At 68.8% G+C, this 55,936-nt stretch carries 53 protein-coding genes and 1 pseudogene (2 of these 54 only partly in view); 29 read left to right on the plus strand and 25 right to left on the minus strand.

The genetic code is table 11. The features are described 5' to 3' along the window. From AC1VNX_RS13290 to AC1VNX_RS13330, 9 genes are all read left to right on the plus strand, one after another. Positions 1-370, plus strand: partial view of an ABC transporter substrate-binding protein gene (locus tag AC1VNX_RS13290; protein WP_483157105.1) — the end only. 1,364 nt of this gene lie to the left of the window's left edge; only the last 370 of its 1,734 coding nucleotides appear in the window; its start codon lies off the left edge, out of view; its stop codon occupies positions 368-370. Positions 371-559: 189 nt separating this feature from the next. Beyond that, positions 560-1,561: a dialkylrecorsinol condensing enzyme gene (locus tag AC1VNX_RS13295; RefSeq protein WP_483157106.1), complete on the plus strand. Its 1,002-nt coding sequence runs from the start codon at positions 560-562 to the stop codon at positions 1,559-1,561. Beyond that, positions 1,551-2,687 (plus strand): beta-ketoacyl-ACP synthase III, encoded by a 1,137-nt coding sequence (locus AC1VNX_RS13300; protein WP_483157107.1) that lies wholly within the window; start codon positions 1,551-1,553, stop codon positions 2,685-2,687. Before AC1VNX_RS13295 ends, AC1VNX_RS13300 begins: the two co-directional genes overlap by 11 nt. A 132-nt stretch (positions 2,688-2,819) precedes the next feature. Beyond that, positions 2,820-3,215 carry a DarG family dialkylresorcinol biosynthesis protein gene (locus AC1VNX_RS13305; RefSeq protein WP_483157108.1) on the plus strand — a complete coding sequence of 132 codons (396 nt, stop codon included), beginning with the start codon at positions 2,820-2,822 and terminating at the stop codon, positions 3,213-3,215. Continuing rightward, positions 3,215-4,195: a BtrH-related acyltransferase DarH gene (gene darH, locus AC1VNX_RS13310; protein ID WP_483157109.1), complete on the plus strand. Its 981-nt coding sequence runs from the start codon at positions 3,215-3,217 to the stop codon at positions 4,193-4,195. The genes AC1VNX_RS13305 and darH overlap by 1 nt, the downstream gene beginning before the upstream one ends. Before the next feature lie 91 nt (positions 4,196-4,286). Further along, on the plus strand, positions 4,287-6,365 hold the full coding sequence (locus tag AC1VNX_RS13315; RefSeq protein WP_483157110.1) for an ABC transporter ATP-binding protein/permease: 2,079 nt from the start codon (positions 4,287-4,289) through the stop codon (positions 6,363-6,365). Between the two features lie 44 nt (positions 6,366-6,409). Beyond that, entirely contained in the window at positions 6,410-6,640 is a 231-nt protein-coding gene (locus AC1VNX_RS13320; protein WP_483161944.1) for an acyl carrier protein, read from the plus strand. Further along, on the plus strand, positions 6,637-7,707 hold the full coding sequence (locus AC1VNX_RS13325; protein ID WP_483157111.1) for a beta-ketoacyl synthase N-terminal-like domain-containing protein: 1,071 nt from the start codon (positions 6,637-6,639) through the stop codon (positions 7,705-7,707). Before AC1VNX_RS13320 ends, AC1VNX_RS13325 begins: the two co-directional genes overlap by 4 nt. Further along, positions 7,704-8,192: a hypothetical protein gene (locus AC1VNX_RS13330; RefSeq protein ID WP_483157112.1), complete on the plus strand. Its 489-nt coding sequence runs from the start codon at positions 7,704-7,706 to the stop codon at positions 8,190-8,192. Before AC1VNX_RS13325 ends, AC1VNX_RS13330 begins: the two co-directional genes overlap by 4 nt. Positions 8,193-8,196: 4 nt before the next feature. Here AC1VNX_RS13330 and AC1VNX_RS13335 read toward each other — a convergent pair whose 3' ends face one another. The 5 genes from AC1VNX_RS13335 to AC1VNX_RS13355 are packed head-to-tail and all read right to left on the minus strand — an operon-like array spanning position 8,197 to position 13,924. Further along, positions 8,197-8,817: an HD domain-containing protein gene (locus tag AC1VNX_RS13335; protein ID WP_483157113.1), complete on the minus strand. Its 621-nt coding sequence runs from the start codon at positions 8,815-8,817 to the stop codon at positions 8,197-8,199. Continuing rightward, entirely contained in the window at positions 8,814-9,938 is a 1,125-nt protein-coding gene (gene mltB, locus AC1VNX_RS13340; protein ID WP_483157114.1) for a lytic murein transglycosylase B, read from the minus strand. Before mltB ends, AC1VNX_RS13335 begins: the two co-directional genes overlap by 4 nt. A gap of 53 nt (positions 9,939-9,991) precedes the next feature. Next, positions 9,992-12,016 (minus strand): transglutaminase TgpA family protein, encoded by a 2,025-nt coding sequence (locus AC1VNX_RS13345; protein WP_483157115.1) that lies wholly within the window; start codon positions 12,014-12,016, stop codon positions 9,992-9,994. Between the two features lie 13 nt (positions 12,017-12,029). Next, positions 12,030-13,007, minus strand: coding sequence for a DUF58 domain-containing protein (locus AC1VNX_RS13350; protein WP_483157116.1), 978 nt, complete (start codon positions 13,005-13,007; stop codon positions 12,030-12,032). Further along, on the minus strand, positions 13,004-13,924 hold the full coding sequence (locus AC1VNX_RS13355; protein WP_301511192.1) for an AAA family ATPase: 921 nt from the start codon (positions 13,922-13,924) through the stop codon (positions 13,004-13,006). The genes AC1VNX_RS13350 and AC1VNX_RS13355 overlap by 4 nt, the downstream gene beginning before the upstream one ends. Before the next feature lie 80 nt (positions 13,925-14,004). Here AC1VNX_RS13355 and AC1VNX_RS13360 point away from each other — a divergent pair, with 80 nt between their 5' ends. Further along, positions 14,005-14,958, plus strand: coding sequence for a histone deacetylase family protein (locus tag AC1VNX_RS13360; protein ID WP_483157117.1), 954 nt, complete (start codon positions 14,005-14,007; stop codon positions 14,956-14,958). A gap of 40 nt (positions 14,959-14,998) precedes the next feature. Next, the gene (locus AC1VNX_RS13365) at positions 14,999-16,282 is read left to right on the plus strand and encodes a mechanosensitive ion channel family protein (protein WP_483157118.1); all 1,284 of its coding nucleotides are present in this window, start codon (positions 14,999-15,001) and stop codon (positions 16,280-16,282) included. Between the two features lie 48 nt (positions 16,283-16,330). Here AC1VNX_RS13365 and AC1VNX_RS13370 read toward each other — a convergent pair whose 3' ends face one another. Then, a complete protein-coding gene (locus AC1VNX_RS13370) occupies positions 16,331-17,206 on the minus strand; it encodes a LysR family transcriptional regulator (protein ID WP_483157119.1) in 876 nt (291 codons plus the stop codon). A 112-nt stretch (positions 17,207-17,318) separates the two neighbouring features. On the opposite strand from AC1VNX_RS13370, the gene AC1VNX_RS13375 reads away from it, so the two are divergent. Both AC1VNX_RS13375 and AC1VNX_RS13380 read left to right on the plus strand, forming a co-directional pair. Further along, a complete protein-coding gene (locus tag AC1VNX_RS13375; protein WP_483157120.1) occupies positions 17,319-18,263 on the plus strand; it encodes an NADP-dependent oxidoreductase in 945 nt (314 codons plus the stop codon). Between the two features lie 55 nt (positions 18,264-18,318). After that, a complete protein-coding gene (locus AC1VNX_RS13380; RefSeq protein ID WP_483157121.1) occupies positions 18,319-19,188 on the plus strand; it encodes an NmrA/HSCARG family protein in 870 nt (289 codons plus the stop codon). Between the two features lie 185 nt (positions 19,189-19,373). On the opposite strand, the gene AC1VNX_RS13385 is transcribed toward AC1VNX_RS13380, so the two are convergent. From AC1VNX_RS13385 to AC1VNX_RS13450, 14 genes are all read right to left on the minus strand, one after another. Beyond that, positions 19,374-20,648: an aspartate aminotransferase family protein gene (locus tag AC1VNX_RS13385; RefSeq protein ID WP_483157122.1), complete on the minus strand. Its 1,275-nt coding sequence runs from the start codon at positions 20,646-20,648 to the stop codon at positions 19,374-19,376. Then, positions 20,641-21,735, minus strand: coding sequence for a phosphotransferase (locus tag AC1VNX_RS13390; protein WP_483157123.1), 1,095 nt, complete (start codon positions 21,733-21,735; stop codon positions 20,641-20,643). Before AC1VNX_RS13390 ends, AC1VNX_RS13385 begins: the two co-directional genes overlap by 8 nt. Further along, positions 21,735-22,763: a histone deacetylase family protein gene (locus AC1VNX_RS13395; protein ID WP_483157124.1), complete on the minus strand. Its 1,029-nt coding sequence runs from the start codon at positions 22,761-22,763 to the stop codon at positions 21,735-21,737. The genes AC1VNX_RS13390 and AC1VNX_RS13395 overlap by 1 nt, the downstream gene beginning before the upstream one ends. Before the next feature lie 9 nt (positions 22,764-22,772). Next, a complete protein-coding gene (locus AC1VNX_RS13400) occupies positions 22,773-23,477 on the minus strand; it encodes an SDR family NAD(P)-dependent oxidoreductase (protein ID WP_483157125.1) in 705 nt (234 codons plus the stop codon). A 1-nt stretch (position 23,478) separates the two neighbouring features. Further along, positions 23,479-24,171 (minus strand): GntR family transcriptional regulator, encoded by a 693-nt coding sequence (locus tag AC1VNX_RS13405; protein ID WP_483157126.1) that lies wholly within the window; start codon positions 24,169-24,171, stop codon positions 23,479-23,481. Between the two features lie 14 nt (positions 24,172-24,185). Beyond that, positions 24,186-25,124, minus strand: a complete 939-nt coding sequence (locus AC1VNX_RS13410) for a DMT family transporter (protein WP_483157127.1) — start codon at positions 25,122-25,124, stop codon at positions 24,186-24,188. Positions 25,125-25,182: 58 nt separating this feature from the next. After that, positions 25,183-26,220, minus strand: coding sequence for a histone deacetylase family protein (locus AC1VNX_RS13415; RefSeq protein ID WP_483157128.1), 1,038 nt, complete (start codon positions 26,218-26,220; stop codon positions 25,183-25,185). 5 nt (positions 26,221-26,225) lie between these two features. Beyond that, on the minus strand, positions 26,226-27,605 hold the full coding sequence (locus AC1VNX_RS13420; RefSeq protein WP_483157129.1) for an aminotransferase: 1,380 nt from the start codon (positions 27,603-27,605) through the stop codon (positions 26,226-26,228). A gap of 30 nt (positions 27,606-27,635) precedes the next feature. Then, complete coding sequence (locus tag AC1VNX_RS13425; RefSeq protein ID WP_483157130.1) at positions 27,636-28,550, minus strand: 2-hydroxyacid dehydrogenase; 915 nt, start codon at positions 28,548-28,550, stop codon at positions 27,636-27,638. Next, positions 28,547-30,184, minus strand: coding sequence for an ABC transporter ATP-binding protein (locus AC1VNX_RS13430; protein ID WP_483161945.1), 1,638 nt, complete (start codon positions 30,182-30,184; stop codon positions 28,547-28,549). Before AC1VNX_RS13430 ends, AC1VNX_RS13425 begins: the two co-directional genes overlap by 4 nt. Positions 30,185-30,186: 2 nt before the next feature. Beyond that, positions 30,187-31,029: an ABC transporter permease gene (locus tag AC1VNX_RS13435; RefSeq protein WP_483157131.1), complete on the minus strand. Its 843-nt coding sequence runs from the start codon at positions 31,027-31,029 to the stop codon at positions 30,187-30,189. 15 nt (positions 31,030-31,044) lie between these two features. Next, entirely contained in the window at positions 31,045-32,019 is a 975-nt protein-coding gene (locus AC1VNX_RS13440; protein ID WP_483157132.1) for an ABC transporter permease, read from the minus strand. A gap of 67 nt (positions 32,020-32,086) precedes the next feature. After that, entirely contained in the window at positions 32,087-33,649 is a 1,563-nt protein-coding gene (locus AC1VNX_RS13445) for an ABC transporter substrate-binding protein (RefSeq protein WP_483157133.1), read from the minus strand. A gap of 46 nt (positions 33,650-33,695) precedes the next feature. Further along, positions 33,696-34,454, minus strand: coding sequence for a class II aldolase/adducin family protein (locus tag AC1VNX_RS13450; RefSeq protein WP_483161946.1), 759 nt, complete (start codon positions 34,452-34,454; stop codon positions 33,696-33,698). Positions 34,455-34,957: 503 nt separating this feature from the next. On the opposite strand from AC1VNX_RS13450, the gene AC1VNX_RS13455 reads away from it, so the two are divergent. The 10 genes from AC1VNX_RS13455 to cydX all read left to right on the plus strand — a co-directional run bounded on the left by AC1VNX_RS13455 (position 34,958) and on the right by cydX (position 47,287). After that, positions 34,958-35,707 carry an electron transfer flavoprotein subunit beta/FixA family protein gene (locus tag AC1VNX_RS13455; RefSeq protein ID WP_483161947.1) on the plus strand — a complete coding sequence of 250 codons (750 nt, stop codon included), beginning with the start codon at positions 34,958-34,960 and terminating at the stop codon, positions 35,705-35,707. A 2-nt stretch (positions 35,708-35,709) separates the two neighbouring features. Then, entirely contained in the window at positions 35,710-36,642 is a 933-nt protein-coding gene (locus AC1VNX_RS13460; protein ID WP_301512158.1) for an electron transfer flavoprotein subunit alpha/FixB family protein, read from the plus strand. A 74-nt stretch (positions 36,643-36,716) separates the two neighbouring features. Then, positions 36,717-38,507, plus strand: coding sequence for an acyl-CoA dehydrogenase (locus AC1VNX_RS13465; RefSeq protein WP_483157134.1), 1,791 nt, complete (start codon positions 36,717-36,719; stop codon positions 38,505-38,507). Between the two features lie 98 nt (positions 38,508-38,605). Next, positions 38,606-39,568: an NAD(P)H-dependent flavin oxidoreductase gene (locus AC1VNX_RS13470; RefSeq protein WP_483157135.1), complete on the plus strand. Its 963-nt coding sequence runs from the start codon at positions 38,606-38,608 to the stop codon at positions 39,566-39,568. Between the two features lie 62 nt (positions 39,569-39,630). Continuing rightward, on the plus strand, positions 39,631-40,743 hold the full coding sequence (locus AC1VNX_RS13475; RefSeq protein WP_483161948.1) for an acyltransferase family protein: 1,113 nt from the start codon (positions 39,631-39,633) through the stop codon (positions 40,741-40,743). A gap of 156 nt (positions 40,744-40,899) precedes the next feature. Then, positions 40,900-42,591, plus strand: coding sequence for a thiol reductant ABC exporter subunit CydD (gene cydD / locus AC1VNX_RS13480; RefSeq protein WP_483157136.1), 1,692 nt, complete (start codon positions 40,900-40,902; stop codon positions 42,589-42,591). Next, on the plus strand, positions 42,588-44,303 hold the full coding sequence (gene cydC / locus AC1VNX_RS13485) for a thiol reductant ABC exporter subunit CydC (RefSeq protein WP_483157137.1): 1,716 nt from the start codon (positions 42,588-42,590) through the stop codon (positions 44,301-44,303). Before cydD ends, cydC begins: the two co-directional genes overlap by 4 nt. Before the next feature lie 41 nt (positions 44,304-44,344). Then, positions 44,345-45,964 (plus strand): cytochrome ubiquinol oxidase subunit I, encoded by a 1,620-nt coding sequence (locus tag AC1VNX_RS13490; protein WP_483157138.1) that lies wholly within the window; start codon positions 44,345-44,347, stop codon positions 45,962-45,964. Further along, positions 45,961-47,115 carry a cytochrome d ubiquinol oxidase subunit II gene (gene cydB / locus AC1VNX_RS13495; RefSeq protein ID WP_483157139.1) on the plus strand — a complete coding sequence of 385 codons (1,155 nt, stop codon included), beginning with the start codon at positions 45,961-45,963 and terminating at the stop codon, positions 47,113-47,115. The genes AC1VNX_RS13490 and cydB overlap by 4 nt, the downstream gene beginning before the upstream one ends. Positions 47,116-47,137: 22 nt before the next feature. Next, complete coding sequence (gene cydX / locus AC1VNX_RS13500) at positions 47,138-47,287, plus strand: cytochrome bd-I oxidase subunit CydX (protein WP_093201312.1); 150 nt, start codon at positions 47,138-47,140, stop codon at positions 47,285-47,287. Between the two features lie 22 nt (positions 47,288-47,309). Here cydX and AC1VNX_RS13505 read toward each other — a convergent pair whose 3' ends face one another. The 3 genes and pseudogenes from AC1VNX_RS13505 to AC1VNX_RS13515 form a co-directional block, all read right to left on the minus strand. Beyond that, entirely contained in the window at positions 47,310-47,891 is a 582-nt protein-coding gene (locus AC1VNX_RS13505; RefSeq protein ID WP_483157140.1) for a GbsR/MarR family transcriptional regulator, read from the minus strand. Positions 47,892-47,940: 49 nt separating this feature from the next. After that, positions 47,941-48,339, minus strand: a complete 399-nt coding sequence (locus tag AC1VNX_RS13510) for a helix-turn-helix domain-containing protein (RefSeq protein ID WP_483161949.1) — start codon at positions 48,337-48,339, stop codon at positions 47,941-47,943. Positions 48,340-48,396: 57 nt separating this feature from the next. Continuing rightward, positions 48,397-48,965 (minus strand): annotated as a pseudogene (locus tag AC1VNX_RS13515) (AraC family transcriptional regulator); the annotation flags it as partial. A 138-nt stretch (positions 48,966-49,103) separates the two neighbouring features. Here AC1VNX_RS13515 and AC1VNX_RS13520 point away from each other — a divergent pair. The 6 genes from AC1VNX_RS13520 to AC1VNX_RS13545 are packed head-to-tail and all read left to right on the plus strand — an operon-like array spanning position 49,104 to position 54,437. Then, positions 49,104-50,663, plus strand: a complete 1,560-nt coding sequence (locus AC1VNX_RS13520; protein WP_483157141.1) for a long-chain-fatty-acid--CoA ligase — start codon at positions 49,104-49,106, stop codon at positions 50,661-50,663. 43 nt (positions 50,664-50,706) lie between these two features. Then, entirely contained in the window at positions 50,707-51,891 is a 1,185-nt protein-coding gene (locus tag AC1VNX_RS13525; RefSeq protein ID WP_483157142.1) for a lipid-transfer protein, read from the plus strand. Positions 51,892-51,906: 15 nt separating this feature from the next. Further along, positions 51,907-52,347: a MaoC family dehydratase N-terminal domain-containing protein gene (locus AC1VNX_RS13530; protein WP_483157143.1), complete on the plus strand. Its 441-nt coding sequence runs from the start codon at positions 51,907-51,909 to the stop codon at positions 52,345-52,347. Positions 52,348-52,364: 17 nt separating this feature from the next. Next, on the plus strand, positions 52,365-52,784 hold the full coding sequence (locus AC1VNX_RS13535; RefSeq protein ID WP_483157144.1) for a MaoC family dehydratase: 420 nt from the start codon (positions 52,365-52,367) through the stop codon (positions 52,782-52,784). 31 nt (positions 52,785-52,815) lie between these two features. Further along, positions 52,816-53,646, plus strand: a complete 831-nt coding sequence (locus tag AC1VNX_RS13540; RefSeq protein WP_483157145.1) for an SDR family NAD(P)-dependent oxidoreductase — start codon at positions 52,816-52,818, stop codon at positions 53,644-53,646. A 2-nt stretch (positions 53,647-53,648) separates the two neighbouring features. Continuing rightward, a complete protein-coding gene (locus tag AC1VNX_RS13545) occupies positions 53,649-54,437 on the plus strand; it encodes an enoyl-CoA hydratase-related protein (RefSeq protein WP_483157146.1) in 789 nt (262 codons plus the stop codon). Between the two features lie 12 nt (positions 54,438-54,449). Here the strand turns inward: AC1VNX_RS13545 and AC1VNX_RS13550 are convergent, their stop codons facing one another. Both AC1VNX_RS13550 and AC1VNX_RS13555 read right to left on the minus strand, forming a co-directional pair. Continuing rightward, positions 54,450-55,382, minus strand: a complete 933-nt coding sequence (locus tag AC1VNX_RS13550) for a DUF2167 domain-containing protein (protein WP_483157147.1) — start codon at positions 55,380-55,382, stop codon at positions 54,450-54,452. 52 nt (positions 55,383-55,434) lie between these two features. Next, a protein-coding gene (locus tag AC1VNX_RS13555; RefSeq protein ID WP_483157148.1) for a Fe2+-dependent dioxygenase crosses the window boundary here: on the minus strand, positions 55,435-55,936 show its 3' portion. 185 nt of this gene lie beyond the right edge of the window; only the last 502 of its 687 coding nucleotides appear in the window; its start codon lies beyond the right edge, outside the window — the gene reads right to left on this strand; its stop codon occupies positions 55,435-55,437.

Raw genomic sequence — 55,936 nt, forward strand, 5'->3', positions numbered from 1 at the left:
GTACGGCGGCCTGATCGAGTTCTACCGCAGCCCCGCGCGCGTGGCCTGGACCCCGACCGGCACCAACGTGCCCGACTACCCCAAGCTCGCACAGCTGTGGTGGAAGAACGTGGCCGAGGCCGTGACGGGCGAGAAGACGCCGCAGAAGGCCATGGACAACCTGGCCGACGAGATGGACAACGTGATGGCCCGCCTGGAACGCGCAGGCATGGCCAAGTGCGCGCCCAAGCTCAACCCGAAGGGCGATCCGGCCAAGTACCTGAGCGACGACCACGCCCCGTGGAAGAAGCTGGCCAACGAGAAGCCCAAGGGCGAGACCATCGACTACAACAAGCTGCTGACCGCCTGGAAGGAAGGCAAGGTGCGCTGAGCGCCCGGCGGCTTCCAAAGCCGGCAAAAGGGGCCGCGCCGCGAGGTGCGGCCCCTTTTTTGCTCGTTTTTCCGCATCGCCGTCCGTTGGAGCGCAGTTTGACCGCTTCGAGCGTCTGATTGCCGCGACGCCATGACCATTGGCAGATGCGTTTGCAGGACGGTTCGCTTACATTCGACGGCCCCCGAAATGCCCCAGCCAGTGAATTCCAGCCTTTCCAGCCCTTCCAGCGCGTCTTCGAGCGTCAAGCGCGTCCTTGTCCTGCGCTATTCGCAGTCCGGCCAGCTCGACGAGGTCGCCGACCGGATCGTCGCGCCGCTGAAGGCGGACCCGGCCATACAGGTGCACGAGGAAACCCTGCGCCCGCTGCAGCCGTACCCCTTTCCCTGGCCCTTCATCAGCTTCTTCGACGCTTTCCCCGAGTCGGCCCACATGAAGCCGCAGCCGCTGGCGCCGCTCACGCTCACGGGCGATGAAGACTTCGACCTCGTCGTGCTGCCGTACCAGGTGTGGTTCCTGGCGCCTTCGCAGCCGGTGGCGGCCTTTCTCAAGCACCCGGTGGCGGCGCGGCTGCTCGAGGGCAAGCCGGTGGTCACGGTCATCGCCTGCCGCAACATGTGGCTGCTGGCGCAGGAAAAGCTCAAGGGCATGCTCGACGACGTGGGCGCGCGGCTGATCGACAACGTGGTGCTCACCGACCCCGGCCCCACGCTCGCCACCTTCTTCACCACCCCGGCCTGGCTGATCTGGGGCCGCAAGCGCGGCTTCTGGGGCATGCCAGACGCCGGACTCAGTGCCGACCAGATCGCGGGTACGGCCCGTTTCGGCCGGGCCCTGCGCGACGCACTGCACAAGGGCCTGGAGCGCGGCTCGCAGCCGCTGCTGGCCGGCCTCGGCGCGGTGCAGGCCAACGCCAGGCTGCTCATCAGCGAGAAGGCAGGCACGCGCAGCTTCTACCTCTGGGGCAAGCTCATCATGGCCGCCGGCGGGCCCGGCGCATGGCAGCGCAAGCCGCTCCTGTTGTTGTACGTGTTGTTTCTGCTGGTACTGATCATTACGGTGGTGCCCGTGAGCCTGAGCCTGCAGGCGCTTCTGCGACCTCTGTTCAGAGGGTGGCTGACTAGAATGACGGCCAAATTCGAGTGCCCGTCGGGCTCAGCCACGGACCGCACCCCTCTCTATGACGACTGATGTCTTCCTGACCCGTACTGCCGCTTTCCTGCCCTTTGCCCCGGTCAGCAATGAAGACATCGAAGACGTCCTCGGTCGCATCGGCGGCAAGGCGTCCCGTGCGCGGCGGCTGATCCTTCGCAGCAACGGCATCCAGTCGCGCCACTACGCCATCGACCGCGCCACCGGCGAGCTGGCGATGACCAATGCGCAGCTCACCGCCAGCGCGATCCGCGCACTGGGCGACGTGGGGCGGGTCGACTGCCTCGTCACCGGCACCTCGCTGCCCGACCAGCTCATGCCCAATCACGCGGTGATGGTGCACGGCGAGCTCGGCTGGCCACGGCTCGAAGTGGTGGCCTGCGCGGGCATCTGCCTGGCCGGGGCCGCTGCGCTGAAGCATGCGTGGCTCTCGGTGCGCGCGGGCGATGCGCGGCGCGCGGTCGCCACCGGCTCCGAGCTGGCCTCGGCCGTGATGCGCGGCTCGCGCTTCGAGGCCGAGTTGGAGCACAAGGTCGAGGCGCTGGAGGCCCGCCCCGAACTGGCTTTCGAGAAAGACTTCCTGCGCTGGATGCTGTCCGACGGCGCTGGCGCCGTGCTGCTGGAGAACGCGCCGCGCGGGCCGCTGTCGCTGCGCATCGACTGGATCGACCTTTCCTCGGCCGCGCACGAGCTGCCGGCCTGCATGTACGCCGGCGCCGAGAAGAACGCCGAAGGCGGCCTCGACGGCTGGGCGCGCAAGTCGCCCGACGAGTGGCGCAGCGAATCCACCTTCGCCGTGAAGCAGGACGTGCGCCTGCTCAACGAGAACATCGTGCGCGCCACGCTGGCCGAGCCGCTGGCGCAGGTCATCGAGCGGCGCGGCTTGAAGGCAGCGGACGTCGATTGGTTCCTGCCGCATCTTTCGTCGCAGTACTTCGTGGAGCCGGTTAGCCGTGCCCTCGAGGCGCTGGGCTTTCCGATCCCGCGGGAGCGCTGGTTCAGCAACCTCGCGACCAAGGGCAACACGGGCTCGGCCTCGCCGTACATCATGCTCGACGAGCTTTTCCGCTCGGGCCGAATCAAGCCCGGCCACAAGCTGCTGATGTTCGTGCCCGAGAGCGGCCGCTTCTCCAGCGGCTTCATCCACATGGAGGCGGTGGCATGAGGTACTCCCCCAGGCTTGCCCACTTCGTGTGGCCGCCCACCCCCTCGCCGGGGGCAACACCGGCGGCCCGGCAAAGCCGGTTCCGCGGTGTTCCCGGACCAAAACCACTGTTGACGGACGCGGGAGAGTGAGATGGATCTGGATGCAGTACCGCAGGAGGGCAACGCGACCCTCGACGGCCATTCCAAGCTGATGTACGCGCGCGACGCGCAGGGCCGCGTGGTCACCACCACCTCGCGCGGCTGGGAGGCGGAGGAGATCGTCACCAGCCATGCGGTCGAAGTGCTCGTCGAGCAGGCGCAGGCCGCGAAGGCGCGCGTGAAGGCGGGGCTGGCCTCGCCGCTCGAATACTGGATGTACGAGCGCCGCATGGACGTGGCGCTGCTCTCGCAGACCAGCGGCTTCTGGCAGTGGCGCGTGCGCCGCCACCTGCAGCCGCGCCATTTCGCCGCGCTGTCGACCGCACAGCTCGCGCGCTACGGTGAGGCGCTGGGCCTGCCCGTTTCCACCTTGCGGGAGCTGCCGTGATGGACTTCAAGCACCAACAGGCGGCGCACTGCGAAAGCGGCGTCATCTCCAGCCTCATGCGCCACCACGGCGCACCGATGAGCGAGAGCATGGCGCTCGGCCTTTCGTCCGCGCTCTCGTTCGCGTACCTGCCCTTCATCAAGCTGTCGGGCCTGCCGCTCATTTCGTACCGCATGCCGCCCAAGGCCATCATCAAGGGCCTGCTGGCGCCGATGGCCGCGCGCTTCCGCTTCGAGACCTTCGGCAGCGCCGAGGCTGGCCAGCGCCGGCTCGACGCGCTGCTGGCCGACGGCAAGCTGGTGGGGCTGCAGACCTCGGTGTACTGGCTGCCGTACTTCCCGCCGAACATGCGCTTCCACTTCAACGCGCACAACCTGCTGGTGTACGGCAAGGACGGTGACGACTACCTCATCAGCGACCCTGTGTTCGAGGAGCCCGTGCGCTGCCCGAGCAGCGACCTGGCGCGTGCCCGCTTCGCCAAGGGCGTGCTGGCGCCGAAGGGCCTCATGTACTACCCGCAGGCCATCGAGCGCAAGGCGGTGGACGCGGCCTCGGTGGTCAAGGCCATCCGCAAGACGGTGCGCACCATGCTTGCGCCCATTCCCATCGTCGGCGTGCGCGGCATGCGCACGCTGGCCGCACGCATGCAGAAGCTGTCGCCGACCGATCCGCGCAGCGTGGACTTCATCGGCCACCTGGTGCGCATGCAGGAAGAAATCGGCACGGGCGGGGCGGGTTTCCGGTTCATCTACGCGGGCTTTCTGCAGGAGGCCGCGCAGCTGCTCGACAAGCCGCAGCTGCAGCAGATGTCCGAGCGGCTCATCGCCATTGGCGACGGGTGGCGCGCCTTCGCACTCAAGGCCGCGCGCATGGTGAAGGGGCGCGAGGCGGTCGACCCGGCCGCGCTGGCGGCAAAGCTGCGCGAACAGGCACAGCAAGAAGAGAACTTCTTCCGCGACCTCAAGGCCGCCGTCGCCTAACATGGGCACCCCCCGGCTTGCCACTGCGTGTGCTGCGCCACCCCCCGAGGGGGAGGCTCGGCCCGCCTTGGGGCGGCCCGGCGGCGGGCCGATGCTGGAGCTGCGCCAGCTCGGCTACCGCTACCCGCACGCCGACGCGCCCGCGTTGGCCGGGGTATCGCTGGCGGTGCCGCGCGGCAGCGTACTGGGCCTGCTGGGGCCGAACGGCGCGGGCAAGACCACGCTGATCTCGCACCTGTCGGGTGCGCTGGTCGTGCAGTCGGGCGAGATCCTCATCGAGGGCCAGCCGCTGCAGGAAGTGCGCGCGAAGACGCCCACGCGCATCGCCGTGGCGCCGCAGGAGCACGCGTTCTATCCGATGCTGAGCGTGGCAGAGAACCTCTCGGTGTTCGCAGCGGCTGGCGGCCTCGCGGGCACGCGCAGGAAGCAGCGCATCGAGACCTGCACGCAGTTCGCGCAGCTGGAGCAGTTCGCCGCCGTGCGCGCCGAGCGGCTCTCGGGTGGGCTCAAGCGCCGGCTCAACCTGGCCATCGCACTGCTGCCCGAGCCCGAGCTGATGCTGTTCGACGAACCCACGGTGGGCGTCGATCCGCAGTCGCGCGCCTTCATCCTCGATGCCATCAAGAGCCTCGCGCAGCAGGGCGCGGCGGTGATCTACGCATCGCACTACATGGAGGAGATCGAAGCCATCGCCGACCGCGTCGCGATCCTCGATCGCGGTCATGTGCTGCGCGAAGGCTCGCTCGACGAACTGCTCTCGAAGAGCGCGATGCTGCTCACGCTGGCGGCCGACGGGCTCGACGCCGGCATGCTCTCGCGCTTCGGCACGGTGGAGCAGGGGGGGTGCACTGGCGCATCCACCTCAACCCCGGCAGCGGCCCTGCGCCGGTGCTGGCCGCACTGGAGGCCGAGGGCATCGAGGTGCGCCATGCCGAGTTCGGCCGGCACGACCTGGAGCAGCTCTTCATGGCCCTCACCCACCGTTCGCTGCGCGACTGAACAGACCCAAGCCATGCTGCTCGCGCTCATCAGGAAGGAACTGCTCGCCCTCACGCGCGACATGCACGGCCTTGCCGCGCTGTTCCTCATGCCGATGGTCTTCATCGTGCTGATGTCGCTCACGCTGAAGGACATCTACCGCCCGCCGCTGGCCGAGCTGAGCTACGCGATCGAGATGCGCGACGACGCGACGCCGGCCCAATGGCTCAGGCAGCTCTGGCAGCGCGGCCATGGCGCGCCGCAGGCTCTTGGCAGCGACTGGCAGGAGCGGCTGCGCAACGGCTCGCTCAAATACGTGATCGTGATGGAGCCCGGCCTTTCCGAAGAGCTGGAGTCGGCCGCGCTCTCGACCGAGGCGCGCATCCGCCTGCTGACAGAGCCGGGCATCGATGCCAACCTGTTCAATGCACTGCGCGCCGAGCTCGTCGGCGCATCGGGCGAGCTCAAGGCGCGCCTTGCGCTGGCGGTGCCCGGCACGGCGGGGCCGGCGCCGGATGCCTCCATCCAGGCGATGGTGCATGCCGAGCGCTTCTCCACCACCGGGCCACGGCCCACCTCGGTCCAGCAGAACGTGCCGGCGTGGCTGGTGTTCGGCATGTTCTTCGTGGTGGCTTCGCTTTCCAGCCTGTTCGTGCAGGAGCGCAGCTCGGGTGCGCTCGGCCGGCTGCAGAGCCTGGGCGTTTCGCGCGGCATGCTGCTGGCGTCGAAGGCGCTGCCGTATCTGGGCGTGAACGCGCTGCAGGCAGTGCTGATGCTGGCCGCCGGCATCTGGTTCATGCCGCTGATCGGCGGCGATGCGCTCTCGCTCGCGGGCATCCACTGGGGCGCCTTGCTGCTGTCGCTGGCGGCGGTGAGCCTGGCGGCCGTGAGCCTCTCGCTCGCGCTGGCCTGCCTGGTGCGCAGCCATGCGCAGGCCGCGACCATCGGGCCGATGGTCAACGTGCTGATGGCTGCGGCGGGCGGCATCATGGTGCCCAAGTTCGTCATGCCGGGCTTCATGCAGCGGCTGGTCGAGATATCTCCGATGAACTGGGGGCTGGAGGCCTTGCTCACCGTGCTGCTGCGCGGCGGCGGCGTGGCCGATGCCCTGCCGCAGATCGGCCGGCTGGTCGCGTTCGCGGCGCTGATGTTCTTCCTGGCCGTTTTTCTGTTCCGCAGGCGCGCATCGTGAGCACCATCACCGTCACCCCAGAATTCATCGCCAGCCTCAAGGCCATGGTGCTCGAAGCCGTCGAGAAGGGCGAGCCGCCCGGTGGCCTTGGCGACGACGAACCGCTCTTCGGCCCCGAAGCCCGGCTCGACCTCGATTCGCTCGATGCCCTGCAGGTGTCGATGACCATCCAGCAGCGCTTCGGCGTGCGCATGCCCGACAGCAAGGAAACGCGCCGGGCCCTGAGCTCCATCGCCCACCTCGCGGAGCACCTCGCGCAAGCGGGCAAGGCATGAGCGGCGTCTATCTGGCCGGCATGGGGCTGGCCTGTGCGCTGGGCGATGACATGCGCTCGGCGCTGGCGTCGCTGAAGCGCGGCGCAGTGCCGGCCAAGCCGGTGACCGTGGCCGACGGCATCCAGTGGCCCGTGCATACGCTGGCTCCGAGGCCGGGAGATTGGACGCAGCGTTTGCGCGACACGGTGCGCGACGTGGTCGCGCAGACCGGCGACTGGGGCGCGCGCACCGCGCCGCTCTTCGTGGCCTCGTCGTCGCTCGACATCGGCTTCATGGAGCACGAGAAGCAGGACCTGCGCCTCGGCGGCGACCTGCAGGATTTCGCCGGCATCGTGGCCGAATCGATCGACTGGCAGGGGCCGGTGTTCACCGTGTCCACCGCCTGCACCTCGGCGCTGAATGCGCTGCTGGCTGCCGCCGACCTGATCCGGGCCGGCGAAGCCGACGAGGCGCTGGTGATCGGCGCCGAGATGGGCAACCGCTTCACGGTGGCCGGCTTCGGCGCGATGCAGCTGCTCTCGCCCGACCGCGCCCGGCCCTTCGGCGAAGGGCGCAACGGGCTGGTGCTCGGCGAGGCGGTGGCGGCGCTGCGGCTGGGCTCGCGCCCGGCACGCTGGCAGGTCGCGGGCGGCGCCAACGTTGTCGATGGGCGCAATCCCTCCGGCACCGAGGCCAGCGCCGTGCATGCGATGTGCCGCGGCGCGCTGGAGCAGAGCGAGCTGCAGCCTGCGGACATCGATCTCATCAAGGTGCAGGCCGCCGGCAGTCCCGTCAACGACGCCATCGAGGCCGAGGCGCTGAAGCAGGTGTTCGAGCCGCTGCCGCCGCTGGTGTCGCTCAAGCCGGCGCTGGGCCATACGCTGGGGGCCTCGGGGGCGGCGGAGCTGGCCTTGCTGGCCGGCTGCATCGAAGGCGGCGTGTGGCCAGCCGTCGACTACCCGCTCGATGCCTCGCTCGGCATCGAGTTGAGCGCGCAGGCACCGCAGAGACTGCGCAACATCCTGTTGAACTTCGTCGGCTTCGGCGGCGGGCATGCCTCGCTGGTGCTCAAGGACACGGGGTCATGACTGCCTGGCGCACCGCCGCCCATTTCGTCGTCCATCCGCCGCCTGCCGACTGGCGTGAGGACCTGGCGCGCCGCATCGGCCGCAAGCCGCGCCGTGTCGGCCTGTGGACGGAGCTGGCGATGTACGGCGCGCGCTGCTGCCTCGACGCTGCTGGCGAATCCGCGTTGCCGGCTGGTGCACGAATCCGCGTTTCCAGCCAGCGCGGCGCGTGGGGTGCCACGCATGCGGGGCTGACCCAGCTCGATGCCGGACTGCCGATGCCTTTCACCTTCATGCAGAGCCAGCCGGCGCTGATGCTGGCCGAGGTCGGCCGCTGCCTCGATTGGCAGGGTGACGCCAGCTTTGCGCTTTGCCGAGAACCGGCGCGCGTGCTGCGTCTCGCGAAGCTGGGTGCCTCGCGAGACGGGCTGCTGTTCGGAATCGTGGAGGAAGAGCGCAACGGAGAACCGGCGCGCTCGGAATGGTGGCGGCTGGTGCCGGCCTGAAGCCTCAGCCTGCGATGGAGCGCTGCAGGTTGGCGCGTGCCCGGGCTTCGAGCTGCGCGTGCATGCGCGGCGTGGCGTAGATGGCGTCGCGGTCCAGGAAGCGTTGAAGGATCGCGCGGCGGCGCGGCAGTCGCACCTCGTCGGGAACGAATGCGTATTCGGCCTGCACCTGCCGCTCGTATTCGTCGAAGCGCGCGCGCTCGGCGCCGAGGATCGACAGGTCGATGTCGATCAGCAGTTCTGCGTCGCGGCCCTGGGGCACGGCGTCGTGGCGCGTTGCCATCACGAGCGCATGCACTCGCTCGGCCGCATCCGCCGCGGCGCCGGCTTCGAGCAGTGCCTGCCTTGCCCAGTCGGCACTGCGCGCCTCGTTGTCATGCGCATGCACGTCGTAGATCGCGTCATGGAACCACAGCGCCAGCGCGACTTCGCCGGGGTGCTCGGCCAGCGCCTTCTCGCGCTCGAACCAGGCCAGGCATTCGCCCAGGTGCTGCATCGTGTGGTAGCGGCGCTGCGGCTCGGCGTAGCGCCGCTGGAGCTCGTCGCACAGCGCGTTGCCGGGCGGGGCGACGCCCAGCGCATGCCACGCGCCGTTCCAGTTCGCCAGCAGCGCCTCGGGTGTCACCTGGCCGCCTGTTGCTGCTGCTCCATCGCCGCCTTGACCTCCTGCCCCAGGTCGAGCACGGACATGGCGTAGTAGCTGCTCCAGTTGTAGCGCGTGATCACGTAGAAGTTGCGTGTACCGGCCACGTAGGTCGGTGGCATGTCGAGGCCGTTCTGCAGCTCGACCAGCGCGAACAGCCCCTTGTGGTTGATGCCGTCGCCCTCCGGCACCGCACCGGCGGCCACGAAGCTGTCGGCGCTGAAGGTGGGCAGGATGTCGGGCGCCAGCAGCAGCGCCTTCTGCAGCCGCGCCTCTTCGAAGTGCACGGGGTAGATGGCCGGCACGCCCGGCTGCCAGCCGAACGCCTTGAAGTAGTTGGCGACCGAGCCGATCACGTCGGCCGGGTTGTTGACGAGGTCGATGCGGCTGTCGCCGTCGAAGTCGACCGCGTACTTGGCGATGCTGCTGGGCATGAACTGCGGCATGCCCATGGCGCCGGCATAACTGCCTACGGGCACCAGCGGATCTTCGGCGGTGCGGCTCTCGGTGCTCAGGAAGCTTTCGAGCTCGCCGCGGAAGAAGGCCCGGCGGTCGGCCGCGCGCGGATGGGCATCGGGGAAGTCGAAGGAGAGCGTGGCCAGCGCGTCGATCACGCGGAAGTTGCCCATGTTGCGGCCGTAGATGGTTTCCACGCCGATGATGCCGACGATGATCTCCGGCGGCACGCCGTACACCTGCTCGGCGCGCGCCAGTGTGTCGGCGTTGGCGCGCCAGAAGCGCACGCCGGCCGCGATGCGCACCGGGTCGATGAAGCGGCCGCGGTAGGTCTGCCAGTTCTTCACCGTGCCGACCGGGCCCGGCAGCATCAGCCGCGGCACGTTGGGCAGGAAGCGCGCGCTGCCGATGGTGGTGCGCACCCATTCGCGGTCGAGGCCGCGGCGCTCGGCGACATCGTCGGCGAACTGCATCGCATCGTCGCGCGTGGCGTAGGGCGTGCTGCCGCGCACGGGGCTGGCGGCCCCGGTGCGGCCGTTGATGGACTTCTGGGCCAGGGCCCCCGTGGACCATGCGAAGCCGCAGGCGGCGAGGAGGACTGCGGCCGCCGTGGCGGTGCGCGAAGGCTTGGGAAGAAGGAATCGCATGGGCCCATTGTGCCGTCCGCCCGCGCGGCCCTTCTTCAGCGACACATGTGGTTTCAGCCCCTTGCCGGATTGGCGCTGGGCCATGCGATCCGGCGGAACTCGCCGCGCAGTGACGAAAGCGACTGCGGCGAGGCCGGCGCATAGCGCTGCGCCTCGAGCTTGAGCAGCCAGTCGCGCACGGATCGGGCAGCTGGGCCGAAGCGCGCGTCGGCCTCCTGCGCCATCTGGCGGGGCGGCGTGGTCTCGGGCAGCTTCAGGCCGGCCTTGGCGAGCCGCGCGCGGGCCTGGCCCAGCAGGCGCAGCCACGGGTCGTGGCGGCTGCGCTCCCACAGTGTCCAGCCGGCGCCGGCCAGGCTGGCGGCCACCAGCAGATACAGCAGCACGTAGCCCAGGTCCTCGATGCTCGGCGCCTCGAAGCCGATGTTCTTCAGCAGGTTGAGCTGGCGGCTCTGCGTGTAGTTGAGCACCCACTGGTTCCAGCCGTTGTTCACGGCCTCCCACACGGCGCGCAGGTTCTGCGCGAGCGTGGGGCTCATCGAGCCGATGGCGCCCGCGAACAGGCCCGGCTGCGGCACCAGCCGCTGGGTCTGGCCGATGCGCCCCGGCGCGACGGAACCGGTGGGGTCCACGCGCGTCCAGCCGGTGCCTTCCTGCCAGACCTCGGCCCAGGCGTGGGCGTCGCTCTGGCGCACGATCCAGAAGTTGTCGACGCTGTTGAGTTCGCCGCCCTGGTAGCCGGTGACGATGCGCGACGGAATGCCCAGGTTGCGCATCAGCACCACGAAGGCCGAGGCGATGTGCTCGCAGAAGCCTTCCTTGCGGTCGAACCAGAACTCGTCGGCGGTGTCGTTGCCGTAGACGCCCGGCTCCAGTGTGTAGGTGTAGCCGCCGGTGCGCAGGCGGCGCAGGGCGGCCTGCACGAATGCCTGTGCATTGGCGTTGGCCAGCGCGGGGTCGGCGCGCATCTCGGCGGCCAGCGCGGCGGTGCGCGGGTTGGTGCCGGGCGGCAGCGCGAGATAGGCCTGCAACTGGCCGCCCACGCGCTTGAGCGGGCCGCTCTGGAACTGCGTGTAGCTCTCGGCGCTGTAGCGCACCAGGTCGTTGATGGGGCGGCTGGCGAACCACTGCAGGTCGGGCGTGCCGCTGACCTCGAAGCCGGGCACCTCGGGCGGGCGCTGCGCGACGTCGAGGGTCAGCAGCCAGGGCCGGTTGCTGGCTTCCAGCGTCACTTCGTAGCGCACGGGCGAGCCGCTCACGCGCAGGTTGGACGACCACTGCGCGCCGCGTGCCCACGAAGGCAGCGCCGTCCATTCGCGGCCGTCGAACTGCGCCAGCACCGGTCCGCGGAAGTACAGCTGGCTCTGCGGCGGCGCGCGGCCGTCCTCGAACTTGATGCGCGCGGTGATGCGGTCGTCGAGCGCCAGCTCGGCGATGGTGCCCACGCGCATGGTGTTCGACAGGCCGCTGCGGCCCATCATCGCGTCGCTGGGCGTGCCCCACAGCGGCGCGAAGCGCGGGAACAGCAGGAACAGCGCGAGCATGATCGGCGCGCCCGCCAGCGCCATCCACCCGGCGGTGCGCGCGGCCTGCATCAGCGGCGGCCGGCCCACCGGCATGTGCGCGTTGACCAGCGCGGTCAGCAGGCCCAGCAGTGCCAGCAGCATGGTGAAGGCCGTCAGCAGCGACTGCGAGTAGAAGAAGTTCGTGAGCATCGCGAAGAAGCCCAGGAAGAAGACGACGAAGGCGTCGCGCCGCGCGCGCAGCTCCAGCGTCTTGAGCGCGAGCAGGCTCACGATCAGCGTGACGCCTGCGTCGCGGCCCAGCAGCGTGCGGTGGGTGGCGTAAGTGGCGCCCAATATCAGCGCCAGCAGCGCGAGGCGCCACCACCGGCTGGGAAGCGGCCGTGCCTGCACGGCCAGCGAAGCGCGCCACAGCAGCACCATCGCGGTGAGGGCCGAGCACCACCACGGCAGGTTCTCGATCTGCGGCAGCAGGATCAGGCCGATCACGCAGAGAAGAAAGAGGGTGTCCCGTGCGTCGCGCGGCAGCGAGGCGAGTTCGCGCATCACTCTGTTCATGCGGCGTTCCCGTTCAGCAAAGCGCCAGGGCTTCGAGGCAGGCCCGGCGATGCGCCTCGCCCTGGGAGGGCTTCACGACCCGGCCGGCCACCCGCAGGCCGTAGTCCACGCCCAGCCGGTCGGCCATCAGCACCCAGGCGCACAGGCGCGAGAGTCGGCCTTCGGTGTCGGCGAGGCCGGTGGCCTGCGCATCGAGCCAGAGCTCCTCGCGCTGGGCCTGCTGCGTGTCGCGGCTGACCAGGTCTTCGGAGCCGGTGGCCTGCGCGCGCGCGGCCTTCTTCCAGACCACGAGCTTGAGCGGATCGCCGCGGCGGTAGGCGCGCACGCCGTCGTATTCGCCGGCGTTGTGGGCGCGCATCGAGGCGGTCAGCGCGGTTGGCCCGGAAAGGGGCTCGCCGGGCGGCAGCGGCGGCGGGTGCGCCTCGGGCGTGGGGTACACCAGCATCTGCGCGGCCGGCCGCCAGACCGTCCAGACGCGGAAGGTGCCGAGCGGAAAGCGCGTCTCGGCCGTGAGCGGCGGCACCGGGTGCAGCCCGCGCCGCTCGGGCTGGAAGGCGATCTCGACGGTCGACGTTCCCTCCGCCGGCACGTCGGTCCAGGCCCATTGCCCACTGCCGCGCACCGCCATGCCGATGCCGTAGCGCACGCGGCGACGGGTGTTGTGCAGCACCACCCTGAACACTGCGGCGGCGCCCGCGTAGTGTGCTTCGGGCTGCATCATGTGCATCGCCAGCCCGCGCAGCGTGCCGTGGCACACGTGCATGCCCACGGCCACGCTGCCCGCGAGAAGAAAGGTCAGCAGGTAGCCCAGGTTGAGCTGGTAGTTGATCGACGCGATCAGCAGCACCAGCAGCGTCGCCCCCAGCGTCCAGCCGGCCCGCGTGGGCAGGATGTAGACGTTGCGCTGGGTGAGCTCCAGCGTGTCGGAGGGCGCGCGGCGCGACAGGAACCAGCCGTCGATGCGCGCGCGGAGAGCGCCGGCAGGGTTCACGGCAAGGGCACGGCGGCGATCATGGCGCGCACCTGCTCCACGGCACCCCGGCCGGCATCGCCCACCGGCGTGAGGCGGTGCGCGATGGTCTGCGGCAGCACGGCCTGCACGTCGTCGGGCGCGACGTAGTTGCGATTGGCCAGCAGCGCCTGAGCCTTGGCCGCGCGCAGCACCGCGATGCCGGCGCGCGGCGACAGGCCCTGCAGGAACCAGCGGCCGGAGCGGGTGGCTGCGATCAGGTCCTGCACGTAGTTGAGCAGCGCGTCGGCCGCGTGCACCTGCTGCACGCGCTGCTGCAGGGCGGTGAGCTCGCCGGCGGTCAGCATCGCGGGCAGGGTGGCCAGCATCTCGCGGCGGTCGACGCCCGCGAGCAGCTGGCGCTCGGCGGCGCGGTCGGGGTAGCCGAGCGAGATGCGCATCAGGAAGCGGTCGAGCTGCGATTCAGGCAGGGCGAAGGTGCCGAGCTGGTCCTGCGGATTCTGGGTGGCGATCACGAAGAAGGGCGAGGGCAGGGGGCGGGTCTCGCCTTCGACGGTGACCTGCTTCTCTTCCATGGCCTCCAGCAGCGCGCTCTGGGTCTTGGGGCTGGCGCGGTTGATTTCGTCGGCCAGCAGCACCTGCGCGAAGATCGGCCCCGGGTGGAAGGTGAAGGCCTGCTGGCCCCGGTCGTAGATCGCCACGCCCGAGAGATCGCCCGGCATCAGGTCGGCGGTGAACTGCACGCGGGAGAACTGCAGCCCGAAAGTGTGCGAGAGCGCGTGGGCGAGGGTGGTCTTGCCGACACCCGGCACGTCCTCGATCAGCAGGTGGCCGCCCGCCAGCAGGCAGGCCACGCAGTCGCGAACCTGGGCCTCTTTGCCCACGATCACCGTGTTAAGCTGAGTTAACAAAGTGGCTAGCTTTGCGGCAACGTCCATATTTGTATCCATATGCAAACGATACCGTAAGACCCGCCGGCCCCATGCTGCGTGAGGTCTAGACGTGGCGATAGAGACACATGGGCAAGACAGGCTACTTCACACATCGGGACTTCTGGAAGCACGACATGGGCGGAGGGCATCCCGAGTGCCCCGGCCGGCTCGATGCCATCGAGGACCGCCTCCTGCTCACCGGCGTGGGCGACGCGCTGGAGCACCGCGAGGTGCCGCTGGCCACGCTGGAGCAGATCACCCGGGCGCATAGCACGGAGCACGTCGAGTACCTGGAGTCGCTGCACCAGCGCCTGGTGGCCGACGAGCCCGCCGGCGGCCCGGACCACGCGCAGGTCGACCCCGATACCACGCTCACCCGCTTCACCCTGCTGGCCGCGCGCCGTGCGGCAGGCGCCGCGATCGCCGCGACCGACGCAGTGATCGCCGGCGACCTGGAAAACGCCTTCTGCTCGGTCCGCCCGCCCGGCCACCATGCCTGCCGGGAGCAGGCGATGGGCTTCTGCTTCTTCAACAACGTCGCCATCGCCGCGCGGCACGCCATCGAGGTGCATGGCATCGAGCGCGTGGCCGTCGTCGATTTCGACGTGCACCACGGCAACGGCACCGAGGACATTCTTTCCAACGACCCGCGCGTGCTGATGGTGGGTTTCTTCCAGCATCCGTTCTACCCGTACAGCGGCACCAGTCATCCGGCGCCGAACATGCTGAACCTGCCGATCCCGGCCTACACCCGGGGCATGGACGTGCGCGAGATGATCGAGGCGACCTGGATGCCGCGGCTGGAGGAGTTCAAGCCGCAGATGATCTTCGTCAGCGCCGGCTTCGACGCGCACCGCGAGGACGACCTGGGCCAGCTGGGCCTCAACGAAAACGACTTCGCCTGGATCACGGGCCGCATACACGATGTCGCCAGGCGCCATTCGAAAGGCCGTATCGTCTCGATGCTCGAAGGCGGCTACAACCTCGACGCGCTGGCGCGCAGCGTGGAAGCCCACATCCGCGTGCTGGCGGCGCTGTGACGCAGCGGGCGCGACCGGCGCTCGTTTCTTCTCTCAATAGATGAATTTCAACGACTTTCTCCAACGATTGAACCAGGTCGATGCACGCGGCCTTGGCATCGAGCTGATCGCGCTGGTGGCCTGCGTGGCGCTGGCCTGGGCGATCTGCAAGTGGTTCGGCCGCGACCAGCCCAAGGACTCGATCTGGTTCGGCGAGAGCACCTTCGACGGCCTGCTGTTCCCGCTGCTGGCACTGGTGTTCACCGACCTGGCCCGGCGCGCGGCGCTCGACTTCCAGACCGTGCTGGTGCTGCGCATCGCGGTGCCGGTGTTTTTGTCGCTGGCGGTCATCCGGCTGTTCGCGCGGGTGCTCAGGGCAGTGTTCCCGGCCTCCAACCTCGTCAGGCTGATCGAGCGCACCATCTCCTGGCTGGCCTGGATCGCGGCGGTGCTCTGGATCGTGGGGCTGCTGCCGCCAGTGTTGGCGGAACTCGACGACATCACGCTGGCCTTCGGCAAGACGCGGGTGAGCCTGCAGACCATCTTCCAGGGCGTGCTGTCGGCGGGCGTGGTGCTGATGATCTCGCTGTGGATCTCCAGCACCATCGAGAAGCGCATCCTGCGCGAGGCGGTTTCCGACCTGTCGATGCGCAAGGTGGCCTCGAACGCGGTGCGCGCCTTCCTGCTGCTGGTGGGCCTGCTGTTCGCGCTCTCGGCGGTGGGGGTGGACCTCACGGCGCTCTCGGTGCTCGGCGGCGCGCTCGGCGTGGGCCTGGGCTTCGGCCTGCAGAAGCTGGCGGCCAACTACGTGAGCGGCTTCGTGATCCTGCTGGAGCGCTCCATCCGCATCGGCGACAACGTCAAGGTCGACACCTTCGAGGGCCGCATCACCGACATCAAGACCCGCTACACGCTGATCCGCGCGGGCAACGGGCGCGAGGCCATCGTGCCGAACGAGTCGCTCATCACCAGCCGGGTGGAAAACCTCTCGCTGGCCGACCGCAAGTTCAACATCACGACCACCATCGTGGTCGGCTACGACAGCGACGTGGCGCAGGTGCAGTCCATCCTCTGCGAGGCCGCCAAGGCCCAGCCGCGCGTGATGACCGACCCGGCGCCGGTGGCCTTCCTCATGAACTTCGCGCCTGACGGGCTGGAGTTCACGCTCAATTTCTGGGTGACTGATCCGGACAAGGGCAAGGACAACCTGCGCTCGGCGATCAACATCGCGATCCTCGACGGGCTGCGCGGTGCGGGGATCGACATTCCGTATCCGCAGCGGGTGGTGCGGGTGGAGTCGCTGCCGGCGGGAGTCGAGCCTGCGGGCGTGCCCTCGGAAAAGTAGGTTCTCTGGGCTTCGCGCTTTCGCGCGCCATCGGCTGTTGTGCGTCTCTCAGCCGTTCAGCACGAGAGACCCCTGCGGATATTGCTCGCACATGAAGTCGACGAACGCCCGAACCTTCGGCGCGGGAAGTCGTCGCGATGTGTGCAGGACCCAGAGCGCGACTTCCGCGCCTGAAACCATGCCCCACTGAACCAGTTCTCCGCGCGTCAGCTGGTTCCACGCGATCGACTGCGGCATCAGGGCGGCGCCCGCGCCGGCGATCGCCGCGTCGCGAATCATCAGGAACGAGGAAAGCCTGAGCCTCGGAATCGGCTCCAGTACAAGGCGGCCCTCGTCGAGCGTCCAGGTCGTGGGTTGAAAGCTCGTGGAGACGATGCCGGGAACCGGGCTGACCTTGCCTGGCCTTGGCATGGGCACGGAGGGCGCGGCCACGACCACCAGGCGGTCCTTGGCGAAACACCGGCCGACGAGGCTGCTGTCCGGGCTCGGGTTGATCCGGATCGCGGCATCGAACTGCTCCTCGACGAGATCGACCAGGCGATCGTCCGCCACGATCTCGCAGCTGACTTCGGGGTAGGCGGTGCAGAACTCGGCTGAGATGCGGCCCATCGCCAGTTGCGAGAACAGCACCGGCGAAGCGATGCGCAGGCGCCCGCGCGGGACCGACAGGCCCTCGCGTGCGGACGTCATGGCGTCGGCGACCTCGTGCATCGGCCCTTCGGTGCGGTCCATCAGCATCTGGCCGGCTTCCGTGAGTTTGAGCCCGCGGGCGCTGCGCTCGATGAGCCGCACGCCGAGCTGCTCCTCCAGGTCGGCGATGCGCCGGGACAGGGTGGCCTTCGATCGGCCGCTTGCGCGGCTTGCCTTTCCCAGCCCTCCATTCGTTGCGACGAGCGCGAAGTCGGTCAGTGCATTCAGGTCCATGGTGTTTTGGTGTTTCGAATTTGAAACGAGGTGTCTTCATTTTCTGGTCTTTGTTTTACCGGCGCAACGAAATATCTTCTCCCCATAGCAACTTCAACAGGAGAAAACTGAAATGACCACTACCAGCAATAACCAGCGAGCCGTGCTGATCCGTGCCTATGGCGGGGCTGCCGCCGCCGAGATCGCCGAGATCGCGATTCCCACGGCCGCACAGGGCCAGGTTCTGGTTCGCGTCCGGGCCGCCGGCGTGAACGGCATCGACTGGAAGATTCGTGAAGGCTTCGTCCGTGATGCCTTTCCGCTTCAGCTGCCCGCCGTGCTGGGCATCGAACTCGCAGGCGTCGTCGAAGCGCTCGGCCCGGGCGCCACGCGCTTTCGTGTCGGCGATCGCGTCATGGGCCCGCTGGGCGGCCTGGGCGCCTATGCCGATTTCGTGGCCGTCGACGAGGCCAACCTGGTGCGCACGCCGGACAGCCTGGACGACGTCCATGCGGCTGCAGTCCCGGTGGCAGCCGTGGCCGCATGGCAAAGCTTGCACCACGCCGGTCCGATCGCCGCAGGTCAGCGAATCCTGATCCACGGCGCGGCCGGAGGCCTGGGTGGCTATGCCGTGCAGTACGCCAAGCGGGCAGGCGCCATGGTCTTCGCAACGGCGTCGACCGCGCACGTCGACTACGTTCGCAGCCTGGGCGCGAACCACGTCATCGACTACCGCACCGAACGCTTCGAATCGATGGCGCGGGACATCGACCTGGTGCTCGACTACGTCGGCGGCGACGTGCTCGATCGATCCTGGCAGGTGCTGAAGAAGGACGGCGCCATCGTCGGAACGTCCTCGCCCGACATCCTTGCACGCACGCCCCCCGGACGCCGCGGCCTGTGGTTCATGAACAAGCCGGACGCGGCCTTGCTGGAGCGGCTGGCGGCGGAGGTCGCCCAAGGCACGCTGATCTCGAAGCTCGGCGAAGTCGTGGGCTTCGACGACATCCCCGTGGCCATCGAGCGCAATCGCACAGCCGCTCGCATCGGCAAGGTCGTCGCGGATTTCTCGCGTTGATCGACCTTGTGACCCATCCCTTCAACCCGTTTCCCTCAACCACCTGGAGATCTCCATGAGCATTCTCGTCACCGGTGCCACCGGCACCATCGGTTCCCTCGTCGTCCAAGGGCTGGCCTCCGCCGGCGCACAGGTCAGCGCGTTCGTTCGCACACCTGGAAAACAAAGCTTTCCGGCCAGCGTCAAGGAGGTCGTCGGCGACCTGACCGACGTGCCGTCGTTGCGTGCGGCAATGTCATCGGTGCGCACGCTGTTCCTATTGAACGCCGTCACGCCCGACGAAGTGACGCAAGCCCTCGTCGCGCTGAACCTGGCGCGCGAGGCCGGTATCGAGCGCGTCGTCTATCTGTCGGTCATCCACGCGGACAAGTTCACCAACGTGCCGCACTTCACCGGCAAGCACACGGTCGAGCGAATGATCGAGAGCCTCGACATTCCGGCGACCATCCTTCGCCCCGCCTACTTCATGCAGAACGAGCGGATGGTCCAGCAGGTGATTGAGGGCCACGGCGTCTACCCGATGCCCATCGGCTCGGCGGGCGTCGCGATGATCGATGCGCGAGACATTGCGGACATCGCCGTCGCCGAACTGCTGCGCCGGCACCGTGCACCCGCGCCGTTGCCACGTACCACGCTGGAACTGGTCGGGCCCGAGCTGTTGACCGGAGCGTCGGTGGCCGGGATCTGGAGTGCCGCGCTCGGTCGCCAGGTGACTTACGGCGGGGACGACGTGGCGGCCTTCGAAGGGCAGATGGCCTCGATGGCTCCGTCCTGGCTTGCCTACGACATGCGCCTGATGATGGCCGGGATTCAGAAGTTCGGCATGCAAGGCGCGGACGGCGCAGCGGATCGCCTGCAGGCCATGCTCGGCCGTCCCCTGCGCAAGTACGCCGACTTCGTCCAGCAGTCCATTGCCGCGTCGTGACCAATGCGCCGATGAACGACGCGGACCGCGGCACCTTCTACGGCGGTAGCGCACGGGGCCGTATCGACTACCGTGCGCTCTGTCCTGCCGAGGCTTGAGAACAGCGCGCGGTGACGCGCGCTACCGACTTGTCGCCCTGCGCGCACTCAGTGGCGCACCGACGCGGGGCCAACGGCATCCCGCAGCTATTCGACCGTGCCCAGCACCTCATCCAGCCGCTCGACCAGCAGATCGGCATGCTCGCGCGTGAACACCAGCGGCGGCCTGATCTTGAGCACGTTGCCCTGCGGCCCGGTCGCGCTCAGCAGCACCTGCCGCTGCCGCAGGCCGTTGACGACCTTGGCCGCCTGCGCGGTGGCTGGCGCGCGCGTGGCGCGGTCGGTCACGAGTTCCAGCCCGACGAAGAGCCCGGCGCCGCGCGCCTCGCCGACCAGTGCATGGCGCTGGCCGAGCGCGGCCAGGCGCTCGCGCAGGTAGTTGCCGACCTGCAGTGCGTTGTCCTGCAGGCCGTTGCGCTGGATCACGTCGAGCACGGCGGAGGCCGCGGCCATCGAGACGGGGTTGCCGCCAAAGGTGTTGAAGTAGCGGCTGGCCTGGCCGAATTCCTTCATGACTTCCGGGCGAACCGCCAGGCCCGCGACGGGGTGGCCGTTGCCCATGGGCTTGCCCATGGTCACGATGTCGGGCACCACGCCATGGCGAAGGAAGCCCCAGAAGGCCTCGCCGGTGCGGCCGAAGCCGGGCTGTACCTCGTCCGCGATAAAGACGCCGCCCGCCGCGCGAATCGCATCCACGGCCTCGCGCAGGAATCCGGCCGGCGCGGTGAATACGCCGTCGCTGGAAAAAACCGTGTCGACGAGCAGCGCCGCTGGCCGCAGGCCGTGGGCGCGCAGGTCGGCGATGGCCGCGAGCACACCGTCGGCAAAGCGCCGGCCCGTCGTGGCATCCGCACCCTCGGGCGCATCCACCAGCCGCACGTGCTCGCCCACGCGCACGTACTGGCCCAGCGAGGGGGAGGCGCAGGCGAGGGCCGAGGTCACGCCGTGGTAGGCGAAGCGCGTGACGATGAGGCCGGTGTTGCCGGTGTGCGCCGTGGCGATGCGCATGGCCAGGTCATTGGCCTCGCTGCCGGTGCAGGTGAAGGTGGCGTGGCCCAGCTCGGGCGGCATGGTGGCGAGCAGCCGCTCTGCGTAGTCGAGGATGCCTTCGTGCAGGTAGCGCGTGTGCGTGTTGAGCACCGATGCCTGCCGTGCGATGGCCTCGACCACCTCGGGCCGCGCGTGGCCCAGCGGCACCACGTTGTTGTAGGCGTCCAGCCAGGGCGTGCCGGCGGCGTCGTAGAGCCAGACGCCCTCGCCGCGCACGGGGTGGAAGGGCTCTTCGTAGAAGAGCCTGTAGGCCGGCCCCAGCAGGCGGGCGCGGCGCGCGAGCAGCTCGGCGGTGCTTTTCGTCTCAGTCATGGATGGCTTCCGTGGTGCGGCAGGCGGCCTGGATGGCGGCCTGCACCTGTTCGGGCGTCAGCGCGGCGCAGGCCTGCAGCCTTGCCCACGAGACGGCGTTGTTGCGCATGAGGTAGGCGGCGTTGTCGGGCTGGCGCGCCGCACGCCAGCCGCTGATGGCGACCACCATGGCCAGCCGCGCGCGCACGAGATCGAGCAGGGCGAAGGTTTCGGCTTCGGTCAGCGGAGAGACTGCGTGGTAGTCGGCCGCGAAGCGCGCGATCGTCGCCAGTGCGTCGCCATGCTCGTCGATGTGGTACGAGGCTGCGACGGCGAGATCGTCCACCAGCGGCGCATGCACCATGTCTCCGAAATCGAGGATGCCGGCCACGCGCGCCGGGTCGTCCGGATCGACCAGCAGGTTGTAGAGGTTGAAGTCGTTGTGGATGGCCTGGCGGCGCAGCAGGCCAAGGCGGGGCTTGGTGCGCTGCACGAAGCCGTCCAGCGCGGACTCGGCCAGCGCGCGCCGCTCCGGGTCGGCCACGTGCACCAGCAGCGCGCGCACGCGGTCGGCGCGCTGGATGTCCCACGGCAGTTCGCGGGCGCCGGCCGGGTGCTCGAAGCCCGCCAGCGCCAGGTCCAGCCGCGCCAGCATGCGGGCCACGCTGCTGCGCTGCGCCGCCGAGCGCGGCGCCTGCGGCATGGGTTGGCCTTCGAGGTAGCTGAAGAGGCGCGCCACGCGTGTGCGGCCCTCGGCGTCCTCGATCTGCACCGAGGCCGCGCCGGAGCGGTCGGGCAGCAGCCGCTGCACCGGAAGGCCGGGGTCCGTGCGTGCGAGGTGCAGCAGCGCCTGCGTCTGGAAGTCGGCGACCAGAGGGTCTTCATCGGGATGCGAGAGCTTGAGCATGCAGCGCGCGCCGCCGTCCTCCAGCTCCAGCAGGAAGTTGGCATCGCGCTCGCCGGTGAGCGGCTTGAGTCGGCCGCGCTTGCCGTACAGGCGCTGCAGCAGGTCCGCCGCCCATTCCGTCGCGACGGGGGCGGGCGGCGAGGTCAGCACCGCCGCCTCGGGCAGGGCCGCCTTGATGGCGTCGTCGAGCGCTTGCGTCATCACGCCGCCTTCTCGAAGCCGCCGAGCGCGCTGGCGAGGTTGAGGCCCAGGTCCTCCGACAGGTAGCCGCCTTCCTGCACCAGCACCGTGGGCAGGCCCAGCCGCGCGATCTCGCCGAGGATGCGGCCGAAGCCCGGCGTGCTGACGGCCAGCGCCTGGTAGGGGTCGTTCTCGTGCGCGTCCAGGCCCAGGGCCACGACCAGCGCGCCGGGCGCGAAGGCGCGGATGTTGGCGTGTGCCGTCGCGAGTGCGGCGAGGAAGCCCTCGTCCTGCGTGCCGCGCGCCAGCGGCAGGTTCAGGTTGTAGCCCAGGCCCTCGCCCTCGCCGGTCTCGTGCGCGTGGCCGGTGAAGAAGGGCGTGCAGAAATGCGGGTCGCCGTGCAGCGAGACGGTCAGCACGTCCTTGCGGCGCCAGAAGATGCCCTGTGTGCCGTTGCCGTGGTGCACGTCGATGTCGAGGATGGCCACGCGGTCGTGCCTGCGGCGCAGGTGCTGGGCCGCGATCGCGGCGTTGTTGAGGTAGGTGAAGCCGTTGGCGCGGTCTGCGTAGGCGTGGTGGCCGGGCGGCCGGCACAGCGCATAGGTCGCGCGCTCGCCATCCAGCACCAGCTGCGCGGCGTGCGTTGCCACGTGCGCCGACCAGGTCGCGGCATGCCAGGTGTGCCGGCCGATGGAGCAGGCCATGTCGCCCATGTGGTAGCCGGCCTGGCCGACCAGGCTTTCGGGGTAGGTGAAGGGCTGGCCGGGGAACGGGTGCACGTTGGGCATGACTTCCTCGGAGGCGCCTTCGAGCTGCTGCCAGCGCTCCCAGGCGGTCTCCAGGAAGCGCAGGTACTGCGGCGTGTGGATCGCCGCGCGCGGGCCGGGGCCGTGGTCCTCGGGCGCGACGATGTCGTGGCCCTGCGCACGCGCGGCGTTCAGCAGCAGCGTGCCGCGCTCGGGCTGCTCGTTGCTGCGCTTCATGCGCCCGCGCACGATGAACTGCTGCGGGTCGTGGCCGGTGTGCTGGTCGCTGTAGATGACTTTCATGTCGGGCTTTCAGTATTGGGGTTCGACGGTCCAGCTGATGGGAATCTCCGCGACGCTGGCCGAGGCCGGCAGCTCCAGCACCATGCGCGCGATGCGGGCCACGTCCTCGGGTCGCGTGGCTTGTTGCCGCTGCTCGGGCGGCAGGGCAGCCGCCATGTCGGTGTCTACGAAGCCCGGGCACAGGGCCGTGCAGCGCACGCGCGATTCCGCGCCGCAGTGCCGGATGCCGTGCGCCAGCGACAGCACTGCCGCCTTGCTCAGCGCATAGAGAGAGGCGTCGGCTGTGCGCACGCGCTTGGCGGCCAGCGATGCCATCACCAGCACCTTGCCCTCGTCGGCGGCCAGCAGGTGCGCCCAGGCCTTGCGCGTGAGCCGCAGCGGCGACTTGACGTTGACTTCCAGCAGCCGGTCGACCTCCGCGTCGTCGGCCGCGATGACCGAGCGCGTGCTCAGGATGCCGGCGTTGTGCACCAGCGCGTCGATGCCGCCGAAGTCGCGCACGGTCGCGGCCACCCAGTCGGTTTCGCTGCGAGCGTCCTCGGCGTCGAAGCGGTAGCTGCGTACTTGAGCAGGTCCGTACCCGGCGAAGGCATCGGTGGCGCTGCGCGCGCCCACGCTCACGCGCCAGCCGCCGGCCAGCAGTTCGCGCACGATGGCAAGGCCGATACCCCGGCTGCCTCCGCTGACCATCGCGACGCGGGGCAGCGCATTCATGTCAGGGCTTGGTGAAGAGGCCGCGCACGTGGGCCTTGGCGGTTTCGAGGTGGTAGCGCAGCGCCTGCTCGGCGGCGCCGACGTCGCGCGCCGCCATCGCCTTGGCGATGGGCCTGTGCGTCTCGGCCAGCGCCTTCAGGTCGCCGTAGCTGTCCTCGCTGAGGGCGAGGAACATGCGCACCTCGGTCTGCATGTTGTCGAAGAGCCGGTGCAGGTAGTGGTTGCCCGAGAGCGCGCTGATCGCGAAGTGGAAGTCCAGGTCGAGCGCCACGCGCTCGGGCGAAGAGAGCGTCTCGGCGCGTTCTACCATGTCGTCCACGCGCGCGTCGAGCTGGGCCAGTTCGGCGTCGGTGGCGTGCGTGCAGGCCAGCGAGGCGCCCAGCAGCTCGAGCTGGATGCGCACCTCGTACAGGTCGTTGACCTGCTTGGGCGAAACGGTGCGCACCGCGAAGCCGTGGCGCGGGCGCGAGATCAGCAGGCCCAGGCTCTCCAGGCGGCGCGCGGCCTCGCGCACGGGTGCGCGGCTCACGCCCATCTGCCGGGCCAGCTCGGCCTCGACGATGCGTTCGCCGGGCGCGATGCGGCCCGACAGGATGGCTTGCTGCAGTTGGGCCTCCACCACGCCGACCAGGTCGGGCACCTGGATCGACGAGAAGGCGGGAGGGGTGGCGGCTTCGGCCCGGCTGGTGGTCATCTGAGTTCCTTGTCTCAATCTCTTGTGCGTATCATGCCGGCCGCCTTGGGGCTGCCGCCGCCCGCGCGCGCCAGGTACACGCCCGCGACGGCAATCAGCGCCATGCCCGCCAGCGCCGGCGCATCGGGCGGGCGCTGGAACCACAGCGTGCTGATGAGCACCGCCAGCAGCAATTGCACGTAGTTCAGCGGTGCCAGCGTGGCGGCGCCGACGCGGCGAAATGCGGCCAGGAGCAACAGCTGGGCGCTGCCGCTGACCGCGCCTCCGGCGACCAGCAGCGCCATCTCCGGCCACGGCGGCAGCGTGATGTGCGGCATGAACAGCACCGGCAGGTTCGTGATGACCAGGCAGGCCATCGCCATGTGCGCGAACTGCACCGGCGCGGGCACCAGCCCCGAGAGCCGTCGCGTGAGCACCTGGAAGAGCGCATAGCAGACGGCCGACACCGCCATCAGCAGCGTGCCCGCCAGCGGCAGGCTGCCGCCGGGGCGCACGATGCACAGCATGCCCGCGAAGCCCAGCAGAACGGCCGTCCACTGCGCGCGGCCCACGCGCTCGCCGAGCAGCCAGGGCGACAGCGCGACCATGATCAGAGGGGCGGTGAAGTAGATGGCCGTGGCCTCGGCCAGAGGCATCGTCACCAGCGCCGTCATGAAGCAGGTGGCCACGATGGCCAGCGCCACGCTTCGCGCGGCCAGCAGCTTCTGGTGCGGCTGGCGCCACAGGCGCAGGTCGCCGTGGCGCAGCAGCAGCACCAGCGCGATGACGCCGATGGCGCTGTAGCGGCCCAGGTTGACGACGGCCGGCGCATGGGTGGCCACCATCTGCTTGGCGAAGGCGTCGTAGGCGGCGAACAGCACCAGCGCGCAGAGGAAGAGCGCGATGCCCGTGCCCGCGCTGTTGCTGCCGTGGCCGGCACGCGCGAGCGAGACGGAGTCGGGTACGGTGCTCATGCCGCCCGCAGCGACAGCATCGCCCCCGCAAGCGCGTCACGGCTCAGCGTCGAGGCGGTCATGCGCGCAGCCCCTCCAGGAACGCATCGAGCGCGGCGCCGATGGCCTCGACCATGTAGCCGCCTTCCTGCACCACGACCGCGGGCAGGCCCAGCGCACGCACGCGCGCGCCGGCGAGGCGGAAGGCCTCCATGTCGAACTTGAGCACGCTGATCGGATCGTCCTTGTAGGTGTCGAAGCCCAGCGGCAGCACCAGGGCCTGCGGCTGGAAGCGCTCGATGGCGGCGGCGGCCTGGTCCAGCGCCTGGGCGAACTCGGCGTTGCCGCTGCCGTGCGCGAGCGGAAGGTTCAGGTTGCAGCCTTCGCCCTCGCCGGTGCCGCGCTCGTGCGAATAGCCCGTGTACCAGGGGTAGTAGCCGGACGGGTCTGCGTGGGTCGACACGGTCAGCACGTCGCCGCGCTCGTAGAAGATCTGCTGCGTGCCGTCGCCGTGATGGGCGTCGATGTCGAGCACGGCCACGCGCGCGTGGCGCTGGCGCAGCGTGGCGGCCGCGATGGCGCTGTTGTTCACGTAGCAGAAGCCGCCCGCGCGCGCATGCTGCGCGTGGTGGCCCGAGGGCCGGCACAGTGCGTAGGCGATGCCGCCGCCGTCCAGCACCGTCGTGGCCGCGGCGTGCGCCGCGTGGGCCGAGCGCAGCACCGAGCGCCAGGTGTGCGGGCCGATCGGGCAGGCCAGGTCGCCGATGTACCAGCCGGCCTGCGCCACCACCGACGGCGAGGGGCAGGGCCCGAAGCGCGCGCCGTGCGGCGACAGGTTGGGCAGCACCTCGATGCCGGGCTCCAGGCCCAGGCCGCCGAGCTTTTGCCAGCGCGCATGGGCGCTTTCGAGAAAGTCCAGGTAGTCGATGCTGTGCACCAGCTCCAGCGGAGCGCGGCCGGCTTCGGGCGGCGAGCTCACCGAAATGCCGCGCGCGGCCAGCGTGCCCATCAGCGCCTCGGCGCGCGTGGGAAGGTCCGCCGGCTTGCAGATGCGGCCCAGCCGCATGAACTGTTGCGGGTCGTGCAGCAGCTGGTCGTCGCTGAAGAAGGCCTGCATGCTCGTCAGGCCTTCGTTTCCTGGTCGAATCGGTCCATGGCGCGGGCCAGCCGCGCGAACAGGTCGTCCAGCTCGGCCCGCGTGATGATGAGCGGCGGGCACAGGCCGATGCTGTCGCCCATGGCGCGCACGATGAGCCCTTCTTCCAGAGCCAGCGCCGCGAAGCGGTAGCCGGCCTTGCGCTCGGGTGCGAATGGCGTGCGCGCGGCCTTGTCGGCCATGAGTTCGATGGCACCGATCAGGCCCACGCCGCGCAGGTTGCCCACCCAGGGCCGTTCGGCGAAGGCGCGCAGCCCGGCCTGGAACGCGGGCGCGATCTCGCGCACGTGCTCGAGGATGCGCTCGTCCTCGTAGACCTTGAGCGTCTCCAGCGCCACCGCGCAGGCGACGGGATGCCCCGAGTAGGTGTAGCCATGGCCGAAGCTGCCGAGCTTGCCGCTGTTGGCGGCGATGGCGCTGTGCACCTTCTCGTTGACCATGACCGCCGAGATCGGCACGTAACCCGACGACAGGGCCTTGGCGCAGCTCAGGATGTCGGGCTGGATGCCGAAGGTGGTCGAGCCGAACATGTTGCCCGTGCGGCCGAAGCCGCAGATCACCTCGTCGGCGATCATGAGCACCCCGTACTTGCGCAGCACGGCCTGCACCTTCTCGAAGTAGCCGGCCGGCGGCACCAGCACGCCGCCCGCACCCATCACCGGCTCGGCGATGAAGGCGGCCACCGTCTGCGGGCCTTCGGCCAGGATGGTTTGTTCCAGCTGTTGCGCCAGGCGGCTGGAGAAGTCCTGCTCCGTCTCGCCGGGTTCGGCATAGCGGTAGTGGTGCGGGCAATCCACGTGCAGGAAGCGCGCGGGCGCGGTGGCGATGGGCAGGTCGAAGTCGCGGTGGTTGCCGTCGAGCCCGCCCATGCTGGCGGCGGCCACGGTCACGCCGTGGTAGGCATTGCGCCGCGCGATGATCTTCTTGCGCTCCGGCTGGCCGATGGCGTTGTGGTAGTACCAGACCATCTTCACGGCGCTGTCGTTGGCCTCGGAGCCCGAGTTGGCGAAGAACACGCGGGCCATGGGCACGGGCGCCAGCGCGAGCAGCCGCTCGGCCAGGTCGGCTACCGCCACGTTGGTGCGCTGGTTGAACGTGTGGTAGTAGGGCAGGGTGTTCAGCGCCTTCGCGCCGGCCGCGGCCAGGCGCTTGTTGGAAAAGCCCAGCGAGGCGCACCACAGGCCCGACATGGCCTCCAGGTAGCGACGGCCGTGTTCGTCCACGACGTGGATGCCGTCGCCTTGAACGATGACCAGCGGCGGCGTCTGCGGCAGCGCGGCCAGGTTGGTGTAGGAGTGCAGGTGGGTGGCGACGTCCTTGTCGCCGGTGCCTAGGGGTTCTGCCATGGGGTTCCTCCGTGGATGGCGGGCGGCGTTCTACAGCCGCGCCAGGTTGTCGTGGGTCTGCCGCGCGATGGCCTCGGGCCGGGTGCGTGTCGCGATGTGCGGCGTGACGGTGATGCGCGGATGGCGCCAGAACGGGTGGCCTTGCGGCAGCGGCTCCTCGACGAAGGCGTCGAGCACGGCCGAGGCGAGCTGACCGCTTTGCAGCGCGGCCAACAGGTCGTCCTGCACGAGATGTGCGCCACGGCCGGCGTTGACGAGGCGCGCGCCGCGCGGCAGCTGCGCGAACAGTCGGGCGTTCAGGATGCCGCGCGTGTCTTCGGTCAGCGGCAGCAGGCAGACCAGCGTGTCGCAGCCCGCCAGGAATTCGGCGCGCCCGGCATCGCCGTGGAAAGCCTCGATGCCGGCGGGCAGCTCATTCGTGTTTTTGGAGCTGCGGCTCCAGCCCCGCACGCGGTAGCCGATGGCCAGCAGTGCGCGCGCGACCGACTGGCCCAGCACGCCCAGCCCGGCGATGCCCACGCGGTGGTGCCCCGGCGGCTCTATGGGCGCTTCCTCCCAGGCCGCCCGGCGCTGGCTCTCGAGGTAGGCGCCCATGTGGCGCTGGCCGTGCACCACGGCCCATGCCACGTAGGCGTTCATTCCGTCGGCCATGTCGGCGTCGACGATGCGGCGCACCGGCACGTCGGGCAGCGAAGCATCGCGCGTGATGTGGTCGGTGCCCGCGCCTACCGACTGCACCAGCCGCAGGCGCGGCATGCGCGCGAGCAGCCCGGGCGGCGGCGACCAGCAGACCACGGTGTCGATGCGGTCGAGCGCGTCCAGCTCCTGCACCTCGGTGTCGATACGGTGCAGCCGGGCCTGCGGAAAGCGCGCGCGGAAGGCTGGCTGCAAGTAGTCCATGGCAATCTGGTCGGATACCAGCGCGATGTTGAGCTCTTGGGTCATGCGGCCACCGCCTGCTCCGAAGCCACAGCCGACAGCCTCGGCTGCGCCTCGATCAGCGTGCGTGTGTAGGCATGCTGCGGGTTGGCGAGCACGGTGGCGGTCTCGCCGTATTCGACGATCTGGCCGCGCTGCATCACGGCGATGTGGTCACACATCTCGCCTGCCACGCGCAGGTCGTGCGTGATGAACACCATCGCCAGCTGGAAGCGCTCGCGCACCTCGGCGAACAGCTTCAGCACCTGGGCCTGCACCGACACGTCGAGCGCGGAGACGGGCTCGTCGGCCACCAGCAGCTGCGGCTCCATGGCGAGCGCTCGCGCGATGCCGATGCGCTGGCGCTGGCCGCCGGAGAACTCGTGCGGAAAGCGTTCCGCAGCGTCGGGCTTGAGTCCCACGAGTTCCAGCAGCTCCATGGCGCGGGCCATGGCCTGCGCCTTCGGCACCCCCTGCGCGATGGGGCCGGCCGCGATGGCCGGGCCGATGCGGTGGCGCGGGTTCAGCGAGGCGTACGGGTCTTGGAACACCATCTGGATCTTGCCCTGCGACTGCGCGCGGAACTGCGCGCCCGACTGCAGCGCGCGGCCCTTGAACAGCACGCGGCCGCTGTCGAAGGGCGCCAGGCCCACGATGCAGCGGCCCACGGTCGACTTGCCCGAGCCCGATTCGCCGACCAGCCCCAGCGTCTCGCCACGGCGCAGATCGAACGACAGGCCCTTGGCCGCCTCCACGCGCCGGCCCTTGCTGAACAGGCCGCCGCCGGTCACGTAGGTCTTGCGCAGCTCCTGCACCTGCAGCACGTGCTCGACGGGGCGTGCCTCTACCGGCGCGCGCACCTGGCCGTTGGGAATGGCCGCGATGAGCTTGCGCGTGTAGGCATGCTGGGGCCGCGCCAGCACGGCGGCGGCCGGGCCGGCTTCCACCACCTGGCCGGTCTGCATCACGACGACCTGGTCGGCGATCTCGGAGACCACGCCGAAGTCGTGCGTGATGAACAGCACCGCCGTGCCCTTGCGCTGCTGCAGCTCGCGGATGAGCTTCAGGATCTGCGCCTGCGTGGTCACGTCCAGCGCGGTCGTGGGTTCGTCGCAGATCAGCAGGGCGGGTTCGAGCGCCAGCGCGCAGGCGATCATCACGCGCTGGCGCTGGCCGCCGGACAAGCGGAACGGGTAGCTGTCGATCAGCACCTCGGGCTCGGGCAGGCCGACGTCGGCCAGCGCCGCGAGGATGCGCTGGCGTTTCTGCGCGGCCGAGAGCTTCACATGGGCGTCGAACACCTCGACGATCTGCTCGCCGATGCGCATGACCGGGTTCAGCGCCGTCATGGGCTCCTGGAACACCATGCCGATGCGCCGGCCGCGCAGCGTGCGCAACTGTGCTTCGTCGAGCTGCAGAAGGTCTTGTCCGTCGAACAGGATGCGGCCGGCCACGGGTTCCACGTGCGGCCGCGGCAGCAGGCCCATGATGGCGTTGGCGATCATCGACTTGCCCGAACCGGATTCGCCGACCACGCACAGCGTCTGGCCCGGCATCAGTTGCAGAGACGCGCTTTGTACAGCCAGCTCGCGGTCTGCACCCTGGGGCAGGCGGATGTCCAGGCCCTGGACGTCGAGCACGGGAAGAACGAGGTTTTCCATTTTCATTTGCCCCTCCCGTCGGCGCGCGCGTTGAGTCCGTCGTTCAGGCCTTCGCCCACCAGGTTCAGCGCGAGCACCGTGAGCAGGATGGCCACGCCCGGAAACACCGCCATCCACCATGCCTGGCGCAGCACCGTGCGCGCCGAGCCGACCATGTAGCCCCAGCTCATCTGGTTCGGGTCGCCCAGGCCGAGGAAGCTCAGGCTGGACTCGAGCAGGATGGCCGTTGCCACCATCAGCGAGGCCATCACCACGATGGGCGAGGCAGCGTTGGGCAGGATCTGCGTGAGGATGATGCGCGGCGTGGACTGGCCGGCCAGCTGGGCGGCGGCCACGAAGTCGCGCTGGCGCAGCGTGAGGAACTCGCTGCGCACCAGCCGCGCCACGGGCGGCCAGGACACGATCGCGATGGCCGTGACGATGGACTGCACCGAGGGCTGGAAGATGGCCACCAGCACGATGGCCAGCGCGAAGCTCGGGATGGCCTGGAACAGTTCGGTGAAGCGCATCAGCGTGGCGTCGACCCAGCCGCCGAAGTAGCCCGAGACGGCGCCGATGCTCACGCCGATCAGCAGTGAGACCACGGTGGAGACCACGCCGATCAGCAGCGAGACGCGCGCGCCGGTGACGATGCCCGACAGGATGTCGCGGCCCATGGTGTCGGTGCCCAGCAGCAGGCCCTGCTCGGCCATCGGCGCCGCGAACGGCGTGCCGACCATGTCCCAGGGGTTGTTCTGCGCGATGAAGGGGCCCAGCGCCGTGACCAGCGCCACCAGCATCAGCACGATGAGGCCGAAGACCGCGCCCTTGTTGCGGCTGAAGCGCCGCCAGAATTTGCTTTTCATGAACGGCTCCTTGGCTCAGCCCAGCTCGATGCGGGGATCGACGAGCGTGTAGACGAAGTCGGTGATCAGGTTGAACAGCACGGCCATGGCCGCGGTGAACAGGAAGCAGCCCAGCAGCAGGTTGTAGTCGCGCTGCAGCAGGGCGTCGAACATGAGCCGGCCGATGCCGGGCCAGGCGAACACGGTCTCGGTGAGCACCGCGCCGCCGATCATCCCGCCGGCCTGGATGCCGGCGAGCGTGACCACCGGCAGCAGCGCGTTGCGCAGGATGTGCTTGCGCTGGATGCGCCCGGGCGCTACGCCCTTGGCGCGCGCGGTCTTCACGAAGTCCATCTGCGCGACTTCCAGCATGGAGGCGCGCGTCATGCGCGCATAGACCGCCATGTAGAAGAGAGCCAGCGTGAGCGAAGGCAGGATCAGGTGCTTCGCGATGTCCACTGCCTTGTCGATGCCCGTGAGGTCCGCACCCACGGTGAAGAAGCCGAAGGCCGGCAGCAGGTCGAGCTGCACCGTGAAAAGCAGCACCGCCATCATGGCCAGCCAGTAGAGCGGCGTGGCATAGAACACCAGCGCGACGACGGTGATCAGGCTGTCCTGCCACTTGCCCGCGTTGCGGCTGGCCAGCGCGCCGAGCACGATGCCGAACAGCAGCGAGAGCCCGAAGGCCGTGCCCGTCAGCAGCAGCGTGGCCGGCAGGCGCTCCATGATCAGATCGGCAACGGGCTGCTGCTGGCGGTACGAGAAGCCCAGGTCGAGCCGGACTACGTGGCCGAGGTAGTTGCCGAGCTGCACGGGCAGCGGCTGGTCGAGGCCGAACTGCTGGCGCAGCTGGGCGACGAACTGCGCGTCGGACGCACCGGCCTCGCCGGCCATGACGGAGACCGGGTCGCCCGGCGCCGCACGCACCAGCAGGAAATTGACGGTGGCGATCACCAGCAGGGCCAGAAGGCCCTGCAGCAAGCGCACGGACATGAACTGCAGTCGTTTCATGGCAAGCTCGATTCGGGCATGCGGTGGCCCGGCCCGTGGGCCGTGCGTCGCATGCGGAGGAGGAAAGTCAGGCCAGCTTGACGCGGCCCAGGCTGTCGTTCAGGCCGATGCCGGAGGACACCACGTTCTGGATCTTGCTGCGGTACAGCGTCGGGAAGTTGATCTCGTGCAGCCAGGCCACGGGCACCTCGTCGACCAGCAGCTTCTGCACCTCCAGGTAGATCGCGCGGCGCTTGGCCGGGTCGCTCTCGCGCGCGCCGGCCGCGAACAGCTCGTCGACCTTGGGGTTCGAGTAGCCCGCCACGTTGTTGAAGGGCGAGCCCTTGGCGATGTTGTCGCTCGTGTAGTTGCGGCCCACGCCGAGCGCAGGGTCGCCGTACTGGTAGACGTAGGTGAACGCGAGGTCGAAGTCCCACTCGCTGTTGCGCTGGTTCCAGCCGGCCACGTCGGTGGCGAGCATCTCGATCTTGATGCCGGCCTGCGTGAGGTTCTGGCGCACGATCTCGGCCTGCCGCTGCCAGGACTCGCCGTAGGGCAGCGGCAGCAGGCGAAGCGTCTCGCCCTTGTAGCCCGATTCGGCCACCAGCTTCTTGGCCTTGGCGAGGTCGCGCGGGTACTTGGTGACGTCGTCGCTGGCGTAGGCAATGTGGCTATTGAAGGGGCCGGTGGCCGGCTTGGCGTAGCCGTACCAGGCGACCTTGGCCATGGCCTCGCGGTCGATGGCGGTCCACACGGCCTGCCGGAACTTGACGTTGTTCATCGGCGCCGTGCGGTTGTTCATCCACAGCCAGCTGTGCGGCGCGAAGAACTCCCAGCCCTTGGTGGTCACGGCCGCGCCCGGCAGCTTTGCGAGGCGGCCCACGTCGAAGTACTCCACCGTGCCGCCCGGGGCGATGTCGACCTTGCCCGACTCGAAGGCGGCGGCCCGCGCGGCTGCGTCGGGAATGACGTGGAAATAGACGCTTTCCACGCCAACGGCGCCGGGCTGGTGGTAGTTCTCGTTGGCCACCAGCTGGATGTAGGAGCCCTTGACCCACTCCTTGAACTTGAGCGGACCCGTGCCGATGGGCGTGGCGTTGGCCGGGTTGGTCGCGAAGTCGGTGCCTTCGTAGATGTGCTTGGGCACCATCGGCATGGTGCCGTTCTCGAAGATGCCCATGAAGGGGCCGAAGGGCTGCTTGAGCTTGAACTCCACGCTCAGCGGGTCGAGCGCCTTGATCGACTCCACCTGCGCCAGGCTGGCGCGGAAGCGCGCGTGCGTCTTGCGCAGGAACACATCGCACGAGAACACCACGTCGTCGGCCGTGAAAGGCTTGCCGTCGTGCCACTTGACGTTGGGCTTGAGCTTGAAGACGTAGGTCTTGCTGTCCGCGCTCACGGTCCAGGAGGTGGCGAGCTGGGGCTGCGGCTCGAGCTTCTCGTTGTAGCGCAGCAGGCCCTCGTAGATGTTGCCGGCGATCAGCTGCGTGGGGCCGTTCTGCACGATGCCCATCATCAGGCCGGGCGGTTCGGGCTGGACCAGCACGTTGACCACACCCTTCCTGGTTTGCGCCAGGCCGTGCAGTGGCACCCCCGCGATGGACAGGCCGAGGGCGGCGGAGCCGGCTTGGATCAGGTGGCGGCGTTTCATCGAGGCAGACCTTTCAGGGTGGGAGGGCGGTGAAGGACAGGTGATTTCAGTCGCGGAACGAGGCGGGGCTGGGCGGGGCCAGGCGCTGCAGGAGCGCGCGCCATTCGCGGGCGTAGGGGTCGTGCGGTGCAGAGGCGAGGCGATTCGTGTCGCCGCTCTCGTACTGGCGCGCGGTCAGCTCGCAGACCTCCTCGGGAACCGGGTGCACCGGTTGGCCCGTGCCCTGGATGGCCACCTGCACGCGGCAGGCGCGCTCCAGGTTGTGCATCAGGATGAATGCCTCGGCCACGCTGCGGCCCAGCGTGATGAGGCCGTGGTTGCGCAGGATCAGCGCGCGGGAACTCGGGCCCAGGTCGGCGACCAGGCGCTCGCGCTCCTCGTGGTTGAGCGCGATGCCCTCGAATTCGTGATAGGTCACGCGGTTGTGGAACTGCAGCGCCCACTGGTTGCACGGCTGCAGCCCGCCGGCCAGCGAGGAAACCGCCACGCCGGCGACGGTGTGGGTATGCAGCACGCAGACGGCGTCATGGCGCGCGGCATGCACCGCGCTGTGGATCGTGAAGCCGGCCGGGTTCACGTCGTACTCGCCGGGCTCGACGAGGTTGCCGTCCAGGTCGATCTTCACCAGCGAGGACGCCGTGATGTCGCGAAACAGCATGCCGAAGGGGTTGATCAGGAACTGGTCCTTCGTGCCGGGCACGCGGGCCGAGATGTGCGTGTAGATGCTGTCGTCCATGCCGTAGAGGGCGACGAGCCGGTAGGCCGCGGCGAGGTCCTGGCGGATCTGCCGCTCCGCCTGGCTCATGGGAGGGAGAGGGCGGGCGCCGATGCGCGTGTCCGGGATGCTGCGTTCTGCTGTTTCCATCTGATCTCCGAAAATCGACAGTCATCTGTCGACAGTATTCATCTTGCATGTTGCGTGCCAGGCCAGATATCGGCGAAAACCCGGAAGTTGGCCGCAGATGGCGCCATTGGCGGGATCGTGTGCACCGCGAGCGGGCGTGTGGGATCGATTTGCGTGCGAGGGGTGTAGGGCCGACCGATCCCGGGAGTTGCCCGCGCGGCGCTGCTTCGGTCGCGGGGCTCAGGTTGAAGGAACGAAGGTTTTCAAGCCCGACGGGATGTAAATATCTTTGCTGGCTGGAGTGACCCGGGCATTCACCGCTTTATAATTACGGAAAAGCACGATCGTTCTTTTTTATGGTGCCTGCACCAATGAGAAGAATGGAGAGGCGGCAAAGGTCGCGCCCTAGAATGACCGGTTTGCCCTCGAAGCCCCCCTTTTGCAATCCCAATGGAGTCAAGTCAATGAAGGTTCTTGTGCCTGTCAAACGGGTCGTCGATTACAACGTGAAGGTGCGCGTGAAGAGCGACGGCACCGGAGTGGACATTGCCAACGTCAAGATGAGCATGAACCCCTTCGACGAGATCGCCGTTGAAGAAGCGGTGCGGCTGAAGGAAAAGGGCGTGGTCACCGAAGTGATCGCCGTCTCCTGCGGCGATGCCAAGTGCCAGGAAACCCTGCGCACCGCCATGGCCATCGGCGCCGACCGTGGCATCTTGGTGGAAACCGCTGAAGAACTGCAGCCCCTGGCGGTCGCCAAGCTGCTGAAGGCACTGGTCGACAAGGAACAGCCGTCTCTCATCATCCTCGGCAAACAGGCCATCGACGACGACGCCAACCAGACCGGCCAGATGCTGGCGGCCCTGGCCGATCTTCCCCAAGCCACCTTCGCCTCCAAGGTCGAAGTCGCCGGTGACAAGGCAACGGTGACCCGTGAGGTCGACGGCGGCCTGGAAACGGTCTCCCTCACGCTGCCCGCGGTCATCACCACCGACCTGCGCCTGAACGAGCCGCGCTACGTGACGCTGCCCAACATCATGAAGGCCAAGAAGAAGCAGCTGGACACGGTCAAGCCTGAAGAGCTGGGCGTGGACGTGAAGCCACGTCTCAAGACCCTGAAGGTCGCTGAGCCGCCGAAGCGTGGCGCCGGCATCAAGGTGCCCGACGTTGCAACGCTGGTGGACAAACTGAAGAACGAAGCGAAGGTGATCTGAACATGACCGCACTTGTTATTGCCGAACACGACCACGCCAGCATCAAGCCGGCCACCCTCAACACCGTGACCGCAGCGCTGGCCTGCGGCGGCGACGTCCACGTGCTTGTGGCTGGCGCCAATGCTGCCGAAGCAGCCAAGGCGGCAGCCCAGATCGCAGGTGTCTCCAAGGTCATCGCCGCAGACAGCCCGAGCCTCGCTGAAAACCTCGCCGAGAACGTCGCGGCTCAAGTGCTCGCGATTGCCGGCAACTACAGCCACATCCTGTTCCCCTCGACCGCCAACGGCAAGAACGTTGCGCCGCGCGTGGCTGCGAAGCTGGACGTGGCCCAGATCAGCGACATCACCGCCGTGGTGAGCGCGGACACCTTCGAGCGTCCGATCTACGCGGGCAACGCGATTGCCACCGTGCAGAGCAGTGATGCGACCAAGGTGATCACCGTTCGCACGACCGGCTTCGACGCCGCAGCAGCCACGGGTGGCAGTGCTGCAGTCGAATCGGCTGCAGGCGTGGCCGACAGCGGCAAGAGCAGCTTCGTGGGCCGTGAAGTCACGAAGAGCGAGCGTCCCGAACTGACCGCCGCCAAGATCATCGTCTCGGGCGGCCGTGCACTGGGCAGCGCAGAGAAGTTCACCGAGGTGATGGCGCCTCTGGCGGACAAGCTGAACGCGGGCCTCGGCGCCAGCCGTGCAGCCGTCGATGCGGGCTACGCCCCCAACGACTGGCAGGTTGGCCAGACGGGCAAGATCGTTGCGCCGCAGCTGTACATCGCAGCAGGCATCTCGGGTGCGATCCAGCATCTGGCCGGCATGAAGGACTCCAAAGTGATCGTGGCGATCAACAAGGACGAAGAGGCGCCGATCTTCTCGGTGGCCGACTACGGCCTCGTGGCCGACCTGTTCACGGCCGTGCCGGAACTGGTGAAGGCGCTCTGATCGCATCGCTGCACTGAGCCAGAGGGCATCGTTCGCGATGCCCTTTTCGTATCCGCTGTATCTGGAGACATGACATGAGCTACACCGCCCCCATCAAGGACATGCTGTTCGACATCGAACACCTGGCCAACATCGGCGAGATCGCGAAGCTGCCGGGCTTCGAGGATGCCGGCCTCGAAACCGCACAGGCCGTGCTCGAAGAGTGCGCGCGCTTCAACCAGGACGTGATCGCGCCGCTGAACGTGCCGGGCGACCGCAATCCCTCGTCGTTCAAGGACGGCGCCGTCACCACCACGCCGGGCTTCAAGGAAGCCTTCGCGCAGTACGTGGCGGGCGGCTGGCAGGGGCTGCAGCATCCGGCGGACTTCGGCGGCCAGGGCCTGCCCAAGACCATCGGCGCGGCCTGCGGCGAAATGCTCAACTCGGCCAACATGAGCTTCGCGCTGTGCCCGCTGCTGAGCGACGGCGCCATCGAGGCGCTGCTCACGGCCGGTTCCGACGAGCTCAAGGCCACCTATCTCGAGAAGATCGTGAGCGGCCAGTGGACCGGCACGATGAACCTCACCGAGCCGCAGGCCGGCAGCGACCTCGCCATGGTGCGCAGCCGCGCCGAGCCGCAGCCCGATGGCACCTACAAGGTGTTCGGCACCAAGATCTTCATCACCTACGGCGAGCACGACATGGCCGAGAACATCGTGCACCTGGTGCTGGCCCGCGTGACCGGTGCGCCCGAGGGCGTGAAGGGCATCAGCCTGTTCGTGGTGCCCAAGTTCCTCGTGAACAAGGATGGCTCGCTCGGGGAGCGCAACGACGTGCACTGCGTGAGCATCGAGCACAAGATGGGCATCAAGGCATCGCCCACCGCCGTGCTGCAGTACGGCGACCATGGCGGTGCAATCGGCTACCTGGTGGGCCAGGAGAACCGTGGCCTCGAGTACATGTTCATCATGATGAACTCGGCCCGCTACGCCGTGGGCATGCAGGGCATCGCGATCGCCGAGCGCGCCTACCAGCACGCGGTGGCCTATGCCAAGGAGCGCGTGCAGAGCCGCCCGGTGGACGGCTCCATCAACGCCAGCGCGCCCATCATTCACCACCCCGACGTCAAGCGCATGCTGATGACGATGCGCGCCTACACCGAAGGCTGCCGTGCAATGGCCAGCGTGGCCGCTGCCGCCTACGACGCCGCGCATCATCATCCCGACGCGGATGCGCGCAAGCAGAACCAGGCTTTCTACGAATTCATGGTGCCGCTGGTCAAGGGCTACAGCACCGAGATGAGCCTGGAAGTGGCCTCGCTGGGCGTGCAGGTGCACGGCGGCATGGGCTTCATCGAGGAGACCGGCGCGGCGCAGTACTACCGCGACGCCAAGATCCTGACGATCTACGAAGGCACCACCGCCATCCAGGCCAACGACCTCGTGGGCCGCAAGACCGCACGCGACGGCGGCCAGACTGCGAAGGCCATCGCGGCACAAATAGAGAAGACCGAGGCCGAACTCGCCAAGAGCGACAGCCCCGCGGCGGCTTCCGTGCTCAAGCGCCTGAAGGCCGCACGCCTTGCGTTCATCGACGTGGTCGATTTCGTGGCGGGCCAGACCAAGGCATCGCCCAACGCGGTGTTCTCGGGCAGCGTGCCCTACCTGATGCTCACGGGCAACCTCGTGGCCGGCTGGCAGCTTGCGCGCTCGCTGATCATTGCGCAGGACCTCGCCTCGCGCAGCTTCGACACCGACTTCATGCTGGCGAAGATCGCCACCGCGCGCTTCTATGCCGAGCACATCCTGAACAAGGTGCCGGGCATCCGCGACAGCATTGTCGAAGGTGCCGAGAGCGTGACGGCGCTGGCGCTCGAGGCGTTCTGAGAGCGGCGCAAGAAGCACCGCCGCTGTCGCCCACCTGACGGGCGATGGCGGCCTTCCTCTCTTACTCTTACAAGACCGAATCTATCTCCGGAGACGACATGTCCAAGCTGCCCCCCGTACTCGCGAACCTGCCGCTGCCGATCATCGGCTCGCCGCTTTTCATCATCAGCAACCCCAAGCTCGTGATTGCGCAATGCAAGGCGGGCGTGGTCGGCTCGATGCCGGCGCTCAACGCGCGCCCCGCGGCGCAACTGGAAGACTGGCTCGCCGAGATCACCGAGGAGCTGGCGGCCTACAACAAGGCCAACCCCGGCAAACCCGCCGCACCGTTCGCCATCAACCAGATCGTGCACAAGAGCAATGACCGGCTCGAGCACGACATGGAGATGGTCGTGAAGTACAAGGTGCCGATCGTCATCACTTCGCTGGGCGCGCGCACCGACGTGAACGACGCGGTGCACAGCTACGGCGGCGTGACGCTGCACGACATCATCAACAACAAGTTCGCGCAGAAGGCGATCGAGAAGGGCGCCGACGGCATCATCGCCGTGGCGGCCGGTGCCGGCGGCCACGCGGGCGTGAAGAGCCCGTTCGCGCTGGTGCAGGAAATCCGCCAGTGGTTCGACGGCCCGATCGCGCTGTCGGGCTCCATCGCCACCGGCGGCGCGGTGCTCGCGGCACAGGCCATGGGCGCCGACTTCGCCTACATCGGAACGGCGTTCATCGCGACCGAGGAAGCGCGCGCGAGCGACGAGTACAAGCAGGCGATCGTCGACGGCACTTCGGACGACATCGTCTACTCGAGCCTCTTCACCGGCGTGCACGGCAACTACCTCGCGCCGAGCATCGTCAAGGCCGGCATGGACCCGGCCAACCTGCCCGAGGGCGACGTGAAGACGATGAACTTCGGCGGCGGCGAAGGCAGCAAGGCCAAGGCCTGGAAGGACATCTGGGGTTCGGGCCAGGGCATCGGCGCCGTGACCGAAGTGGCCACGGCCGCAGCCTTCATCGAAAAGCTCAAGCGCGAATACCAGGAGGCAAGGCAGCGGCTCGCGCTTTGACTGCCTTTGCCAACGGCGCCGCGCCCGTTGCCGGCGCGCCGCCGTCTTCGTCCGTGGGGCGCATGCCGCTGCTCGATGCGGCGAAAGGCATCGCCTGCGCGGTGATCGTCGGACATCACCTCTCGCGCTACGGCCCGATGCCGGCTGGCGCGTATGCGCTCGCGCCCGATTTCTTCGCCTGGCTGGCCAACGAGGGGCGGTTGGCGGTGCAGGTGTTTCTGGTGATCGCCGGCTTCCTGGCGGCGGCCAGTCTTGCGCCGGACGGCACGTTGCGCGTGGAGCGGCCGGTGGCTCGCATCCTGCAGCGCTATGGGCGGCTGATCATGCCGTACCTCGCGGCGCTCACTGTGTGCGTACTGGTCGCTGCGGTGGTGCGGCCGTGGCTCGATGAGGAAGTGGTGCCTGCGTCGCCGACCTTCGGGCAACTGGTTGCCCACGGCTTGCTGCTGCAGGATCTGCTGGGCTACGAGTCGCTCTCCACGGGCGTCTGGTACGTGGCCATCGACTTCCAGCTGTTCGCGCTGGCTTTGCTGCTGGTTGGGTTGCCCTCGATGCTGCAGCGCGCCGGCGGCTCCGCGCCGCAGGGCCTGCGGGCGCGCTGGCTGCCCGTGGCGCTGGTGTTCGGGCTGGCGGTGGCTTCGCTCGTGCTCTTCAATCGCAATGCCGGCCTGGACGACACGGCCTTCTATTTCTTCGGTACCTACGGCTTGGGCATGCTGGTGTTCTGGATCGGGCGCGCGACGCGGTACAGCACCTGGCAGAGCGCGATCGCCCTGGTGGCGCTGGTGGGGGCGGGCGCGCTGGCCATCGATTGGCGCAGCCGCATCGCCACTGCGCTGGTCACGGCGCTGCTGATCGCGGTCGCGCAGCGGCGGAACTGGCTGTCGCCGAAGCACTGGCCCCTGGTGGCCATGCCGCTGGTGCGGCTGGGGCGGATGTCGTATTCGCTCTTCCTCATCCACTTTCCGGTGCTGCTTGCCATGAACGCGGCGGTCGCGAATGCCGGGCCGCACGGCTCGTGGTTCGATGCATGCGGCCTCGTTGCGACCTTCGGGCTGTCGGTGGTTGCGGCGGCGCTGCTGTATCGCTGGGTGGAAGCGCGCCCGGCCTCCTGGCGCGCGGTGTTCACGCTGTTCGCTGCGCTGCTGGTCAGCGGAATAGTCGTTTCTCATTAAAGGACGGGTGCGCCGGCGCAGGCGCACCGTCCGAATCTTCCTGAATCGGTTGCGTTCGCGCGCCGGAGCGTGCAGTCTGCGGGCTCGTCAGTCGCCTCAGTCTCCGGTATGATTGTGGAGATTTCAGTAAATACTGAAAATTCACGAAACTAAGGAATGACCAAGCACTCGCCATCCCGATCGCCGCTGCGGGCTTTCGCGTCGCCTGACGTCGGCGGGGTGGTGCAAGGCGCTGCGGCGCTGTTCTGGCTGCCGCAGGCCGCATTGCTGGCTGTGGCGGTGCAGGGGCTGGCTTCGGGGCGCGGCTTCGCTGCGGTGATCTGGCCTGCCGCCGCGATCCTGCTGCTCGGCTTGCTGAGGGCGGGGTGCGAGGCTTGGGGTGCGCGCCGGACTTTCACCCGCGCACGCGCGCAACTCACCGCGCTGCGCGCCGAAACCGTCGCTGCGTTGGCCGCCGGTTCCCCGCTGGACCGCAGCCGCGCACACTCCGGGCTCGCAGCAAGCGTGCTCGCCGAGCAGGCCGAGGCACTGGTGCCGTATCTCGTGCGCTACCAGCCCGCGCGGTGGCGCGCGACGGTGGTGCCGATCTTCATCCTGTGCGCGGTGGCTGCCTTTTCGTGGGTTGCAGCGTTGGTTCTGCTGGTCGCGGCGCCGCTGATCCCGATCTTCATGGCCATCGTCGGCTGGCGCGCCAAGGCTGCGAGCGAGGCGCAGATGGTGGAGCTCGGCGGCATGAACGCCTTCCTGCTCGACCGGCTCCGTGGACTGGCAACGCTTCGCTCACTTGGCGCCGTGGAACTCACCGCGCGGCGCCTGGGCGATTCAGCCCAATCCCTGCGCCGCCGGACGATGGCTGTGCTGCGCATCGCATTCCTTTCCTCCGCAGTGCTCGAGCTCTTCTCTGCGCTGGGCGTGGCATTGGTGGCTGCCTACGTCGGCTTTCACCTGCTCGGCTCGCTCGGCTTCGGCACCTGGGGCCGCACGCTGAGCCTGGGCGAGGGCCTGTTCGTGCTGCTGCTGGCGCCCGCATTCTTCGAGCCGCTGCGCGAGCTGTCGATGGTCTGGCACGACCGCGCCGCGGGCGAAGCCGCACTGGATGCATTCGACCGCCTGCAGCGCAACGATCTGCCTCTGCCCGGCGCAAATGCCTCGCTGATACGCGCCACGACGAGTGCCCACGCCGGTGCATCGGCAGTCACCATCCACAACCTGCACTTCTCCTGGCCCGGCGAGCAGCAGGAAGTCTTCGACGGCTATGAACTTCGCATCGCCCCCGGAGAGCACGTCGCACTGACGGGGCCAAGCGGTAGTGGCAAGACCGCCTTGCTGTCCCTGCTCGCCGGCCTGGTGCCCGCTACGCGTGGCGATATCTCCATCGGCAGCGTGGCGCTCACTGGCCGCACAGTGGCCGCGCTGCGCCAGCGCATGGGATGGATGGGGCAGGCGCCGCACGTCTTCGCCGGTTCGGTCGAAGCCAACGTGGCGTTGGGGCGCCCGGATGCCGACAGCCGACGGGTGACCGACGCCATGAACTTCGCATCGCTCGAAACCGTGGCGCAGGCGCATCCCGCCACCTCGCTGGGCGAGGGCGGGCAGGGCCTGTCCGGCGGAGAGGCCGTGCGCCTTGCGCTCGCGCGCATCGCGGTCCATCCGCATGCAGACCTGCTGCTGGTCGACGAACCCACCGCGCACCTCGACGCCGAAACCGCCGAGCGCGTGATCGATGCGCTGCTGGCGCTGGCACGCGGCAAGACCCTCATCGTCGCAACGCACGATCCGGCGCTGGCCGCGCGCATGGACCGCACCGTGAATCTCGGCAGCACAGGAGCGATGGAGAAGGCGGCATGAGCAAGACTTCCCACCCGAGCACGAACTGGCGCGATCTGCGGCTGGTGCTGCGCCCCTTCCTCGCCACGCAGCCGCGCTGGCTGCTCCTGGGCTGCCTGCTCGCGGCGGTCACGGTTCTCGCGGGCATGGCGCTGCTGGGGCTGTCGGGCTGGTTCATCACCGCGACCGCGCTGGCCGGCCTGCATGCGGCCACCGCATTCACCTTCGACGTGTTCATGCCGTCCGCCGGCATCCGCCTGCTCGCGCTGGGCCGCACCGCATCGCGCTACGGCGAGCGGCTGGTGACGCACGATGCCACCTTCGCCGTACTCGCCGAAATGCGCGTGCGCCTCTTCCGAGGCTGGGCCAGGGCCGAGGCCGCGCAGCAGCTGCTGATGCGCCCGGCGCGCCTGCTGTTCCGGCTGACCGCCGACATCGACGCGCTCGAGTCGCTCTATCTGCGCCTGATCGTCCCGGCTGCCGCGGCATTGGGCGCCGCGCTGCTCGCCGGCACGGTGCTCGGTTTCATGCACGTGGCGATGGGCCTGGCGCTGGCGCTCTGGCTCGTGATCGCCGGCTGGGGCATCGCGCTGCTCGTCGCAAGGCGCGCACGCCGGCCGGCCGTGCGGCGTGCGCATGCCATCGAGGCGCTGCGCGCACGCGCCGTCGATCTGGTGGCAGGGCAGGCCGACCTGGTGATGGCCGGCCGCATCGATGCGCAACGCGAGGCCTTGATGGCCGCCGACGCGCAGCTCGCCAAGGCCGATCTCGCGCTGAACAGGCTCGACGCATCCGCTGGTTTCGCCTACGGCGGCGCCGGCACCCTGACGCTCGTCGGCGTGCTGCTGGCTGTCGGCCTGCTGGTGGGCGAGGGCATGATCGGCGCGCCGGCCGCGGCGCTGGCGCTGCTGGTGGCGCTCACGGCGACGGAGCCTTTTGCAGCCCTGCGCCGCGGTGCGCTCGACGCGGGCCGCACATGGCTGGCGGTACGGCGACTTGCTCCCCGCATGGCTTCTGCCGCCGACGAGCCCGGTGCGACGACGAGCTCTCCAGACTCCGGAACCGCACTCCAGCTGCAACTGGTCACCGTGGCCCACGGCGAGAGCGGCACGCCGGTCCTCACCGAAGCCTCGTTGACCCTGCGCGCAGGCGAGCGCGTCGCGGTCATCGGCGCGAGCGGCGCCGGCAAGTCCACGCTGCTCGCCGCCATCGCGGGCGAGATCACGCCCCGTTCCGGCAGCGTTCTCGCGCAGCCCGCCTGCCTGCTGACCCAGCGCACCGAACTCTTCCAGGACAGCCTGCGCGACAACCTTCGCCTGGCAGCCCCGGAAGCCACCGACGAGCAACTCCACGCCGTGTTGCAGGCGGCAGGGTTGCAAGACGAAGTGCGTGCCCTGAACGCGGGCCTGGACACCCCCCTCGGCGAAGGTGGCCTCGGCCTCTCCGGCGGCCAGTCGCGCCGCCTCGCGCTGGCCCGGCTGCTGTTGCGCGACGTGCCCATGTGGCTGCTCGACGAGCCCACCGAGGCGCTCGACGCCGCAACCGCACACGACGTGCTGCAGCGCCTTGCCCGGCACGCAGGAGGCCGGACCCTGCTGATCGCCACCCATCTGCGCCGCGAGGCCGCGCTTGCCGACCGCCTCGTGTGCATGGACCAGGGCCGCATCGCCGCCGACCTGCGTCGCGGCAGCGAGGCCTTCGACGCCGCGCTGCGCAGCCTGCGCCCCGACTGAATCCGGAAACGAAAAACAGGGAACACAAAGGAAGAACCCCCATGGACCTCGACATCGTCGCGCTATCGCGCCTGCAGTTCGCCGTCACGGCGCTGTACCACTTCCTGTTCGTGCCGCTGACGCTCGGACTCTCGATCATCATCGCCATCATGGAGACGGTCTACGTGATGACCGGCCGCGTGATCTGGCGCGACATGACCAAATTCTGGGGCGTGCTCTTCGGCATCAACTTCGCGATGGGCGTCGCCACCGGCATCGTGATGGAGTTCCAGTTCGGCATGAACTGGAGCTACTACAGCCACTACGTCGGCGACATCTTCGGGGCGCCGCTGGCCATCGAGGGGCTGATGGCCTTCTTCATGGAGGCCACCTTCGTCGGGCTGTTCTTCTTCGGCTGGGACAAGCTCTCCAAGGTGGGCCACCTGATCTCCACCTGGGCGGTGGCCATCGGCTCCAACTTCTCGGCGCTGTGGATTCTCATCGCGAACGGCTGGATGCAGAACCCCGTGGGCGCGGCCTTCAACCCGCAGACCATGCGCATGGAAGTGACCGACTTCGCCGCCGTGCTGACCAACCCGGTCGCGCAGGCCAAGTTCGTTCACACCGTCTCGGCCGGCTATGTGTGCGCCGCCGTGTTCGTGCTCGGCGTGTCGGCCTGGTACGTGCTCAAGGGCCGGCATCTGGCGCTCGCCAAGCGCTCGATGACGGTCGCGGCTTCCTTCGGCCTGGCCGCTGCGCTCTCGGTGGCCGTGCTCGGCGACGAGAGCGGCTATCTCTCTGGCGAGCACCAGAAGATGAAGCTCGCCGCCATCGAGGCCATGTGGGAAACGCAGCCCGCGCCCGCCGCCTTCACCGTCGTCGGCTTCCCCGACCAGCAGGCGCGCGAGACGCACTACGCCATCCACATCCCGGCGGTGATGGGCCTGATCGGCACGCGCTCGCTCAACACCGTGATGCCCGGCATCGACGAACTCGTGAAGCGCGCCGAGGCCCGCATACGCGAGGGCCTGAAGGCCTACGACGCACTGCAGAAGATCCGTGAGGCCGGCGGCCCCGACAAGGTGACACAGGGCGTGCGCGGCGACTTCGAGGACAACGGCATCAACATGGGCTACGCGCTGCTGCTCAAGCGCTATGTGGACGATCCGCGCAAGGCCACCGACGAGCAGATCGCCAAGGCCGCGTGGGACACCGTGCCGCAGGTGGCGCCGCTCTTCTGGCTGTTCCGCGTGATGGTGGGCATCGGCATGCTGCTGATCGTTCTGACCGGCACCTTCTTCGTGCTCTCGGCGCGCCGCAAGCTCGACAGCCACCGCTGGCTACTGAAGCTTGCCGTGTTCGCGATTCCGCTGCCGTGGATCGCCATCGAGTCGGGCTGGCTGGTGGCGGAGTTCGGCCGCCAGCCGTGGGTGATCGAAGGCGTGCTGCCGACCGCGGTGGCCGTGTCGAACCTCGGCGTGAAGACGCTGCTGCTCACGCTCGCGGGCTTCATCGCGATCTACACCGCGCTGCTCGTCATCGAGATGAAGCTGATGCTCAAGGCCATCCGCAAGGGGCCCGAGGCCGAGCATGCGCCTGACGAGGGCGACAGCCTCTCGCACATTCCGCCGGCCCATGCGGGCGCGGCAATTCCTTCTCCTTCCGCCGGGAGCGCAGCATGATTCTTCACACACTCCTCGACTACGACACCCTGCGCTTCATCTGGTGGCTGCTGATCGGCGTGCTGCTGGTGGGCTTCGCCGTGACCGACGGCTTCGACCTGGGCAGCGGCATGCTGCTGCCCTTCGCGGCGCGCAACGACATCGAGCGCCGCGTCGTCATCAATAGCGTGGGCCCTGTGTGGGAGGGCAACCAGGTCTGGCTGATCCTGGGCGGCGGCGCGATCTTCGCGGCGTGGCCGCAGTTGTACGCCGTGTCTTTCTCGGGCTTCTACCTTGCGATGTTCGTGATTCTCACGGCGCTGATCCTGCGGCCCGTGGCCTTCAAGTTCCGCAGCAAGCGCGAGTCGCCGCAGTGGCGTGCGCGCTGGGACTGGGTGCTGTTCTTCAGCGGCTTCGTACCGGCGCTGATCTGCGGCGTGGCCGTGGGCAACGTGCTGCAGGGCGTGCCGTTCCGCTTCAACCCCGACATGCACATCTTCTACGACGGCGGTTTCTTCGGCCTGCTGAACCCGTTCGCCATCCTCTGCGGTCTGGTGTCGGTGGCGATGCTGGTGATGCACGGCGCCGCATGGCTGCTGCTGAAGACCGCCGGGCCGGTGGCCGAGCGTGCGCGCACCTATGGCATGGTCGCGGCCGTGCTCACCGTCGTGCTCTATGCGCTGGCCGGCGTGCTGCTGGCGACGAGCATTGGCGGCTTCCGCATCAGCAGCGTGATCGATGCCACGGGGCCGTCGAACCCGATGCTGAAGACGGTCGAGCTGCACGCGGGCGCGTGGACCGCCAACTACGCGGCGCACCCATGGACGCTGGCGGCGCCGGCGGCCGGCTTCGTCGGTGCGCTCGGGGCGCTGCTGGGCCTCGCGCTGCGCCGCCCGGTGCTCGCGCTGCTGACGGCCGCGCTGGGCATCGCCGGCATCATCCTGAGCGTGGGGGCCTCGATGTTCCCGTTCATCCTGCCGTCGTCCATCGACCCGCGCGCCAGCCTCACGGTGTGGGACTCGTCCTCGAGCCACCTCACGCTGTTCATCATGCTGGTGGTCACGGCCATCTTCATCCCGCTGGTCGTGGCCTACACGAGCTGGGTCTACCGCGTGCTGTGGGGCAAGGTCGACGAACAGGCGATCCGCGACGAGAGCGGCCACGCCTACTGAAGAACCAAAGGAGGAATCAAAGATGTGGTATTTCGCCTGGATCCTCGGCCTGCCGCTGGCGGCCGCCTTCGCCGTGCTCAACGCCATGTGGTACGAACTCATGGACGACGAGGCGGTGCGCAAGGCCAAGCTCGGAACGCCCGAGCCGTCCTCGGGGCAGGAGCGGCTCTAGAGAGAAAGAGAGGAGGGCCGGCCTACTCGGCGGCTTTCTTCTTCGACGCCACGCCGCCCGTGATGCGGTCCTTGAGCGTCAGCACCTTCGTCACGGTCGCGCCCATGCCCATGAGCTTCATGGCGGTTTCGGGCGCGAGCCGCTGCACGTCGTCGAACCATTTCATCAGCCGGTCGATCAGGTCGTGCATCTCGCGCATGCGCTCCTGCGCGTGGCGCTCGGCGTCGCTTCGGGGCGATTCGAGCAGGGCGTTGCGCAGCATCGAGAGCGTGGGTTCGATCTCGCGGCGGCGGCGCTCCTCGGCCAGCACGCGGAAGATTTCCCACACGTCGGAAGGCGCCTCGAAGTACTCGCGCCTGTCGCCGGGGTGGTGCCGCAGGTGTACCAGCCGCCAGGCCTGGAGTTCTTTCAGGCCCATGCTGACGTTGGAGCGCGAGAACTCCAGCATTTCGGCGATCTCGTCGGCGTTAAGCGCGCGTTCAGAAAGAAAGATCAGCGCGTAGATCTGCCCGACGGTGCGGTTGATGCCCCACTTGCTGCCCATCTCGCCGAAATGGGCGACGAACTGGCGGTTGAGGGGCGGGAGATCGGAAGAGTTGGCCATGCGCCGGATTGTCGCGCGGATGGCTGTAGTTCCGGAAAGTCCTGAAAACTCAATCCTGTGCCGCGCGGCGCCGGTACGAGCCGGGCGCGCCGCCGGTCCACGTCTTGAAGGCACGCTGGAAGGCCGCGCTGTCGGCAAAGCCCAGCTCCCCGGCCAGCGCCGCGAGCGGCACGGTGCTGGTGTTGAGCCGCACGATGGCGAGGTCGCGCCGCAGCTGGTCCTTCAGCGCCTGGAACGAAGTGCCTTCGGTCGCCAGGTGCCGCTGCAGCGTGCTGACAGACATGTGGAGCACGTCGGCTGTGGTCGCGAGGTCGGGCCATGCGGGGCGGTGCTGCTGCAGCACCGTGCGCACCCGCGCGCTCACTGCCTGCTCCGCCAGGCTGGGCAGGATGACATTGGCCGTCGAGGCGGCCAGGAAAGTCTGCATCTGCCGTGCGTCGCGGTGCATCGGCGTGTCCAGCAAGGCGGCGTCGAACCACACGGCCGACAGCGGCTTGCCGAACTCCAGCGGAGCCGGGAACACCTTGGCGTAGTCGTCCGCGTAGGGCGGCAGCGCGAAGCCGAAGTCGAAGCGCCGCGCCGTCAGCCGGCCGCCGTGCAGCCATGCGAACAGCCGCCAGTACACCCGCAGCATCAGCTCGTGCAGGAAGTTCTGGTGCATGGGGGACGGACGTTCAGCCGCAGTCCGACGCCCGCGAGGGCGCCTTCGCGCAGCAGCACCAGCGACAGGTCGTCCTGCAGCAGGTCGAAGGTGCGGGCCACGCGGCGCAGCGCCACCTCGAAGGTGCGCGCGCCGATCGTGGAGCGCGTCATCAGCGCAAAGCTGCCGCAGCGCAGGCGGCGTGTGAGGAAACACAGGGCCTCGTCGTCCAGCCGCTCCATCAGCAGCGCGAAGAGGGCGACGTATTGTTCGGCGGTGACGCGCGATCCGGGTTCGTCGAGCAGCGCGGGCGCGATGCCGGCTTGTTCCAGCGCGGCATCGACGTCGATGGGCGCTTCGTCGCCCCGGGCACGGATACCCGAGAGCATGCCCTGGACGAAGATGATGGGAATGGTGACTGGCGGTTGCAGCATGGTGGCGCAGCGATCAGATCGCAAGCTCGCCGTCGTGTCGATTGAGGTTTTCTGCAATGCGAACGAAGCGAAGCGCAATCGCCGGGCCGGGCCCGCGTTCCTACCATTCGGCCACAGAACAAGAGACGGAGACACACCATGTACCTGACCCAGGGCCTCCACCGGGCCGTGCAGCAGCGTCCCGATGCCATCGCCGTGCGTTTCGCCGGCCGTGCCCGGACATTCCGCGACTTCGCCGAACGCGTCGCGCGCCTGGCCGGTGCGCTGCAGCGGCTGGGCATGGGGGAGGGCGACCGCGTCGCCATGCTGTCGCTCAACTCCGACCGCTACCTCGAATACCAGATGGCCGTGCCCTGGGGCGGCGGCGTGCTCAACCCCTGCAACATCCGCTGGTCGGCCGCCGAGATCCTCTATTCGCTGGAAGACTCGGGCTCCGGCATCCTGCTGGTCGACGAGACCTTCCGCGCGGTGGTCGAGCAGATGCGCAGCCAGTCGAAGAGCCTGCGCGAAGTCGTTTATTGCGGAGACGGCCCGGTGCCCGCCGGCATGCGCAGCTACGAAGGGCTGATCGACGCAGCCGTGCCGGTGCCCGACACAGTGCGGCGCGGCGAGGACCTGGCCGGCATCTTCTACACCGGCGGCACCACCGGCTTTCCCAAGGGCGTGATGCTGAGCCACACCAACATCTGCAGCTCGGCGCTCGCGGCACAGGCAGAGGGTTTGGCGCCGGCCGACGGCTGCTACCTGCACGCCGCGCCGATGTTCCACCTGGCCGACATGGGCCTGGCCACGCCGCACTGGTTCACGGGCAACACCCACGCCATCATTCCCATGTTCACGCCCGAGGGCGTGCTCGACGCCATCGAGCGCGACCGCGTGACCAGCCTGCTGCTGGTGCCTACCATGATCCAGATGCTGGTGGACCACCCCGCGATGCGGCAACCGCGCGACCTCAGCAGCCTGAAGAACATCACCTACGGCGCCTCGCCCATCTCCGAGGCCGTGCTCAACCGCGCGATGGAGGCGTTCCCGGGCGTGGGCTTCGTGCAGGCCTACGGCATGACCGAGCTCTCGCCCATCGCCACTCTCAACCCGGCCTACTTCCATACGGCCGAGGGCCGCAAGCAGGGCAAGCTGCGCTCGGCGGGCCGCGCCAGCGTGTGCATGGAAGTGCGCGTGGTCGACGCCGACGGCCAGGAGGTGCCGCGCGGCACCGTCGGCGAGGTGGCGGTGCGCGGCCCCAACGTGATGCAGGGCTACTGGAACAAGCCGGAGCAGACGGCCGCCGCGCTGCGCGATGGCTGGATGCACACCGGCGACGGCGCCTACATGGACGACGACGGCTTCATCTTCGTGGTCGACCGCATGAAGGACATGATCATCAGCGGCGGCGAGAACGTCTATTCGGCCGAGGTCGAGAACGCCATCAACCAGCACCCCGCGGTGGCGGCCTGTGCAGTCATCGGCATTCCGAGCGAGGAATGGGGCGAGGCGGTGCATGCCGTGCTGGTGCTCAAGCCGGGGCAGGGCGTCAGGTCCGAAGAGCTGATCGCCCACTGCAAGACCCTGATCGCCAACTACAAGTGCCCGCGCAGCGTGGCCGTCGTCGAAGCGCTGCCGCTGTCGGGCGCCGGCAAGGTACTGAAGACCAGGCTGCGCGAACCCTTCTGGCAGGGCCAGCAGCGCAGCGTGGCCTGAGTCCGTTTCTTTTTTCTTCGAACTTCCAGACAAGGAGCCTTTCATGAGTCAAGACGTTCATGTGGTCGGGGTCGGCATGATCCCGTTCACCAAGCCGGGCGCGAACCAGCCTTATCCCCAGATGGCAGCGCAGGCCACCAATGCCGCGCTGAAGGACGCCGGCATCGGCTACGAGCTGGTGCAGCAGGCCTACGTGGGCTACGTGTACGGCGACTCCACCGCGGGGCAGCGTGCGCTGTACGAGGTCGACATGACGGGCATTCCGGTCGTCAACGTCAACAACAACTGCTCGACCGGCTCCACGGCCCTGTTCCTCGCACGCCAGGCGGTCGCCAGCGGCGCGGCCGACTGCGTGCTGGCGCTGGGCTTCGAGCACATGAGCCCCGGCGCGCTCGGCGCGGTGTTCAACGACCGGCCCAGCCCCTTCGACCACTTCGAGAACATCACCGACGAGCTGGTCGGCAACGAGCAGGTGCCGCTCGCGCTGCGCTACTTCGGCGGCGCCGGGCTGGCGCACATGCAGCAGTACGGCACGCAGATGTCGACCTTCGCGAAGATCCGCGCCAAGGCCAGCCGCCACGCGTCGAACAATCCGGTGGCGCTTTTCCGCACCGTCGTCACCGAGGAGGAGGTCATGGCCGCGCCCGTCATGTGGCCCGGCGTGATGACGCGGCTGATGGCCTGCCCGCCCACCTGCGGCGCGGCAGCCGCCGTCGTCTGTTCGCCCCGTTTCGCCGAGCGCCACGGACTGGACCGCAGCGTGCGCATCAAGGCACAGGCCATGACCACCGACCGCCCCATCACCTTCGAGAGCCGCGACATGCGCGAGGTGGTCGGCTTCAGCATGGCACAGGAGGCCGCGCAGAAGGTGTACGACGCGGCAGGCGTCGGCCCGCAGGACGTGGACGTGGTCGAGCTGCACGACTGCTTCGCGCACAACGAGCTCATCAGCTACGAGGCGCTGGGCCTGTGCCCGGTGGGCGGCGCCGAGAAGTTCGTGGTCGATGGCGACAACACCTACGGCGGCAAGGTCGTCACCAATCCGTCGGGCGGGCTGTTGTCGAAGGGGCATCCGCTGGGCGCCACGGGCCTGGCCCAGTGCACGGAGCTGGTACAGCAGCTTCGCGGCACGGCCGACAAGCGGCAGGTGGAGGGCGCGCGCCTCGCGCTGCAGCACAACCTCGGACTGGGCGGTGCCTGCGTGGTCACGCTCTACGAGCGGGTCTGAGAGAAAGGGCCGCAGATGATCGACCGCAAATGGATCGGCCACGAGCTGCCGCCCTCGGTGCTGCCCATCGAGCGCAGCCGGCTGCAGTTCTTCGCCAAGGCCATCGGCGAGACCGACCCCGTCTACACCGATGCCGCCGCCGCGCGCGATGCCGGCTACCCCGACCTGCCCGCGCCGCCGACCTTCCTGTTCGCGGCCGAGCTCGATTCGGGCGCGTCCGACCGGCTGCTGGCCGACCTGGGCATTCCGCTGTCGAAGCTGCTGCACGGCGAGCAGGGCTTCAGCTACCACAAGCCAGCCTGCGTGGGCGACACGGTGACGGTGCGCTCCACCATCACCGACATCTACGACAAGAAGAACGGCGCGCTCGAATTCGTCGTCAAGACCTCGCGCGCCACCAACCAGCGCGACGAGCTGGTGGCCGAGCTGCGCTCGGTGATCGTCTGCCGCCACTGAGGACGGAGCCCGAACCGATGAATGCACCGACCTACGACGCCGTGAACGTCGGCGACGAACTGCCCGCGCTGCAGCTGCCGCCCGTGGACCGCACCACGCTCGCGCTCTTCGCAGGCGCCTCCGGCGACCACAACCCCATTCACATCGACACCGACTTCGCGCGCAAGTCCGGCATGCCCGACGTGTTCGCCCAAGGCATGCTGGGCATGGCCTGGCTGGGCCGGCTGCTCACGCAGTGGGCGCCCCAGTCGCAGCTGCGCCGCTTCGACGTGCGCTTCCAGGGCATCACGCATCTGGGCCACGCGGTGCGCTGCGGCGGCCGCGTGGTCGAGAAGCTGGAGCACGAAGGCGAGCGCTGCGTGCGCGTGGAGGTGCACAGCGCCAATCAATACGGGCAGACGCGCATCGCCGGCGAGGCGCTGGTCGCGCTGCGCTGAGGACTCACACCAACAAGGAAAGAACGCAGACATGACACTCAAGCTCGACGGCAAGGTCGCCCTCATCACCGGTTCGGGCCGCGGCATCGGCCGGGCCATCGCGCTCAAGCTCGCGTCGGAAGGCGCGCGCATCGTCGTCAACGACCTCGACGCGGAGCCGGCGGAAGAAACCGTGCAGGCCATTCGCGCCGCAGGTGGCCAGGCCGTAGCCTGCGTTGGCAGCGTGGCCGCGCCGGACTTCGCGGAGCGCTTCATCGGCACTGCGGTGAGCGAGTTCAAGGGGCTGGACATCATCGTCAACAACGCCGGCTACACCTGGGACAGCGTGGTGCAGAAGATGACCGACGAGCAGTGGTACGCCATGATCGACGTGCACCTGACCGCGCCGTTTCGCATCCTGCGGGCGGCGCAGCCGGTGATCCGCGCGCTGTCGAAGGCCGAGACCGAGGCGGGCCGGCGCGTGGTGCGCAAGGTGGTCAACATCTCGTCGGTGGCGGGGCTGTTCGGCAACGCGGGTCAGGCGAACTATGCGGCGGGCAAGGCGGGCATCGTCGGGCTCACGCAGACGTTGGCCAAGGAATGGGGCCGCATGAACGTGACGGTCAACTGCGTGGCCTTCGGCTTCATCCAGACGCGCCTCACCGCCAGTACCGCCGAGGCGGCCACCGCGAACATCGAGGGGCGCGAGATCAAGGTGGGCATCAACCCGGGGCTGCTGGCGATGATGGAGCAGTCAATTCCGCTGGGACGCGGCGGTACGCCAGAGGAAGCGGCTGGCGCGGTGTACCTGCTGTGCGCGCCCGAGTCGGACTACGTGAGCGGCCAGACGCTGATGTGCAGCGGCGGGCTCACGGGCATCTGAGCATGGAACTCAGCGAAGGCATCGCCTGGGGCGTGGAGGAGGGCATTGGCCGCATCGTTCTGAAGCGGCCCGAGCGCGCCAATGCGATCGGGGCCCGCAGCAGCCGGGCGCTGGTGCGGGCCATCGACGAAGTGCTGGCGGGCAAGCCTCGCGCCATCCTGCTGACCGGCGAGGGCCGCGTGTTCTGCGCCGGTGGCGACATCGGCGAGTTCGTGGCGGCGGGCGAAGCGCTGCCTGCGCTGGTCGACGAGATCCTCGACCGCCTGCATCCGGCATTGCTGCGCCTGTCGAACAACCCGGCGCCGCTGGTCGTCGCGGTGAACGGTTCGGTAGGCGGCGCGGGCGTGGGGCTGGCGCTGTGCGGCGACTTCGTGCTCGCCGCCGAATCGATGAAGCTGCGCACGGGCTATGCGGCCATCGGGCTGTCGCCGGACGCGGGCGCCTCGTACTTTCTCGCGCGCCGCGTGGGGCCGGTGCGTGCGCAGCAGTTGTTGATGCTGAGCGATGCCATCGACAGCCAGCGCTGTCTGGCATGGGGCGCGGTCGATGCGATCTACCCCGACACCGAGCTTGGGGCGGCCGCCGACGCGCTCGCCGCGCGGCTTGCGAACGGCGCCAGCGCATCGTTCGCCGGCATCAAGACGCTGTGCGCCGGTGCGCCGGCACGGCCCTTCGAGGAGCACCTGGCGCTGGAGCACAAGCTGCTGCGCGAGCGGGCAGGCAGCGCGGATGCGCGGGAAGGCGTGGCCGCCTTCGTGGCGAAGCGCACGCCCAGGTTCACCGGAACCTGAGCGCCGCCCGCGTCAGCCGTTGCGCTTGAACAGCTTCGCGATGCCCCAGAGCGCCGCGCCGCCGGCCACCACCGCCAGCTTCGCGAACTTGGCGAGGAAGGCCGCGATGATCGCGAACAGGCCCAGCTTCTTCACCGCCGCGCCGGCCACCAGCGCGGCCAGGCCGTAGGCGGCGACCTTGTCGGTGGACGAGTTGAAATCGGCGTACTTCTTGCCGTCGTCGTACTGGATCGCGCCGAGCAGCTTACTCGCGTCGGGCTTGTACTTGTCGAGGTCCTTCGCGTTGGTGATGAGGTTCAGGCTCAGGTAGCCCTCGCGGCCCAGCGCGTAAGTGTTGTAGTTGACGCCCTGGTTGCCGTCGGTGCTGCCCTTGCGCTGCGACAGCGCCGACCACACGAGGCGGTGCGAGGTGGAGTCGTACTGCGGCTTCTGTGCCCAGCCCGTGACCTCGATGGAAGGGATGCCGCGCTTGGCGCGCTCCTCGTTCGCGGCCTCGGTGCCTTCCTTCAGGCTCTTGAGCAGGTCGTCGGCGTTCCAGTCCTTGGCGTCGTCGTCCTTGATGTAGCCCTCCTTCACGAACTTCACCACCGCCATCCAGTCGGCGTCGTCGGCGGGAAAGATCGCGCCGATGAAGGTGTCGTCGGTGCGGTTGCCCATGCTGCGCATGAGCTGCGCGGCGGCGGGCGTCGGCACCCACACGTAGCCGGCGGGCAGGTGCAGTTGGGCCTGATCGCGCAGAACGATGTCGACGGGGCCGACTTTCTGCACGGCCTTGGCGGCCTTGAATGCGGCGTCCTGCTCGGCTTCGAGCGAGCTGGCGGTCGAGGCCTGGGTTGATGGAGCGGGCGGGGTGGTGGTCGGCGATGCGGCTTGGCTGGTTTGCGCCACGAAAGCGGCGCACGCGAGCAGCACGCCGGCCGTCAGGCGAGCGGTTTGAATACGCAAGTTCTCTCTCCTCGGTTGTTATGGATCTGGTGAGCCGGGAGAGTTTAAGGACTCAGGTGTCGCTCCACTTCCGCAACAGGTTGTGATACGTGCCCGTGAGCGTGCGGCGCGCCGATTCGTCCGCGCCGCTCTGGTTGAGGCGCTGGATGGCGTTGTCCATGTCGAAGAGCAGCGCGCGGTCCCCGGCGTCGCGCACGAGGCTTTGAACCCAGAAGAAGCATGCAACGCGCACGCCGCGCGTGATGGGCGTCACCTGGTGCAGGCTGGTGGCGGGGTAGAGCACCATGTCGCCGGCCGAGAGCTTCACAGTCTGCATGCCGTGCGTGTCTTCCATCTGCAGTTCGCCGCCGTCGTAGCTGTCGGCCTCCGACAGGAAGATGGTGGCCGAGAGGTCGGTGCGCAGCTTGCGGCCGGTGCGCGGGTCGATGCGTACGCCGCCGTCCACGTGCAGGCCGAAGCGCATGCCCTCGCTGTAGCGGTTGAACATCGGCGGGTACAGCAGGTTCGGCAGCGCCGCGCTGATGAAGGTCGGATGGCGTTCGAGCGCGCTCGCC

Source organism: Variovorax sp. TLI9-5A (assembly GCF_056867935.1).

Coding starts and splice junctions, on each gene's coding strand:
- AC1VNX_RS13295 (WP_483157106.1), top strand. CDS start 560: ATGCCCCAGCCAGTGAATTCCAGCCTTTCCAGCCCTTCCAGCGCGTCT.
- AC1VNX_RS13300 (WP_483157107.1), top strand. CDS start 1,551: ATGACGACTGATGTCTTCCTGACCCGTACTGCCGCTTTCCTGCCCTTT.
- AC1VNX_RS13305 (WP_483157108.1), top strand. CDS start 2,820: ATGGATCTGGATGCAGTACCGCAGGAGGGCAACGCGACCCTCGACGGC.
- darH (WP_483157109.1), top strand. CDS start 3,215: ATGGACTTCAAGCACCAACAGGCGGCGCACTGCGAAAGCGGCGTCATC.
- AC1VNX_RS13315 (WP_483157110.1), top strand. CDS start 4,287: ATGCTGGAGCTGCGCCAGCTCGGCTACCGCTACCCGCACGCCGACGCG.
- AC1VNX_RS13320 (WP_483161944.1), top strand. CDS start 6,410: ATGGTGCTCGAAGCCGTCGAGAAGGGCGAGCCGCCCGGTGGCCTTGGC.
- AC1VNX_RS13325 (WP_483157111.1), top strand. CDS start 6,637: ATGAGCGGCGTCTATCTGGCCGGCATGGGGCTGGCCTGTGCGCTGGGC.
- AC1VNX_RS13330 (WP_483157112.1), top strand. CDS start 7,704: ATGACTGCCTGGCGCACCGCCGCCCATTTCGTCGTCCATCCGCCGCCT.
- mltB (WP_483157114.1), bottom strand. CDS start 9,938: ATGCGATTCCTTCTTCCCAAGCCTTCGCGCACCGCCACGGCGGCCGCA.
- AC1VNX_RS13345 (WP_483157115.1), bottom strand. CDS start 12,016: ATGAACAGAGTGATGCGCGAACTCGCCTCGCTGCCGCGCGACGCACGG.
- AC1VNX_RS13355 (WP_301511192.1), bottom strand. CDS start 13,924: ATGGACGTTGCCGCAAAGCTAGCCACTTTGTTAACTCAGCTTAACACG.
- AC1VNX_RS13360 (WP_483157117.1), top strand. CDS start 14,005: ATGGGCAAGACAGGCTACTTCACACATCGGGACTTCTGGAAGCACGAC.
- AC1VNX_RS13365 (WP_483157118.1), top strand. CDS start 14,999: ATGAATTTCAACGACTTTCTCCAACGATTGAACCAGGTCGATGCACGC.
- AC1VNX_RS13370 (WP_483157119.1), bottom strand. CDS start 17,206: ATGGACCTGAATGCACTGACCGACTTCGCGCTCGTCGCAACGAATGGA.
- AC1VNX_RS13375 (WP_483157120.1), top strand. CDS start 17,319: ATGACCACTACCAGCAATAACCAGCGAGCCGTGCTGATCCGTGCCTAT.
- AC1VNX_RS13380 (WP_483157121.1), top strand. CDS start 18,319: ATGAGCATTCTCGTCACCGGTGCCACCGGCACCATCGGTTCCCTCGTC.
- AC1VNX_RS13385 (WP_483157122.1), bottom strand. CDS start 20,648: ATGACTGAGACGAAAAGCACCGCCGAGCTGCTCGCGCGCCGCGCCCGC.
- AC1VNX_RS13390 (WP_483157123.1), bottom strand. CDS start 21,735: ATGACGCAAGCGCTCGACGACGCCATCAAGGCGGCCCTGCCCGAGGCG.
- AC1VNX_RS13395 (WP_483157124.1), bottom strand. CDS start 22,763: ATGAAAGTCATCTACAGCGACCAGCACACCGGCCACGACCCGCAGCAG.
- AC1VNX_RS13400 (WP_483157125.1), bottom strand. CDS start 23,477: ATGAATGCGCTGCCCCGCGTCGCGATGGTCAGCGGAGGCAGCCGGGGT.
- AC1VNX_RS13405 (WP_483157126.1), bottom strand. CDS start 24,171: ATGACCACCAGCCGGGCCGAAGCCGCCACCCCTCCCGCCTTCTCGTCG.
- AC1VNX_RS13410 (WP_483157127.1), bottom strand. CDS start 25,124: ATGAGCACCGTACCCGACTCCGTCTCGCTCGCGCGTGCCGGCCACGGC.
- AC1VNX_RS13415 (WP_483157128.1), bottom strand. CDS start 26,220: ATGCAGGCCTTCTTCAGCGACGACCAGCTGCTGCACGACCCGCAACAG.
- AC1VNX_RS13420 (WP_483157129.1), bottom strand. CDS start 27,605: ATGGCAGAACCCCTAGGCACCGGCGACAAGGACGTCGCCACCCACCTG.
- AC1VNX_RS13425 (WP_483157130.1), bottom strand. CDS start 28,550: ATGACCCAAGAGCTCAACATCGCGCTGGTATCCGACCAGATTGCCATG.
- AC1VNX_RS13430 (WP_483161945.1), bottom strand. CDS start 30,184: ATGGAAAACCTCGTTCTTCCCGTGCTCGACGTCCAGGGCCTGGACATC.
- AC1VNX_RS13435 (WP_483157131.1), bottom strand. CDS start 31,029: ATGAAAAGCAAATTCTGGCGGCGCTTCAGCCGCAACAAGGGCGCGGTC.
- AC1VNX_RS13440 (WP_483157132.1), bottom strand. CDS start 32,019: ATGAAACGACTGCAGTTCATGTCCGTGCGCTTGCTGCAGGGCCTTCTG.
- AC1VNX_RS13445 (WP_483157133.1), bottom strand. CDS start 33,649: ATGAAACGCCGCCACCTGATCCAAGCCGGCTCCGCCGCCCTCGGCCTG.
- AC1VNX_RS13450 (WP_483161946.1), bottom strand. CDS start 34,454: ATGAGCCAGGCGGAGCGGCAGATCCGCCAGGACCTCGCCGCGGCCTAC.
- AC1VNX_RS13455 (WP_483161947.1), top strand. CDS start 34,958: ATGAAGGTTCTTGTGCCTGTCAAACGGGTCGTCGATTACAACGTGAAG.
- AC1VNX_RS13460 (WP_301512158.1), top strand. CDS start 35,710: ATGACCGCACTTGTTATTGCCGAACACGACCACGCCAGCATCAAGCCG.
- AC1VNX_RS13465 (WP_483157134.1), top strand. CDS start 36,717: ATGAGCTACACCGCCCCCATCAAGGACATGCTGTTCGACATCGAACAC.
- AC1VNX_RS13470 (WP_483157135.1), top strand. CDS start 38,606: ATGTCCAAGCTGCCCCCCGTACTCGCGAACCTGCCGCTGCCGATCATC.
- AC1VNX_RS13475 (WP_483161948.1), top strand. CDS start 39,631: ATGCCGCTGCTCGATGCGGCGAAAGGCATCGCCTGCGCGGTGATCGTC.
- cydD (WP_483157136.1), top strand. CDS start 40,900: ATGACCAAGCACTCGCCATCCCGATCGCCGCTGCGGGCTTTCGCGTCG.
- cydC (WP_483157137.1), top strand. CDS start 42,588: ATGAGCAAGACTTCCCACCCGAGCACGAACTGGCGCGATCTGCGGCTG.
- AC1VNX_RS13490 (WP_483157138.1), top strand. CDS start 44,345: ATGGACCTCGACATCGTCGCGCTATCGCGCCTGCAGTTCGCCGTCACG.
- cydB (WP_483157139.1), top strand. CDS start 45,961: ATGATTCTTCACACACTCCTCGACTACGACACCCTGCGCTTCATCTGG.
- cydX (WP_093201312.1), top strand. CDS start 47,138: ATGTGGTATTTCGCCTGGATCCTCGGCCTGCCGCTGGCGGCCGCCTTC.
- AC1VNX_RS13505 (WP_483157140.1), bottom strand. CDS start 47,891: ATGGCCAACTCTTCCGATCTCCCGCCCCTCAACCGCCAGTTCGTCGCC.
- AC1VNX_RS13510 (WP_483161949.1), bottom strand. CDS start 48,339: ATGCACCGCGACGCACGGCAGATGCAGACTTTCCTGGCCGCCTCGACG.
- AC1VNX_RS13520 (WP_483157141.1), top strand. CDS start 49,104: ATGTACCTGACCCAGGGCCTCCACCGGGCCGTGCAGCAGCGTCCCGAT.
- AC1VNX_RS13525 (WP_483157142.1), top strand. CDS start 50,707: ATGAGTCAAGACGTTCATGTGGTCGGGGTCGGCATGATCCCGTTCACC.
- AC1VNX_RS13530 (WP_483157143.1), top strand. CDS start 51,907: ATGATCGACCGCAAATGGATCGGCCACGAGCTGCCGCCCTCGGTGCTG.
- AC1VNX_RS13535 (WP_483157144.1), top strand. CDS start 52,365: ATGAATGCACCGACCTACGACGCCGTGAACGTCGGCGACGAACTGCCC.
- AC1VNX_RS13540 (WP_483157145.1), top strand. CDS start 52,816: ATGACACTCAAGCTCGACGGCAAGGTCGCCCTCATCACCGGTTCGGGC.
- AC1VNX_RS13545 (WP_483157146.1), top strand. CDS start 53,649: ATGGAACTCAGCGAAGGCATCGCCTGGGGCGTGGAGGAGGGCATTGGC.